The sequence below is a fragment of the Flavobacterium aquatile LMG 4008 = ATCC 11947 genome (assembly GCF_000757385.1).
GTDB lineage: Bacteria > Bacteroidota > Bacteroidia > Flavobacteriales > Flavobacteriaceae > Flavobacterium > Flavobacterium aquatile.
Genome location: NZ_JRHH01000004.1, coordinates 403,700 through 453,526, shown reverse-complemented (window position 1 = coordinate 453,526; position 49,827 = coordinate 403,700). Strand labels below are relative to the sequence as shown.

Sequence of the window (49,827 nt, the reverse complement as noted above, 5' to 3'; positions counted from 1 at the left end):
GTTCCACCAGTGTATCCGTTAACAGAAGTTCCAGCATCGTTTACAGCATTAATTACTGGATTTGTTACTGTAACGGTTACAGTCGCAGTATCACAATTAGCAGGACTTGCAATTTCACATATTTGATAAGTTAATGTATAATTTCCAGAAGGAGTTCCAGCAGCAACTACAACATTAGTACCTGATAATGTTACACCAGGATTTGTAGAAGATACAAAAGTTGTATTTACTTGAGAAGCAACGACAGGATTACCATTTAATGTATCATTTGTTAAAACATTAGTAAATGAAGTTCCACCTGTAAATCCGTTAACAGAAGCTCCAGTATCATTATTAGCTACAATAACACCACATTTGGTTAATGTAAAAGGGAAAGAGCAATTAGTTGTAAATGGTGGTACTGCATGAAAAGTTACAGTAGTTCCTGAAACTAATGGCAACGGAGTTGTAGTATTATACTGAGTTGATGTTGGCGTAATTGGAAACTCATTGTAAAAAGTAGAACCAAGTGGGAAATTTGAAGCAATTTCTGAAATAGCTACTGTAGTGCTTGAATTACAAAAAGTAAAATTTCTAACTATTGGTTGATTCAAACAATTTTGGTTAACATATGCAGTTCCATTTATGGGAACATTCAATGGTTGTGGAATTGGTTCTCCAATACAGCTTCCATTTTGAGTATATCCTTGAATGAACGGACTATTTGTTATAGGAATATTAGTAATCGCACCAACTCCCGAAGTATATCCGTTTATACTTATTTGATTACCACATGCTAAATTTTGTAGAATAGCACAGTCTGTAGTAGTCTTTAATTTAAAAGTTAAATTAGCTAGTAAAGTAGAAGCATTTGCTGGTAATGGTAAAGTACCAAAATCCCAAACAATAGAACCAGTTGCACCTAAATTTGCATCAAAATAGATGTTATTAGGAGTAGGAAGCGGTGAAAATAAAACATTACCAGTTGCAGAACCAACAACATAACTTGCATTGTAAGGTATTGGAATTACAATTTTATGATTATTAATTGCTTCAGTACCAAGATTTTTAATATTCAAGCTAAAAGAAACTATATCACCTGGTAAAGTTGTGTATGAAGGGTTTGTAATTGGTACATTATTAACAGCTGTTGCAATTAAAACACCTTCATCATCTGGAACATAGGCGTCTACAGACATTGTAATATTGAAAATTACAAATGTATCTTGAGTTGAGCCATATTTGAATTTAGTAGAAGTTTGACCATTAGTAATAACGCTATTTCCGCTATTAGGAATGTTGAACATACTAATATCTAAACCAGTATTATTTAACAAGTTAGGATTTCTTGTATTACCTCCAGTAAAAATAGAAGAGTTAAAGAAGTTACCAGTTGAATTACCTGAATGATTTAAAGGAATCCAGTTGGTATCAGTATAATCTCTTATTTGAAAGTAATCACCAGAAATATTTCTATCTCCTTCACCAGCAATCATACCCAACTTCATATTAATTGATCCAGATGGTGCAGTATTAAATCCAGAAACTGGAATTTCAAAATCGGCAGTAACACTACCAGCAACATAAGAGTGACCGTCAAATATAGTCACATCTCTCCATTTCATTTTTGAGTTTTCATAAACTACTACTAATCCCCAACCGCCATAGTAACCTGTTCCACCACCATTACCTTCGATAACAGCAATATCGGCAACAGTATATGCTCCCAATCCATTTGCTCTTACATAATCAGTAACTTCAGCATATGCAGAATACATAAAACCATCTTCTGTTGTTGGATAATAGATGTCATTTGTATTAGCTGTTACTGTTGTATATGAAGACGAAGCTGGACCTTTTAAAGAAACAACTCTTTTATTAAAAGTTTTATTTTCGGTGATAAATGTTGGAATAGTTCCACTAACGTTCACATTAGCAAAAGATGTATTTTGTGTAGTAGTTGTTCCGTTACCTGTACCAGTATCTCTTACTAAACTATTAATTCTTAATATTACAGAACCATCATTTATTTGATAAGGTGTATTGAATGTTGCAGTACCATTAGATCCACTTGTTGAATAAGAAACACCAACATTAGTAGCAGAACCACCATTTACAGAAACAGTTACTCTATTTGCTCCGGTGTTATTTGTAAAACGGAAAACGTAAGTATTTGTTCCGTTAGAAAATGTATAGATTGGACTTCTATTATTATTTGAAGGATCATCTCTTGTTACATTTAATGTGTATGATGTATTGGTTACAGATTGATTATGTCCAATTGTGTAATTGTTGTTTATTGTTGCATTTGGACCTGGAACTTGTCTTGATGCCGTAAAAATATTCGGACTATCAGCACCATTAGAGGCACGACCAGTCCAATATAAACCAGCATAAACAATGTTGGAACAGTTTGGATCTGCTCCAAACTCATTTGAAAATACTAAATTAGACGATGATGAGTTCCATGTAGACGCAACTCCATCAACGTCAACATATTTCATGTTGTTGTTGTTTGATGTTTCATCACCATAATTATCCAAAGTTAAATTGGTATTCCCAGCCATTGTAAAATCTCCTTTTACATTGTATATTTTTTTGGTAGGAGAATATACAGATGTTCTTTGTGTAAACGGAACTTTTACCTGTCCATATAAAGAAGTTACATTACAAAGTAATAACAAAAAAGAAGCTATTAATAAGCTAGATTTTGTAATAGATTTGAAATTGGTGTAATTATTTTTCATAAAAATGTACTTTAATTTTTTAACAATCATCTTTTTAATTATTCTTATTATGATTGTATTTCAACTTTATATAAAACAGATTGATTCTCACTCGCTTTAATAACAGACGTTTCTGCTGCTGATCGGCTTATTTCAAATTCAAAGACCAATAGGATGTACTTTAAATTAGGAAATTCATTAAAAACACCTAAGTCAACAGGTGAAACAATGTCACTTTTTGATTTAACTTTTATTGAAACGTATTCAATATTTCTATTGTCTAAACCAATGGTATTGATTGATTTAATTGACTTAACATCAGTAAAAATACATGCTGGGTTATCTGTTTTTTTTGTAATAACACCGTTATCTACGTAAACTGTAGGTTTTAGGTCTTTTAAATAGCTTTTTAATTTTGATATTTGTTCAGTATTTGAAGTAGAAGATAAATTGTTAATGAAATCATTTACATTCATTACTCTGTTGTTTTGTGCATATCCACCAACAGTAGCAATTAAAAGCAAAACAGTTAGTATAAAATTTCTTTTACCTAAGTTTTTCAAACTTTTTAATGATCTCATTTTATTAAGTTCAACAATTACTAAATTTTTCATAATTTTTTTATTTATATTACTGTTAGCTTACTATTGCCAACCAAATTTTCGACTAAATTATATCTATTGTTTATATTAGATTAATAAAATCTATTAATAGCACTAAAACTCGATAAAGTACATTTTTTTTGAACTTATTGCGATGAAACGTATTCGTTTAGTGAGTTTATTCTATATTTACGTAGAATTTATTCTACTTTTTTGACAATTTATTTTTAGAGCTATTTTTTTCTTATTTTAGAGTTGTTTATTATTTGATTTCCTATTTAAAATTATTCGAATGTAAATTGCATTTTTCATTCCGACAAGAAAAAAATCGATTAAATGCATAAAATAGCTGTTAAAATACATTTTTAATTAATTATTGTATTAAAATTATTACAAAAAATGAAAACCTTAATACTAATTAGACATGCAAAATCAAGTTGGGATGAACCCGTTATTGATTCAAAAAGAGATTTAGCTCAAAAAGGAATAGTAAAAGCTTTGAAGGTTGCTTTATTTACAAAAAAAATGGTAAATTCTGATGCAGTAGTTTGGTCGAGTTATGCCAAAAGAGCTCACAAAACTGCAATTCTATTTCTAGAAAATTGGGGATGGAATGTTAGCAAAATTGAAATTATTAAGGAATTGTACACTTTTGATTCTGCAGAACTTGAACAAATTGTTAAATCTTGCCAAAATGACTGTAATAATCTAATTCTTTTTGGACATAATAATGCAATTACAGATTTTGTTAATAAATTTGGGGATGTTTTTATTGATAATGTACCAACTGCAGGATTTGTATCGATTGATTTTGATACCGATTCTTGGTCAAAAATCAGTAAAGGAAAAACCATTGAAATTATTGTTCCAAGAGATATTTAATTATGAGTCACGACAAAAAATACAGATACATAGATAGAGAAAAAAGTTGGTTAACCTTCAACGCCAGAGTTTTACAAGAAGCAGCAGACGGAAATGTTCCGTTGTTAGACCGACTTCGATTTTTAGGGATTTTTTCAAATAACTTAGACGAATTCTTCCGAGTTCGATTTGCAGCAATAAGACGTTTGAGCTTATCTGGTGTAACCGGTGAGAAAATTTTAGGAGGAATTTCGGCCCAACAATTAGTAAAAGATATTACAGAAATTGTTATTAAACAACAAGCCGAGAGTTTAAAAGTTTTAAGTATCATCGAAAAACAACTCGAGAAAGAAAATATTTTTACCGTTAACGAGTCGCAACTTTGTCAAGAACATCAACTTTTTGTTCATGATTTATTCATTCAAAAAGTGAGTCCAGAACTAGTAACAATTATATTAAATGACCTTGCAGAATTTCCATTACTAAAAGATACCTCTGGATATTTAGCCATTAAATTGGTAATGAAAACCGACGAAAAACCTAAAGTTCTCGGATTAGTAAAACCTAAAAAAGAGGTTCGTTATGCCATTATTGAAATTCCAAAAACGATTAATCGAATTGTGGTACTTCCAGAAATTGATGGTAAAAAGTATTTGATGCTACTTGATGACGTTATCCGTTATAACTTAGGTAATATCTTCAATATTTTTGATTACGAAAGTATTTCTGCACACATGATAAAAATTACTCGTGATGCACAATTAGATATTGATAGTGACATGAGCAAAAGTATGTTGCAAAAAATCGCTACTTCTGTAAAAGAAAGAAGAATTGGTGAGCCAGTGCGTTTTGTCTATGATACTGAAATTGATAAAGATACTTTGAAGTTTTTCTTAAGCAGAATGAAAATCGAATCGACCGATAGTATTATTCCTGGTGGACGATACCACAACCGACGCGACTATATGGATTTTCCTAACCTTGGTAGATTTGACTTATTGTACCAACAGAAAAAGCCACTTCCGGTAGAAGGCTTGTCATTTGAAGGTAGTATTTTAAGCCGAATTGACAAGAAAGATTATTTGATTTTTGCTCCATATCAATCGTTTGCTTACTTAATCAAATTTTTGCGCGAAGCAGCTTTAGATCCAAAAGTGTCTTCTATTAAAATTACGTTGTATCGTTTAGCCAAAAATTCGCAAATCATTAGTTCGCTTATCAACGCAGCCAAAAACGGAAAGCGAGTTGTAGTACAAATCGAACTTCAAGCACGTTTCGATGAAGCCAATAATATTTCTTATGCCGAGCAAATGCAACAAGAAGGCATCGAATTAATATTTGGAATAAAAGGATTAAAAGTACACAGCAAAATTTGTGTAATCGACAGATTGGAAGATGGAAAAAACAAACGCTACGGATTTATTTCAACAGGAAATTTCAACGAATCAACTGCTAAAGTATATACCGATGTTACTTTAATGACTAGTCATCAGCAAATATTAAAAGACGTTTCGAAGATTTTCGACTTCTTTGATATCAATTATAGATTGCATCGTTACAAGCATTTAATTGTTTCACCACATTATTCTCGTTCTAAATTTTACAAGTTAATTGATAGAGAAATTCACAATGCCAACGCAGGACGACCAGCTTATATCAATTTAAAAATGAATAGTTTATCCGATTTTGAAATGATTGATAAATTATATGATGCAAGTAATGCAGGAGTAAAGATGAAATTGCAAATTCGAGGAATCTGTTCGCTTATTCCGGGTGTGAAAGGTATGAGCGAAAACATAGAAGCGATTAGTATTGTTGATAATTACCTAGAACATACTCGTGTTTTTATTTTTTGCAATGATGATAATCCAGATGTATTTATTTCTTCGGCCGATTTTATGACCCGTAATCTTGATGGTCGAGTAGAAGTAACCTGCCCAATTTATCAAGATGATATTAAAAAGCAATTAATTGATACCTTTGAAGTAGGTTGGAAAGGCAATGTAAAAGCTAGATTTCATTCGGAGAAACTCGATAATAAATATAGAGTTCGTAAAGAAAACGATGTGGTCTTTAGAGCACAACATGAAACTTACAACTATTATAAAAACCAACAAGACGATAATACAAATAGCTAATTTTTGCTCCCAAATAAGTTCAATTAATGATTTCAATAAAAAAATATGCCGCAATCGATATTGGTTCTAATGCCATGAGATTGCTTATTACCAACGTTGTCGAACAGGCCGGAAAAGAAACGCAGTTCAATAAATCGGCGCTTATTCGTGTGCCTATTCGTTTGGGTCAAGATGCTTTTACTGTTGGCGAAATATCACAAGAAAATATAGATCGAATGGTGGATGCTATGGAAGCTTTTCGATTATTAATGAAAGTTTACAAAGTAGAAAGATATAAAGCTTGCGCCACATCGGCGATGCGTGAAGCTTATAATGGTAAAGAAGTAACCGAAATTATCCGCGAAAAATCGGAGATTGATATTGATATTATTGACGGAAAAATGGAAGCTGCAATTATCGCTTCTTCCGATTTAAATAGTTTACTAACTATCGATAAAACGTATTTATATGTAGATGTTGGTGGCGGAAGTACCGAATTTTCATTATTTGACGACGGAAAAATTGTAGCATCCAAGTCGTTTAAAAACGGAACTGTTCGTTTATTAAATGATATGGTAAACGATATTGTGTGGCTGGAAATTGAGAAATGGATTAAAACTACTTGCGAACCATTCGATAATATTACGCTAATAGGTTCGGGTGGAAACATCAATAAATTGTTTAAATTATCGGGTAAACAACAAGATAAACCGTTGTCGTTTTTATATTTAAATTCGCAATACCAATATTTGAGTTCGCTAACTTATGAACAACGAATTTCTGAAATAGGATTGAATACTGACCGTGCCGACGTAATTATTCCGGCAACTCGAATTTATCTTAATGCGATGAAATGGAGTGGCGCACGACAAATTTATGTTCCAAAGATTGGATTGTCGGACGGAATTGTAAAAGCTATGTATTATAACAGAATATAACCAAAAACCAACCAAAAGATGAAGCTAAAAATTATAGTTCTTTTAATTATTACAACTCTTTTTTCCTGTAAAAAGGAGCAAGAAGTATCAACTTATTTTGCAGATGATACTAAAGGAGTAAAAAATGGTGGTGTTAAAATGATTTCGATTACTACTCCAAAAGGGAAGTTTAATGTTTGGACCAAACGCATTGGAAACAATCCGAAGATTAAGTTGTTGCTGTTGAATGGCGGACCTGGAATGTCGCACGAATATTTTGAAGCGATGGAAAGTTTCTTACCAAAAGAAGGCATAGAATTTATTTATTACGATCAATTGGGAACTGGTTTCTCTGATAATCCAAACGATACTACTATGTGGGATTTGCCTCGATATGTAGAAGAAGTGGAGCAAGTTAGAAAAGCATTAAACCTGAATAAAGATAACTTTTACTTATTGGGTCATTCTTGGGGTGGCATTTTAGGAATGCAATATGCGTTGAAATATCAAGATAATTTAAAAGGTTTAATAGTTTCTAACATGATGGCTAGTTGTCCTAAGTATGGTGAATATTCTAAGGTTTTAGCAAAGCAAATGCCTCAAGATGTACTTAAAACGGTGAAGGATTTGGAAGCTAAAAAAGACTATACCAATCCGAAGTACATGGGATTGTTGATGGAACATTTTTACAACAAACACATTCTTAGAATGCCTGTTACCGAATGGCCAGAACCTGTAAATCGTTCTATGGGAAGATTAAATTCGTCATTATATATCACGATGCAAGGTCCAAGTGAGTTGGGAATTTCTGGTAAATTGACTAATTGGGATGTTTCTAAAGAATTACCAACTATTACAGTTCCGACTTTAGTGGTTGGAGCAAAATATGACACGATGGATCCCGAATACATGAAATGGATGGCAACCCAATTTAAAAACGGTAGCTACTTATATTGTGCCAACGGAAGTCACATGTCGCTTTATGATGATCAAGAAACGTATTTTAAAGGTTTGATTGAGTTCTTGAAGAAAGGGAATTAGTTTTTAGTCCTTAGTGATTAGTGAATAGTGATTAGTGATTAGTGATTAGTGAATAGTGATTAGTGATTAGTGAATAGTGATTAGTGAATAGTGATTAGTGAATAGTGATTAGTGATTAGTTAATAGTCCTTAGTGATTGACTTCTTATTGATATAAAATAATTTATAAATAAAGAGACTTCCAGAATAATTTATTTTGGGAGTTTTTTTATTTTTAGTGTCAAAAATAGTTTTCATATCGACATGGCTCATATCTAAATTGACATGCTCTAAATCTACATTGACATGCTCTAAATCTAAATGGATATGCTCTAAATCTAAATTGAGATGCTCTAAATCTACATTGACATGCTCTAAATCTAACTTGATATGCTCTATATCTAAATTGAGATGCTCTAAATCTACATTGACATGCTCTAAATCTAACTTGATATGCTCTATATCTAAATTGATATGCTCTATATCTAAATTGACATGCTCTAAATCTACATTGACTTGCTCTAAATCTAAATTGACATGCTCTAAATCTAACTTGATATGCTCTAAATCTACATTGACATGCTCTAAATCTAAATGGACATGCTCTAAATCTAAATGGATATGCTCTATATCTAAATTGACATACTCTAAATCTAAATTGATGTGCTCTATATCTAAATTGATATGCTCTAAATCTAAATTGATGTGCTGGAAATCTAAATTGATATTGATGTTATTTAAAGTGTTGCGTTCTATTTTAAAAACTGTTATGGATTATTTTAAATGGAGTAGCAGGTTTTGTTAAATGGATGGCTTGCAACTAAAAGCAAAAAAGAATAAAACATAGTAGGTTAGTACTACGTTTTATTCTTTTTATTTTCTTTTTTATTGTTGGTGCTTTATAATCGAAGTTTTGAGAATATTATACCACTTACTTGCGCATATTGTGGACTGCTTGCTCCAAATACTGCTTTAACGTATTTCTTTACTTCGTTGGCTGTTGCAATTAATGACGCTGATGAAGTATATAATGTTTCGTTTCTTGCAATTCTTGAATTGCTGATGCTGGTGTAGGCAGTTGCAACGGCTGTATTCTTGGCAGATAAATCGGCAATTTTAGCTTGGATTGTTGCTACTTGTAAATCGGTTTCGTTGGGTGCGTAACTTGGTTCGGTTGCTAGTACCGAGTTTAGACCAGCGAGATGCTGAATGAGTTGGTCGTAGGATTGTTGGCTTGTTGAAATGGTGTTTGGTGCTGGTGTGTTTGGATCGTTTGGTGTTTGTGAGGCCGATGCTCTTTTACCTTGCATTTTGCGGTTGAATGTTTTGGCGTTGCCAATGGTTTCTGGTGTTGCATCGGTAGTTTGCAAGGCATTGAATAGGCGAGTAGAAAGCGACTTTAAACCGCTGAAGGCGGTGAAACGTTCGTTTACTTTGTTGTTGAAGTTGGTGTTTTTTAAGATTACGTCTACCAAAGTATTCTCGGCTGTTGCTTTTAATGCAATGAGTTGTGGTAATTGTAAGCTGAATTTTGATGGATTGTAGGTTGGTCCATAACCTGTAACGAATTCAATTAGGTCTTGAAAGTTAGCTACATTTTTAGCGTGCCCTGTTTCTGATGTTGATGCCATGATAATGATTTTTAAGTGTTTATATATTCAAATGTACTTAAAAATGGTATTGGCAGTTTGTTAAATTTTGTAGAAAGAGTACTACAAAAGTATGGAGGCTTTTGGGGATTGTAAGAAGAGGTAGTTTGAACGATTTTTTCTTACTTATAAAAGATTTCAAGAGAAATAGAATGTTTATTTAATTGAAAAATTTATATCTATTTTTAAGTTTCTCGATATTTTCTATATGTTTTTCAACTATAATAGAATTTTCACCATTCCTAACTGCTTGTTTAAGCAAATTAACAATTTCCCATTTATCTCCGTAATTTGCTGGTTGATTGTTTTGAATGATTTCGTTAAATCTATCTATTACTTTTGAAGACTTAATTAAAAAAGTGTGTCGAGGCAAATCAAGAGTTTTTTTTAATTTGCAATTGCCAAAAAATACTATCAATGAAAAAAAAGGTATGTTGTCAAAATGATAAAACTTTTTTAAATCTTCAACGTGCTTTTTATTTTGGAGTATTGGATTATAGAATTGATATTTTTGCTTACCATAAGCTAATATTTGTGTCCAGTTTTTCTGGTTTTCAGTCCCAAAAATCCAACCGCTATATTCTTTTATTTCGAAAACTACTATTCCAACTTTTGTAGCAACGACTAAATCTATTTGACAATAAGTTCCGTTTCCATTATGTAAATATAAATCATGAAAAATTGCGGTAGGTTTAATTCCTGATTTTAAAAGACGTAAAACCATTTTTCGTTCTGACCTTGTTCCACGATTTACATTTGTTACTGTTTTAAGTAATTTTTGATCTTGGATTTCAGTATATACGTAAAATACCGCTATTGATAAAAGTACAAAAACAAAAAATAGTAAGTATAAATTCATTATCGTAATTTTATGACTTGAGTTCAAAAACTTGCTATTAAAGTTCTACAACTTCGTGCTGTTGAGAACCACTGAAACAATTATTTTCTGTAAAAGATAAAATTTCTTGCGAAATGTAAACGTGAATTTACTACAAAATTCGCAATTGCGAGAAACGGCTGTTACCAGCAGTTACTATTGAATCTTTGTCAAAATTGCCTTTCTCCAGATTTTTCTTTTGTTTTTATATTCGTTATTGTAGCTTATAAATTGAAAGTAATAATTGCCAAACCTTTCGGGTTTCAAATGCTCCAATTCAAGCCTTTGCATTTCATTAAAAATTTCAATGTATGTTTTTCCAGTTTCAACGAAATCTATTATTTTTAAAATTGATTTTAAATCTTTTTCATTGTCGATTTTCAATTGGGAATTATAAACCTCCTGAGTTTCTGGAATTTCATAAGCATCAAGTTCCAAAATTGCATTTGGGTTTTCACTTATAAACTTTTGAATTTCTGCTTTTTGTTCTGCGTTAATTTTTGAAACAAAAAAATCACTGCACGAATCATAACTAATTGATTTTTTGAATTTAGAATTGAGAAAACGTTTGGAAACTATCGTTTTATTTGGAGCCATTTCACCAATTCTATTTACTTCGGTTGAACTCTCGTCAAAATATTCATCAACTATTTTTTCAATTCTGTGAATTCCTTTATTATATGAATTAATCCAATCTCCAACTTTGAACATGTAATCACTTTTGGTGTTAAATATATCTTTTATCCAATTCATAATCAGGGTTTTGGTAATTACTGGTAACGTTCCGGCGCTTGGCGTCAGTGGCGACTTTTTTAATAATTTGTTCTAAAGATAAGCAAAATTTCAACTTAGTAATTTCCGGCTAAGAAAAGCAAAACCAGCCATTGCGCCAAACGGCTGTTGTGTGCTGTTTTTTTTCTAAAATATTTTGTCGATTATATCTTTTAATTTTTTTAATGAATCATCTATATTTTTTATTTCTCCAAAAGCTGATTTAATTTCCAAGCCAAATTCCTCTTTCATATATGTTATCAAAGTCAAACTTTCGCTGTTCATTAGTTCAGTTGTCAATTTTACATTTTCATTTACTTTGTCTTGTTTCATAGAAAGAACAATTGAAACAACTATTACAAGAAAAAATATTCCAATAGTGAAAAAAGAGCAAGTTTCGCTTATACGAGCTAATACACTTATGGGTTTAATGAGTTCAATATCACCAAAAGTTATTGTTTTGATTGTATAATATAAAAAGTCAAAGCTTGTTGAAGTTCCTGTATAGTTAAAATTTGAATGGTCAATTTTATATAACTGAAAATTTAAAAACCAAAAGAAAATTATTGATGATAAAAAGAACATCATAGCTCCAAAAATCCACGAGATTATATAAGCTTGTTGGCCTTTATAACCATTTAGTCTTTTTGACAAAAGTTCAATAGCATAATTTGCTAAAAGCATTCTCTTGATTCTTACCTCTTTCAATAAATATTCTTCCAATTTTTCATCTTCTTTTTGAATAATATATGATTTTATTACAAGTGAATTTTCAGGGCTTTTATCATTTATTAATTTTGAAAAAACTTCATCAATATCAGCGCCAAATAATGTTGGTTTTTTAAACGATTTTATTAAAAATTTGTACAAATAGACTAAATAGAAGTAAGATAAACAGATTATAAAAAGCCATCTTGTCCAATTTTCATTGACTGTAATAAAGAATATAAAAGAAAAAAGAAGAAAGAATATATTGAAAATGAAAAGTTTAAAATTAGAAAGTTTTGAAAAAATCCAATTCAAATAAGTTCCTAATAAATAAACTTTCCCAACACTTAAAATTGTTTTTGGCAAAAACCAAAAGAACATTAAAAATGGATAAAAAATAAAAGCGACGATATAATACCATTTTATAAAGCAGAAATATATAATTAAAAGTAGAAAGTATAAAGTTGGGATACTTATATGAAGCCAATTGAGTGAACTGGAATATTCATTATTAATTAAAATGTCAAATCTAAAGATGAAAATTAGAATGCCTAAAACCCAAAAGAAACTAAAAAAAATGTGTTTGATAAAAAAGTTGGTGTCAATTTTCCCGTCTAAATTTATGTTTAAAAAACTTCCCATTTATAGTTTAATTTGTTTTAAAAGAGTTTCTCTCGGTTAACGTGATTCAAAATAGCGCACAACTTGTATATATGTCTGACAAAATCAGACTTATCTACCCAGTTTTGGATGTATAGGTCTGATAAAATCAAAATTTACATTTCTCAAATATATAAAAAAATCCTCAAAAGCATTTGCTCTTGAGGAGTATTGTGTTTTTACATCTTTTTAGTTGAAGAGTTTTTTGTTCGAACAATCTTAAAAAGATAAATGGCTATTGCATGATTTTTACTTGATGGAATACTTTACTTTATACGATATATTGATAACAATCTTTTTAAATTCACTTGATGAAATTGTTTGTTCCGCTTCTTCTTTTTTTAAATATACGTTTCCACGATAGTAATTAAAGTCATCTGAATTACGACTTTGTTCAATTATTTCTAATGGTTGATCAATTTTATTTCCAATAGCTTCTACTAAATATTGTGCCTTTTCTTTGGCTGCTTTGAGGGCATCAATTCGTGCTTCTTTGACATATTGAAGAATATTGGTATGCTGCACACTAATAACATCTGCTTCTTTTATGTTGGCTTCGAACAGGTCTTTGAAAATTTTTGAAACTTCATCGGCACTTTTCAAAAGTAAAACATACTCTTTGGATTGTTTAAAACCAATTTCATTTTTCTTATCACGAATTATTTTCGAATTAAAATCGGACAATGTTAAATTTGTCAAATCTATATTCCATTTCTGTAGTGATTGTTTCAATTTTTCTTCTTGAGCTTCAATAGAATATTTTTTATTGTCAATTGACTTTTCGCTCAATGTTATTGAAACAAAAATTTGATTGGGTTCAATTTCCTTTTTAGCAGTTCCAATTACTTCAATAAAAGGAATGGAGTTTACTGTTGGAGCAACATTTTGAGCTTCAATTTTGATAAAAGATAAAGCAACTAGGAGTAAGGTTATATTTTTCATAAGTTATTTCTTAACGGATAGTTCATGAAAATATTGCACAACTTTTATATAGTAACCAGAAACAAATTTTCGCAACTAATTAACGTTGGGAGTAATTACATTGGTAAATCAATAAAAAAATCCTCAAAAGCATTTGCTCATGAGGATTTTGTATTTTACTATTGTAAATCTTTATTTTTCTCTTGTTAGTACAATAGCATCTTTTGATAGAAAGTCTTTTGGTCTTATGTTGTCAAAATTCAAGGCAAAGTTCATGGTGTTTTTGTCGATAAATTCGGCAATGCAAAGCATTCTTTTTTCTTCGCCAGTATCTAAGTTAGTGATAATAAAATCTACTTGAATTGGATTTGTTTTAGTATTTATTACATACGTCATTTTTCCTTTTTTGCCATTTATGTCAAATTCTTTTCCGCCAAGAACTTGACCTTGCATTTCGAATGATGCATAACCTTCTTTATCAAACGTGATGTAACCTACTTCTTTATTATCGTCACCTGTCCATTTTCCAATAAAATTAGGTTTAGCATTTTTAGTTGTGGTAGACATTAATACTGTAGCCAGCACTAATAAAACTATTTTCTTCATAATTATTTTTTAATTCTGTAAATATAAAAAAAATCCTTAAAAGTAAAACTCTCAAGGATTGTTGTGTTATTTTAATATGTAAACTGCAACCTGAAATCTGAAATCTGCAACCTGAACACTGAGCACTATTTAATAGCGGTCATTGAAATTTCTACATTCACACCTTTAGGTAATCCGGCAACTTGAACAGTTTCTCTTGCTGGAGCTGTTTTTTCGTCGAAGTAGCTTCCGTAAACGGTATTGATTCTTGCAAAATCATTCATGTCCATAATGAAGATAGTCGTTTTTACTACGTTTTCAAAAGTCATGTTGGCAGCTTCAAGAACTGCTTTCATGTTTTCCATTACTTGTTTGGTTTCGGTTTCAATATCGGATACAACCAATTCCATTGTTTCTGGATTCAAAGCAATTTGCCCCGATGTGTAAAGTGTATTTCCAACTAATACAGCTTGATTATAAGGCCCGATAGGAGCAGGCGCTTTGTCTGTAAATATTATTTTTTTCATAATCTATTTTCTGTAAAGAATTATCTCAAAGTTCTATCTGGAATTGAGCGTTTATCCCATTTTACATCGCTCAAGACACTTGCTTTTATACCAATAAAAAATCCCCAATAGGTGTAATCTCCAAACGGAACCCAGTTGAAATCCATTCGCCAACTCAATAAATCACGTTCCAATCGAAGTTGCGTAAAAGTAACGCCTCGTTGCACAAAATCGTAACCTGTTGAAACACCCACTTTCCATTTGGTTGTCAAACTTGTATTGGCAGATATCATCACCGAGTTGTTTACAATTTCACTTTCACGTGCGGCATTACTATAGGTTAACGAATAAGCAAAAGTTATATCCCAAGGAAGTTCTGACTTATAAAACTCCGAAAAGGATTCCTCATCATCTTCACCAAACTGACTTTCGCGTCGGTCACTTAAATCGGCATTCGAACCAAATAAATCGTCTTCTCGACCACCATTTCGCGCACCTTGTTCGTTTTTCTTTTTGTCTTTTCCATCACCATCAGTACTTGCAATGGAATATCCAATGTTCATGTTGGCACTACTCATTCTAAAAAGACTTCCGCCGTTATTTATATTGAATACATCTATACGTCTACCATTATTGTCAATGGCATAAGGATCTAAAGTTGCTGCAAAGTTCACATTCATCTTTTGCTTAAATAATTGTGTTCCGCCACTCATTCGAACTGGTGCCCAACGTAAAGAATCGGCTGCCATATCATAACTGGTAGAAAAATTTAAGTTATTGATAAGCATGATTTTTTTAGGTTCTGTTTTAGTAGAATCTCTATCGGTTACTTTAGCTTCAAAGGTGTTACTTAAATTAAATCCTATATTGTTAGAATAATTTTTACCTGGAATTCCGAATAATCCACCTTCAAATCTAGTGTAATCTTTAATCATGGTTCCGCTTCCGTCGGCAGCATAAGTATCATAATATTTATCAAAACTTGGTGTGTAACTATGCGAAATTGCTGGTCGCATTACGTGTCTAATCGATTTGATTTTTTTATCCTCACCAAAATTGAATGTTCCGTAAATAGTGGTTCCAACACTATTAGAAAAAGAGTACGTTCTAAAAGCGTCAAATCCGTTGACGTCTATGTTTTCCACAGCATTTTCTAATGGATTGAATTGTTTTCTAATGGTTTTAAATTGCCAAGTTTCTTGATAATTAAAAGAAGTAGAAGCACTAAAATATTTGAATATCTTAAAGTTGGTAGATAATGGAATCGAATGTTGAAATCCAGCTAAAGCCGTATCAAACATTTCTGATTTAAAGAAAAGCGAATCATTAGTTTTGATACGATTTTCTCCTCTTAAGTTGTATTGTAAATTGATGTTTTTAAAGAATCCTTTTTTAACGCCATCTTTGGGAGCAAACGGAAATATTCTATCTACACTGGCTTGTAATGTTGGCAAAGTCATGTTTATTTCCTGAGTCTGTGTATTTTGTGAATGCGTTGCTGTTAAGGATAAATTTACCGCAGGAACGGTTTGAAATGAAGTAGAATAGGATATGGAAGAACTCAAAGTGTTATTCAAATTGGAACCGACATTCACCTGATTTAAAGATTGCTGATAGTAACGACTACTTCCTAAGTTGACCGAAGCAGAAAATCTAGAATTTGGATTTGATTTTCCGTCTTTAGCATGCGACCACTGAATATTGTAAATACTTGTCTTGGCATAATCGGGATAACCGCGCTCACTATTAATAAGGTTTTCAAATCGAATGTTTACGTTTCCAGAGAATTTGTACATTTTAGCATAACGCGATTCAAATCGTAAGCCATAACTTCCGTTGGTGTAGTAGTCTCCTAGAACGGCCAAATCGTAATTGTCGCTTAAAGCAAAATAATAGCCGCCGTTTTGAAGTGTGTATCCTCGTTGCGAAGTATAATTGTAATTAGGAATAATAATTCCAGAACGACTTTTATCAGTCATTGGAAAAAAGGCAAAGGGTAAAAATAATGGAGTAGGAACATCGGCAATAACCATATTGGTTCCACCAACAACTACTTTTTTACCTGGAACAAATTTTACCTTATTGGTATAAAAATAGTACTCAGGATTTTCAATATCTTTAGAAGTGGTAAATCGGGCACCTTTCATAAAATAAACCGAATCATTTTCTTTCTTAGTTATATCGGCTTTAATTCTAAAATCTTGTTGTTCGGTTCTCGAATTAAATACAATTGCTCGTTTAGTTACTGTGTTAAATCGGATCGAATCGGGTTCAATTACATTAGCACCTTGTTTAAAAACTGGAAGCTGTATGTACTTTCCAGTAGAATCTTTTAGTCTACCAGCGTAGACTTCGTTCTTTTTATAATCGTAAACTATTACACCTGCTTTTAATTCGTAGTCCAAATAAAACAATTCGGCTTCATCATTAAGCGTTAGTATTTGTTTTTTCTGATCAAATTTTGCGTAGTTTTTTGCTTTGTATTTTACTTTACCTTCAAGAGTAGATTTTTTATTTTTTAAAGAATCTATTTTAATAGTGTCAGTTTTTGTAATCGGTACTTCTTCTATTTTTCCGTCAGGAGATATCTCTTTTTCAGGTTTAGGTGTCTGATTATTAGAAGGAATGGGTTGTGACTTTTTTGGTAATTCTTGCGAATATAATTGTGTACTTCCAATTGTTAGGAAATAGGCTAATAAAACGATATAAAATAAGTTTGTACGCAAAGGTTTTAATACTATTTTTGTAAAAATATGGCTTGATTTTTGAACTGCCAAACTTACATATTATTTTTCGTCAAAAATAGACAAATAATAAAATTATAAACTAGCAGTTTTAATTAAAATTAACGTTAACAATGAAAATTAGATATAATTTCACTATATTACTACTGTTTTTAACTTTTATTTTTGGGAACACCATTTATTCTCAGAATAAAAAGTTCGTAATTATTCTTGATGCTGGTCATGGTGGAAAAGATCCTGGAAATATGTACCACGGATTTAAAGAGAAAGATATTGCACTGAAAACTACTTTAAAAGTAGGCAAGCAATTAGAAAAAGATAAAGACTTTAAAGTAATTTATACCAGAGTTTCCGATGAATTTATTGAGTTGGCCAACCGTCCGAAAATAGCAAATAAGAATGATGCTAATTTATTCGTATCCATTCATTGTAATTCGGTTAAAAACTTTGGTCCATCGGGTACAGAAACATTTGTTATGGGTTTGTCACGAACAGATATGAATCTTGAAGTGGCAAAAAGCGAAAACTCGGTAATTTATTTGGAGGATAATTATAAGGAAACCTACAAAGGTTTTAATCCTAAAAATCCTGAATCATTAATAGGCTTAACTATTATGCAAGAAGACAACCTCAATAGTAGTATCAATTTAGCTAATAAAATTCAGAATAATTTCACGCATAATTTAAAAAGAAAAACTCGTGGTGTAAAGCAACAGCCGTTATGGGTTTTAGATGCTGCTTACATGCCAAGTGTTCTCATTGAATTGGGTTTTTTATCTAACAAAGAAGAAGGAAAATTTCTAAACTCAGATGCTGGTCAAGAAAAAATGGCAAATGAAATAGCCGATGCAATCATCAATTACAAAAACGAATATTTTGGTGATGGCAGATTAACAGCTAGTAGCGAACAAGTTTATACCAAAAAAGAAGTTGAGTTTTCTAAACCATCAAATCCTAATGAAGTGGTTTTTAAAGTTCAAATTGCTGCAAGTTCTACTAAATTGGATTTAGTTTCTAAAAATTTTAAAGGTTTAAATAACATTTCTTTAACGAAAAGCAGTACATTATATAAGTATTTTTATGGTGCAACATCAAGTTATGATGAAGCTAAGAAAATGCAAGAAATAGCAGTCAGTAAAGGATATAAAAGTGCTTTTGTAGTAGCTTTTAAAAATGAAAAGAGCATTAATTTAAATGACGCATTGAAAAATAATAATTAATTTTATAAAAAATATATATTTTGAAATTGATAACAAAATTTAAGAATTCACTAGCAATGCAACTGCTTATTGTATTGACTTTTTGCAGTTCTGTAAATGCGCAAACCGACAAATTTGTGGTGACACTTGATGCTGGTCACGGCGATCACGATTTTGGTGCCACCTATCATGGTCACGTTGAAAAGAATATTGCACTTAAAGTGGTTTTAAAAGTGGGCCAAATATTAGAGAAAAATCCAAATATCAAAGTAATTTACACACGTAAAACCGATGTTTTTATCGATTTAGTAGAACGAGCTAACATTGCTAACCGTGCCGATGCGAGTATTTTTGTATCGATTCATTGTAATGCTAATAAAAATACAGTTCCCGATGGTACTGAAACCTATGTAATGGGTTTAACCAAAAATGCATCCAATCTTGAAGCGGCTAAAAAGGAGAACTCGGTAATTACATTAGAGAAAGATTACAAACAAAAATACGAAGGTTACAATCCAAATGCACCCGAATCATTGATAGGAATGACATTAATGCAAGAAGAGTTTCTTGAAAACAGTATTGCTTTAGCAGGAAAAATTCAGGATAATTTTAAAAATGATATGGGCTTAAAAAGTAGAGGAGTGAAGCAAGCGCCATTTATGGTATTGCACAAAGCCTACATGCCGAGAGTTCTTATTGAAATGGGGTTTATTTCTAATAAAGAAGAAGGCGCACGATTGGATTCAGAACAAGGACAAGACGATATTGCTCAAGGAATTGCAGAAGCTATAGTAAGTTACAAAAGAGAGTTTTTTGGTGAAGAACCTAACGAACCTAAAGTTGAAAAACCAGTTCGACGAATTGTAGAAAAACCTGTCGAAGTGGTGCAGCCTGATACTGTTATCGAAAACAAGGAAATGCCAAAAGCTGACGAAAACGGAATTATATTTAAAGTACAATTATCGGCTAGTTCTAAAAATTTAGAGTTGGTTCCAAGTAACTTTAAAGGATTACAAAATATCACTAGTTTGTTTGAAAATGGTTTGTACAAATACATGTACGGAGCAACATCTAGTCATGAAACTGCTAAAAGTTTGTTACAAGAAGCCAAAGCAAAAGGTTTTACATCGGCTTATTTAATAGCATTTAAAGATGGTAAAAGCATAAATATTCAAGACGCAATCAAATAAAAAATACTAATTTTGCCAAAAAAATAAATTATTTTGAAAATATCTAGAGAAATTAAAACTGCCATACTGGTTATATCAGCCATCTTATTATTTATTTGGGGATATAGCTTTTTAAAAGGAAGAGATTTATTTACAGATTATAAAACGTTTTATGTAGAATACGACAACGTGGAAGGATTAGCTCCTTCGGCTCCAGTAACTTTAAACGGTTTAACAATTGGAAAAGTAAATACGATTAAAATCAATAATAAAACCGGAAAATTATTGGTAGAAATGCAGTTAAAATCAGATTTTCCAATTTCAAAAACTAGTGCAGCCGAATTGTATGCTCCAAGTTTGGTAGGTGGAAAGCAAATTGCAATCATTCCCAATACAGCCGATACATCAGTTGCCGAAACAGGTGATTATCTTAAAGCATCAAATAAAATGGGTTTAACCGATTCATTGGCTATGAAAATGGAACCATTGACGGATAAAATTGATAAGTTATTGGAAAATGCTAATATTATGATAACCAACGTTAATCAAGTATTAGACGCAAAAACCAAAGAAAATTTAAGAAGTAGTTTGGCAAATTTAAACCAAGTGATGGCCGAGTTTAAAGAAGTTGCTAAATCAACCAATTCAATGCTTGCAGAGAACAAAAGTAAAATTGGTAGCACAATGACTAATGTAGAAAAAGCATCTGCAAATTTTTCAAAAGTATCTGATTCATTAGCAAAAATAAATCTTGGTCCAACAGTAAAATCGCTAGAAAAAACGATGGCTAACGTTGATAAAATGATGGCCGAATTAGAATCTGGGAAAGGAACAATGGGTAAACTTTTGAAAGACGAAACTATGTACAATAACTTTACTAAAACTTCTAAAGAGTTAGAATTATTATTACAAGATTTACGTTTAAACCCAACACGATATGTCAATGTTTCACTTTTCGGAAAGAAAAACAAACCTTACGTTGCTCCTAAAAACGATACTATCAAATAGAATAAAACTACTATTATGCAAATTTTAGCTACCATTTTCTTCGCAATTATTCTAATCATCGGATTTGGATATTTTACTATTAATGTCAAAAAATTAATTAGAAATATCAATCTTGGTAAAGATGTAAATCGCTCTGATAACCCTTCCGAAAGATGGAAAAACATGGCCATGATTGCGCTTGGTCAATCCAAAATGGTGAAAAGACCAATCGCTGGATTTTTACATATTATTGTTTATGTTGGATTTGTAATCATCAATTTAGAGTTATTAGAAATTATTATAGATGGACTTTTCAACACACACCGAGTTTTTAAATTCATGGGTGGTTTGTATGATATTCTAATTGCTTCTTTCGAAATTTTAGCCTTATTAGTTTTGGTTGCAGTTGTGATTTTTTGGATTAGAAGAAACGTAACTAAACTAAAACGATTTGCGAGTTCAGATTTAGCAGGAAAACCTAAGAATGATGCAAATTACATTTTGTATTTCGAAGTAGTTTTAATGTCTTTGTTCCTATTGATGAATGCTGCCGATTTGCATCTTCAAAATCTTCCTGAAGTTTTTGGTCATTATGAAAAAGCAGGTTCGTTTCCTGTTTCTCAATTTTTAGCACCAATTTTTGACGGAATGAGTACACAATTAGTATTCATGCTAGAACGTACTTTTTGGTGGTTACATATTATCGGAATTCTAATTTTCTTAAACTATTTATATTTTTCGAAACACTTACATATATTATTGGCTTTCCCAAATACCTATTTTGCCGATTTAAATCCAAAAGGACAGTTTGATAATTTAGAAAGTGTAACCAATGAAGTAAAATTGATGATGGATCCAAATGCCGATCCGTTTGCTGCACAACCAGTTGATGAAAATGCGGTTCCAAGTAAATTTGGGGCTTCTGATGTACAAGATTTAAATTGGGTTCAATTACTAAACGCCTACACTTGTACTGAATGTGGTCGTTGTACTTCGGCTTGTCCTGCAAATCAAACAGGTAAAAAGCTGTCACCTCGAAAAATCATGATGGATACTCGTGATAGACTTGAAGAAGTAGGAAGAAATATCGATAAAAATAAAGGAGTGTTTATTCCAGATAATGTATCGTTATTAAATGATTACATCACAACCGAAGAACTTTGGGCATGTACTTCATGTAATGCTTGCGTAGAAGAATGTCCAGTAAATATTAGTCCGTTGTCAATTATTATGGACATGCGTCGTTTCCTTGTAATGGAACAAAGTGCCGCGCCACAATCTTTGAATGCAATGATGACCAATATCGAAAACAATGGCGCGCCGTGGCAGTATAACCAAATGGATCGTTTGAATTGGAAAGACGAACAATAATAAAATTTAAATAACAATGATATTTTCTCATAAATGTGAGGCTTGAGAAATTGTCTTAATGAATGCGAACTAATTAAAATTTAAAAAGATGAAAGCGGAAGACATTGACAAAACCTTGCAACCAGTTACTGAAAATGGACAACATTTAAGTCCGATTTTACCAGAAGGAGTAAAGAATTATCTAATTGATATTGACGGAACTATCTGTGATGATATTCCAAATGAAGAACCAGAACGTATGTTAACTGCTGAAGTTTATCCAGATGCGTTAATTACATTAAATAAATGGTACGATGAAGGTCATATTATATTCTTTTTTACTTCAAGAACAGAAGCGCATAGAGAATATACCGAACGTTGGTTAAAACAACACGGTTTCAAATACCACGGAATGGTAATGGGAAAACCACGTGGAGGAAACTATCATTGGATTGACAATCACTTAGTTAAAGCAACTCGTTACAGAGGGAAATTTACCGATTTAGTAGATAAAGAAGTTACAATTCAAGTATTTGACGACGAACACCACGAATAATAGTAAATATAAGATTTTAGATATTAGATTTCAAATATATCTAATCTCTAAAATCTAAAATCCAAAATTAAAGTATGTCAGAAGTATTAGTTGTGCCAACAATGGCAGAGATGTTAGCTCAAGGCAAACAACCAGAAGTATTATTTTGGGTTGGATGCGCAGGAAGTTTTGACGATAGAGCAAAGAAAATTACCAAAGCATTTGTGCGAATTTTAAATCGTGCCAATGTAGAATTTGCTGTTCTTGGAACCGAGGAAAGTTGCACTGGCGATCCTGCAAAACGTGCCGGAAATGAATTTCTTTTTCAAATGCAAGCCATGATGAATATCGAGGTTTTAAATGCTTACGAAGCTAAGAAGATTGTAACCGCTTGTCCGCATTGTTTCAACACACTAAAAAATGAGTACCCAGAATTAGGCGGAAAATATGAAGTAATTCACCACACCGAATTCCTAAAATCATTATTAGATGACGGAAGATTAACCATTGAAGGTGGACAATTTAAAGGTAAACGAATTACTTTTCACGATCCTTGTTACCTTGGAAGAGCCAATAATATCTATGAAGCACCAAGAGAATTAATTCAGAAACTGGATGCCGAATTAGTAGAAATGAAACGTTCCAAAGCTAACGGACTTTGTTGCGGCGCTGGCGGAGCACAAATGTTTAAAGATGCTGAACCTGGAAATAAAGAAGTGAATATCGAACGAACAGAAGATGCTCTTGAAACCCAACCAGAAATCATTGCTGCAGGATGTCCTTTTTGCAACACTATGATGACCGATGGCGTTAAAAATAAAGAAAGAGAATCAGACGTAAAAGTGCTTGACATTGCCGAATTAATTGCAAATGCTCAAGATTTATAAAATAAAAAGTGTTTAAATATTAGATTTTTCAAACATCTAATATCTAATATCAAAAATCTAAAATTAAAATGTACATACCATTTGAAAGTTTACCGGAAGATTCTAGAATTTGGATTTACCAATCTAGCAGAAAGTTTTCAGATGACGAAATAGCTGAAATCGAAAAAGATTTAGTCGAATTTATTACCAATTGGAGTGCTCATGGTGCTTCATTGGAAGCCTCTTTTCAAATAAAGTACAATCGGTTTATTATCCTTGCTGTTAATCAAGAAGTGCAAGCTGCAACTGGGTGTTCTATTGATTCGTCTGTTGTTTTTATTCAGAATTTAGAACAAAAATATGAAGTCGATTTATTAGACAAAATGAATGTTGCTTTTAAACAAGGCGAATTTATTACTTACAAAACGCTTTTAGATTTTAAAAAATTAGCAAAAGACAAATCGGTATCTGAAAATACTATTGTTTTCAATAATCTTGTTAATACTATTGAAGAGTTTAACGAATCATGGGAAGTTCCTGCAAGCGAAAGTTGGCACAGTCGTTTCTTTTAAAACCTATTAATGAAAAATTTAATTAAACTATTTTCTTTCTTATTGCTAATTACTTTTTTGACAAACTGTTCGTCATCTAAAGATAAAACGAGTAAGAAATTAAAGAAACCAAATTCTGTAGTAGAAGACATTTATGTTCCACATTTAAAATCGGATAGAAAAACTTTTTTTAAAGGAAGTTTAGCCGAAGACAAATGGGTTGACAGCGTTTACAATCAAATGCCATTCAATGAAAAAGTTGGGCAATTGTTTATGGTTGCTGCTTATTCTAACAAAGATTCGGTTCACGTAAATGGTTTAGATAAATTAATTTCAGATTATAAAATTGGCGGATTAATATTCTTTCAAGGAGGACCAGTTCGTCAAGCCAAATTAACCAATCGTTTTCAATCAAAATCTAAACTTCCTTTATTCATTGGTATTGACGCCGAATGGGGTTTAAGTATGCGATTGGATTCTACATACAAATTTCCATGGAATTCAACTCTTGGAGCTATTCGAGACTTGAAATTAATTGAGAAAATGGGAGAACAGTTGGGTAAAGAAAGTAAGCGAATGGGAATTCACTTCAACTTTGCACCAGTTCTTGACATAAATACCAATCCTAAAAATCCAATTATTGGCCATCGTTCTTTCGGTGAAGACAAAGTCAATGTAACCGACAGAGCAATTGCTTTGATGACTGGAGTTCAAAATCAAGGTGTCTTTGCGACTGGAAAGCATTTTCCTGGTCATGGCGATACTGCAACCGATTCGCATTATGCTTTACCATTGGTAAATTTTTCTCGTGAACGACTAGAAAACGTAGAACTTTATCCATACAAACGAATGTTTGATGAAGGCCTTGAATCGGTTATGGTGGCGCATTTAAATGTACCCAGTTTGGAAGCTCGACCAAAAGTTCCAACGTCTTTATCCTACAATGTTGTTACCGATTTACTCAAAAAAGAAATGGCTTTTGACGGTTTGATTTTTACCGATGCTTTGAATATGAAAGCGGCAAGTAATTTTAAAAAGCCCGGCGATATCGATTTGGAAGCATTGTTAGCAGGAAACGATATATTATTATTTGCCGAAAATGTTCCTGTTGCAGTGGAAAAAATCACAGCAGCTTACAACGAAGGTTTGGTGACGGATGAACGATTAGCCTATTCTGTAAAAAAGATTTTGCACTACAAATACAAAATTGGTTTAAATAAATACAAGCCAATTGATGAAACAAATTTGATGTCAGATATCAATCCGAGTTCAAATACTGCTTTACAATACGAATTGTTTGAAAATGCCATCACACTTTTAAAGAATGACAATGCGATTCTTCCGATAAAAGAATTGGACAAAAAGATTGCTTACGTTAAATTGGGCGATGATACCAATGCTAAATTTCTTTCAACATTAAAAAAATATACCGATGTTACCGAAGTTACATCTGATAATATTGACAGTTTAAATGTTCAATTAAAGAATTTTGATATTGTAATTGTAGGTTTTCACAAATCGGATAAAGCATGGAAGAAACATGATTTTACTGAAACAGAATTACTTTGGTTGCAAGAAATCGCAAAAAATAACAAAGTGATTTTGGATATTTTTGCAAAAGCCTATTCACTTTTACCAATTACAACATTCGATGATATTGAAAGTGTTATTGTTTCGTATCAAAATGGTGACATTCCGCAAGAAGTTTCAGCCGAATTAATTTTTGGAGCTGTTGATGCTAAAGGAAAACTTCCGGTTTCTATTAATGATTTTTTTAGAGTTAACGACGGATTATCATCAGAAAAAATCAATAGAATCGGATTTACTGCACCCGAAAATGTGGGTATGAGTTCATCAAAATTAGCAACAATAGAAACTATTGCGCAAAAAGCCATTGATGAAAAAATGGCACCTGGAATGCAAATTTTAGTGGCTAGAAAAGGAAAGGTTATTTATCAAAAATCATTTGGTTATCATACATACGAAAATCTAACAAAAGTTCAAAACTCAGACATTTACGATGTTGCTTCAATCACCAAAATGGTTTCGACTTTACCAAACGTGATGCAACTTTATGATCAAGGAAAAGTAACTCTTGACACAAAACTAGGAGAGATGTTGCCTATTTTTCAAGGAAGTGATAAACAAGATATTACTTTTAAAGAATTGCTTTCACATTATGCTCGACTTCAAGCTTGGCTTCCATTTTATAAAGAAACATTGGATGCCGATAATTGTCCAGCCGATAGATTCTATAGTTTGACATACAAAGATGGTTATACTAAACAAGTAGCCGAAAATTTATTTATCAATGATAATTATAAAGATGTTATCTTAAAGAAAATTGTCGACAGCAAGTTATCTGATAAAAAAGAATACAAATACAGTGATTTTACATTTATCATTTTAAAAGAATATTTAGAAAAAATTACTGGGAAATCATTAGACATTTTAAGCGCTCATAACTTCTATAATATGTTGGGAATGAGCAATACTATGTACAATCCATTACGTAAATTTGATATGCGTATTATTCCTCCAACCGATAATGATACCTATTTTAGACATACCACAATTCAAGGTTATGTTCATGATATGGAAGCGGCGATGGAAGGTGGAATTGCTGGTCACGCCGGAATATTTTCGAATGCTATGGATGTGGCTAAGATGATGCAAATGTACCTTAACAAAGGTAATTATGGCGGAATTCAATATTTTTCAAATGCCACTTTTGATGTTTTCAATACGTGTCACTTTTGTACCGAAGGAAATCGACGTGGCTTAGGATTCGACAAACCACAATTAGGAAAAGAAGGTCCAACTTGCGGTTGCGTTTCTATGTCGAGTTTTGGTCATACAGGTTTTACAGGAACAATGGCATGGGCAGATCCAGAAACCGAAATTATTTATGTTTTCCTTTCCAACAGAACTTTCCCAGATTCTAATGCATCTAATAAATTATCGAAAGAAAATATTAGAGAAGATATTCAAAAAATAATTCAGGAAGCTATAATAAAATAGTTTAACGAATAATTTGCTTCTATTGTTTCGATTTTAATTAATTTAGCATTATAAATTAAAACAATGAAAATAGCAATAGTTTGTTATCCAACCTTTGGAGGAAGTGGCGTTGTTGCCACAGAATTAGGTTTAGAATTAGCTCATCGTGGTCACGAAATTCACTTTATAACTTACAGACAACCAGTTAGATTAGCTCTTTTAAATAGTAATGTTCATTATCACGAAGTTAATGTTCCCGAATATCCTTTATTTCATTATCAACCTTACGAATTGGCTTTATCAAGTAAATTAGTTGACATGGTAAAATTGTATAAAATCGAACTTTTACACGTTCATTATGCGATTCCACATGCTTATGCAGGTTATATGGCGAAGCAAATGTTGAAAGACGAAGGTATTACAATTCCAATGGTGACAACGCTTCACGGAACAGACATCACTTTAGTAGGAAATCATCCGTTTTATAAAACAGCAGTTAGTTTCAGTATCAATAAATCGGATATTGTAACATCGGTTTCTCAAAGTTTAAAAGACGATACCTATAAATTATTCAATATCAAAAAAGACATTCACGTAATTCCGAATTTCATCGAACTGGATAAAGTGCGAAATGAATCTTTGATATCCTGCCGACGCTCTATCATGGCAAATAAAGATGAACGAATTATCACGCACATTAGTAACTTTAGAAAGGTAAAACGAATTCCAGATATTATTAAAATTTTCTTTAAAATTCAAGAGCAAATTCCAGCCAAGTTAATGATGGTAGGCGACGGACCAGAAAAAGAAAAAGCAGAAAGATTATGTGAAGAATTGGGAATTCAAGACAAAGTTATTTTCTTTGGAAATAGTAATGAAATAGATCAAATATTATCGTATTCTGATTTATTTTTATTGCCGTCGCAAACAGAGAGTTTTGGTCTCGCAGCTCTAGAAGCTATGGCGTGGAGTGTTCCAGTAATCTCTAGTAATTCTGGTGGTTTGCCCGAAGTAAATTTTGATGGACAATCGGGTTATTTAAGTGATGTTGGTAATGTGGATGAAATGGCCGAAAATGCTTTAAAGATTTTATACAATAATGAAACACTTCAAACGTTTAAGGATAATGCTTTAGCAGTTGCAAAACAATTTGATATCAAAAATATTTTGCCATTGTATGAAGAGTTATATAAAAAAGCAATTCAAGATTCTTTATGAAAAAAATAATTTTACTCGGTTTAGTTTTAACGATTTTTTCTTGTTCACCAACTAAAGTTGTAGATGAGCCCAAATCATTGTATAAAGTTTTAGTTTCAAGTGATTATGGTGGAGCAGCGTTTCAGTTTTATGAAGTGATTTCAGAACAAAAAGAATTCAATATGTTACTTGGCGATGAAGAGATTAAGAAATTTGTAAAACCAACAGATATACAAACAGCTAATTTTGTTTTGATAAATTTAGGAGAGAAAAATTCAGGTGGTTATAAAGTTGATATTAAAAGTGTAACTGAATTATCGGATAAAATAATCGTTGATATAGAAGAAATAAAGCCCGACGGAATGGCAATGCAAGCAATAACAAATCCGTATTGTGTTTTAAAGATAAATTCTAAAAAACCAATTGAGTTTAAATAAAAAAATCCCACTTATTTAAGTGGGATTTTTTATACTATATTTTTAGATTACCATCTGTAACGGATACCTAAAGCTAAATCTGGACCAAAATTGTCTTCTCTAAAATCATCAGAATTGAAATATAATTCTGGTCTAATGTCTAAAGATAATTGAATTGGAGCTTCTTTAAAGTTGTACTCAATACCTAAATCTCCAGCAACAAATACGAATGCTCCGCTATCTTCAAATCTTTCTCCACCAATTCTTCTATCATAACTCCAGCTTCCAACACCACCACCAACACCAGCGTACCAGTTGAAACCACCATCAATGTTCCAAACCCATTGGTAAAGTCCAGTTAGTTTAAATGCATCAACATCATTACTGTTTCTCCAACCTAAGTCTAGCTCAAGTCTATTATTGTCTCCTAAACCTCTTTGGTAAGAAATCTCTCCACCAAATCCGTCATTGTCTCCTAAACGTAAACCTAATGCATTTTTCGAGATGTCTTGAGCCTGTGCGCTAAATGCTAAACCAGCTAGCATGAAAGCAGATAAAATTAGTTTTTTCATAAATTAATTTGTTTAAATATTTAATGCAAAGTACAATTATTGTACCATTTTCCGTGTTATACAATTTCTTAATTTTGTTACAGAATTACGATTTTATATAAATTATTGAGCATTAGTACTCTGTAATAAGAGATTTTTTAATTTTATTCTTCAGCTACATAAGTATCCAAAAATTCTAGCTGTGTTTGGTTTCCAGATGATGGAAACGGTAATGTTAGACCAGGAAATTCTTGCAATTGATACGTAATATTGGTATTTGTATAAACCATACCAATACCTTTTGCATAATGTTGAGTAGAAGTAACAACATCTTGTGGCGCTAAAATAGTTACGGTTACAGGAAACCCTCCGATCGATTGTGTTGTTGTAATTTTTAAATTTAAAATTACTTTGGTTTTAATCAAATTAGTATAAACATCGGCAGTTGGCGATGTAAAACTTACAGCTTGTCCATCACTAACTGTTTTTAAGGTATAAGTAAAATCTAAAGGATATCCCTCAATAGTTTGAGAAAAGGTTCCAGTTACAGCACTAAGTTGCTCATTTGATACTCCAGATTCTTTTAAAATAATAAAATTAGAAATTGAAATATTTATTGGATTACCCAAACCATAATCAAAGCTTGCAGTGCCGCTCATTTTTACAGTTCCATCATCAACACGTAAACCATTATTTTTCAAGGATGTTGAGTAAAATCCGTTGGGAAGTGCTTCCAAAGTTTTAAACTTTTTGTGCGCAATACCACTTATTAAGGTATCATTACTGCTGTATAAAGAGTCTCTGTTAGTAACACCTTCTGTTGTTACATCATAAGTCCAATAGTTCCCAACAGATAGTGGTAAATAGTCTGTAATTTGGTCTACTGGATCAGTATTTGAATCATCGTCACTACTACTGCAAGATACTGTTCCTACAAAAGCAATAAGTGCAAGAAATTTGATAAAATTTGTTTTCATTTTTTAATTTATTTTACACAAATAAAGCAAAAATAAATTAATTTTCACGAATTACCTTGTAGAATTAGTTCGTTAAACTTTCTTCCATTTCAAACAAATTTTCTTCTTCAACAAACTTTGGTTTTTCATAAGTATACAACTTCCATCTTTTATTGTGGTATTCTAATGAGGTCAAACTTTCAACCCAATCGCCCGAATTTAAATACATTGTAGAACCATGTTTATTTTCTTTGTGCAAGATTTTTGGTTCATGTATGTGTCCACAAATGACATAATCATAGTTGTTTTCAATGGCCAAATCAGTTGCAGTAGTTTCAAAATCAGAGATATGCTTTACCGCTTTTTTTACACTAGCTTTTATTTTCTTAGAAAAGGAATAAGGCTCTTTTCCAATTTTATTCAAGCACCAATTGACCAATCGATTGATAAGGATTAAATAATCATAACCAATTCCACCTAACTTTGCTATCCATTTAGAATGTTGCACCGAAGCATCAAACACATCGCCATGAAAAATCCAAGCTTTTTTATCGTCTAAATCCAATATCAATTTATCGATTACATGGAAGTTTCCGATGAACGTATCGCTAAATTTTCGCAGCATTTCATCATGATTTCCAGTAATGTAATACACCTGAGTTCCTTTGGACGCCAAATCAATGATTCGCTTTACCACTTTTAAATGTGACTTTGGAAAATACGATTTTCTAAACTGCCAAATATCAATAATATCGCCGTTTAAGACTAGCTTTTTAGGTTTTATAGCATTTAGATAATCTAATAATTCGTTGGCGTGTGATCCATAAGTGCCCAAATGCACATCGGAAATAACAACTAGATCTACTTTTCTTTTTTTCATAATTTCAAGTTTTACAAATTAAACATTGTTGTATTAAATGAAACCATAGTTAAGGTTAAGAAATAGGTTACTTATTAAAAAGTTTTCAAGAGTTAATCTAAACTTTTAAACCATTTCACTTTTGCACTTTAAACTAAAAAACTATATTTGTTCAAAACAATATAAAATGGCTGGAAATAGCTACGGAACACTTTTTAGAATTACCACATTTGGCGAATCACATGGTGAAGCTTTGGGCGGAATTATCGATGGTTGTCCTGCTGGAATTGAAATAAATTTAGAGGCAATTCAACACGAAATGCAACGCCGTAAACCAGGTCAATCCTCTATAGTTACCCAACGTAAAGAAGAAGATGAAGTGCAGTTGTTATCGGGTGTTTTTGAAGGAAAAACAACTGGAACTCCAATTGGTTTTATAATTCCAAATACCAATCAAAAATCAGACGATTATTCACATATAAAAGATTCATACCGACCAAGTCACGCCGATTATGTGTATGAAAAAAAATACGGTATTCGTGATTATCGCGGTGGCGGAAGAAGTTCTGCTCGTGAAACCGCTTCTCGTGTGGTCGCTGGAGCAATTGCAAAACAAGTCTTGAAAGATATTAAAATCAATGCCTTTGTATCTTCTGTTGGAGAAATATTCATTGACAAACCTTACCAAGATTTAGATTTTTCTTTAATTGAATCAAATGATGTTCGCTGTCCCGATTTGGCTTCGGCCGAGAAAATGGAAGCTCATATTAGAGAAATTAAAAAGCAAGGTGACACCATTGGCGGAACAATTACTTGTGTAATTCAGAATGTTCCCATTGGATTGGGCGAACCTGTTTTCGATAAACTTCATGCCGAACTAGGAAAAGCAATGTTATCAATAAATGCTGTAAAAGGCTTCGAATTTGGTAGCGGATTCTGTGGTGCTCGAATGAAAGGCTCTGACCACAATGATTTGTACAACGAAGACGGAACAACAAAATCAAATTTATCTGGAGGAATTCAAGGCGGAATTTCTAACGGAATGGATATTTATTTTAGAGTAGCATTCAAACCTGTTGCAACTTTAATCCAAAAACAAGCCGTTTTAACCAATCAAAATACCATCATAGAGCAACAAGGAAAAGGACGTCATGATCCGTGTGTTGTGCCTCGTGCAGTTCCCATTGTTGAAGCTATGGCCGCAATTGTACTAGCCGATTTTTATTTACTAAACAAAACTTATTTATAATTTAATGACTACAACCGAACAACCAAAAAAATCGTTTTTGAGCAACTTAACGGTTCAAATTTTAATTGCAATGCTTCTTGGAGCCATTCTAGGAATTTATATTCACAATAATTACGATGCCGAATTTGCTAAAAATTTCAGCGATAAAATTAAAATGTTGGCAACCGTCTTCATTCGATTAGTTCAAATGATTATTGCACCATTAGTTATTTCGACATTAGTAGTCGGAATTGCAAAGCTTGGCGATATAAAATCGGTTGGTCGAATAGGAGGAAAGGCAATGGGTTGGTTTTTTACGGCCTCATTCGTATCTTTATTAATTGGATTGTTTTGGGTAAATATTTTAGAACCAGGTGTTGGTTTAAATTTGACCGATGTAGATGTTGCATCAGCATCTGAAGTAACAGATAAAACCAAAGTTTTTTCGGCTCAAAACTTTGTCGAGCATATTATTCCTAAAAGTATATTTGAAGCATTAGCAACAAACGAAATACTTCAAATTGTAATTTTTTCTATCTTCTTCGGATTAGCTGCAGCATCAATTGGTGATCACGCTAAACCAGTCGTTAAAGTATTGGATGTAATTTCGCACATCATTTTAAAAATGGTAAACTATGTAATGAAATTTGCTCCACTAGGTGTTTTTGGTGCTATCGCAGGTGTATTTGCCATTAGAGATTTACAAGAATTATTAATTACTTATGCCAAATTTTTTGGTTCGTTTTTAGTCGGAATTTCATCACTTTGGGTAGTTTTATTATTAGTAGGTTATTTGTTTTTAAAAGGCCATATGACAACTTTGCTAAAAAGAATAGTTGGTCCATTAATAATTGCATTTGGAACAACCAGTAGTGAAGCCGTTTTTCCAAAATTAACTGAGGAATTAGAACGATTAGGTGTGAAAGACAAAATTGTTTCTTTTATGTTACCTCTAGGATATTCTTTCAACTTAGATGGAAGTATGATGTACATGACTTTTGCTAGTATATTTATTGCTCAAGCCTATGGAGTTCATTTAGATATTCCAACGCAAATGACCATGTTATTGGTGTTAATGCTAACAAGTAAGGGAATTGCTGGAGTTCCAAGAGCCAGTTTAGTAGTTGTTGCAGCTACTTGTGGCATGTTTGATATTCCCATTGAAGGTATCGCATTAATCCTTCCAATAGATCATTTTTGCGACATGTTTAGAAGTGCAACCAATGTGTTAGGAAATGCCTTAGCTACATCAGTTGTTGGAAAATGGGAGAAAGAGTAAAATGTAAAATGTAAAATTGCTAGTAAATAAATAAATATTTTGTAATATCGATAACATAAGTTTTTATATTTGTTACATTAATTATAAAAATAACAAATATGAAGAAAATTACTCAACTTTTTTTAGTGGCGGTATTCGCAACAACTTTTTCGTTTGGTCAAGCGAATATAGTTTTGAATGCACCAATTGGAACATCAACTACCCAACAACGTGCTCCAAATGGAACAAATGGACATTCATTTATGAGAGGTGCATCTCTAGTATTAACTTCTGAGCTTAATACGATTACTTCTGGAACTTCTATAAACACCTTTGGTTTCTCTGCTTCTGCAGGAGCAAATAGTGCGGTAACTGGAACTATAGTGGTTTACATGCTTAACTCTTCCGATGTAACATTTACACGCGGAACAGATTGGGCTACAATTATCGCAGGTATGACTCAAGTTTATTCTGGTGCATATACAGTTCCTGCTACTGCTACAAATATAGATTTAACATTAAGTACACCTTTTGTATATAATGGTGGAGGTATTTATGTAGCCTACGATTTTGTTAGAACAGGAACTGCTGCAACAACTGCTGCTACCTATAATGCAAATAATACAGGACTTACTAATGGTTGTGTTAGTGCCGCAAGCACAACTGCAGCTCCAACAACTCTAGCTGCTACAAGTTTTAGACCAGTTACCCGATTTGGTTATGTAAATCCAAATAGTAATGATGTTGCCGTAGAAGGTATTAATTCATTAGGTAATATAGCTACAACATTAGGTTTGACAACACCAATTTCAGCGATTGTAAGAAATAAAAGTAATACTGCTTTAACTAATATAGTTGTCACTGCAGGAATAACTGGTGCAAATACTTATAATAATACACAAACTATTGCCAGTTTGGCTGCTGGTGCATCTGTAACAGTAAATTTTGCTAACTGGACACCAACAGCTTTGGGAGCAAATGTTTTAAATGTTAGCGTTCCAGCTGATCAATTAAATTCAAATAATAGTTTAAACTTCAATACTACTGCTACTTGTTTCGTTTCTGGTCAAGGTCAAAGCGGAGTAAGTTATGCTGCTGGAGTTGGATTTAATACAGGAGGTGGAATAATTTCAACACCTATATTAAATTCTGTTTCTTCAACAATTGGGGGAGTTAATGTAGCTATTGCTTCAGAAACAGCTAATGTTGGAAATACAGTTTTTGGAGTATTATTGAGTAGTACTGGTGCAATATTGGCGCAAAGTCCTAATACCGTTTTAGTTGCTGGAGATTTAAATACCATTAAAACATTTACATTTCCTACTCCAGTAGCAATTGCTGCAAATCAACAAGTTCATGTTGGTTTTGCTCAAACTGCTAATACTTTAGTAGGTTATTTTCCGCTTGGTTCATACGTGAATCCAAATTTAACGACTGCATATAATACTAGTGCTTTAACTGGTGGTACTTTAACATTATTAACCACAAATTTGGGACAACTAGGAATTGAAGCAGTATTTTCTGGAAGTTGTGCTTTAGGAACTGAGTCTTTTTCAACTAACTCTTTTACAGTATACCCAAATCCAGCCAACAATTTTATAACAATTTCTAACGGTGAAAATGCAATTATTAACACTGTTGAAATAACGGATTTAAACGGAAGATTAGTATCTAATAATGAGGTAAATGCTAGTGAAGGTCAAATTTCTATAGCAAATTTAGCTTCGGGTGTTTACATACTAAACATCACAACTGATCAAGGTAAAGCAGTTAAGAAAATAGTGAAACAATAAATTTCCTATTCATAATAAAGAAAGACTAAGTGAAAACTTAGTCTTTTTTCTTTTTATTACTTCCCATCATAAGGAAAATAGCACTTATTAATCCGATGATTACTAAGGCAAATACGCCAATCATAATAAAAGCACCATTATCCCAAGAATACAGTGGATGAACTAGTTGTATCATAATTTAAATTGTTTAGGTTACCCAAAATTACTTCGAATAACTCAACATAAATATGATATTTGTCATACTACAAAAACTTCGATTTTAATGCTGGCGTCGGAATCATACAACTCTCTTTTTTACCATACCATTTGTACCTATTCTTGGCAACAAAATCATAAATGAAATTGAAAGACTTTCCTGTAAACGTTAAATAACTAACTATTTTGTGCCAACTATTTAATTCTTTTGCTATGCGCATTGCGGCTTCAGCCTTGAAATAGTAAGCAATTCCAGGTTCATAAAGTATAATACTATCAGTGTTTTCAGTTTTTACGCCAATGTGTTTTAGAATTTGAGTTCCAAGTTCGGATTGAATTGCTACAAATCTAAAAATATCTTTATCATCATGTTTAATGATAAATTGTACCGATGCATCACACAAATTGCAAACGCCATCAAACAGAATAATCTTTTTGTCTTTTGGTAGATTTTCCATGATTATTTCTTTAATGCGTCAACAAATTCTAACACATCCAAACTTACCGTAGAAGTAAAAACTCCATAGTTTACTACCGCTTTAGTCTTCTCAATTTTGTCAATAGTTCCAATAGCTTTTCCATCATTCATTCGAACTCTATCGCCAACTTTGAGTATCACTTTTGGCTTCTCTGGAACTATACTTGCTTTTATCTTTTTCTCTTTTTTCTCCTTACGAATTTCCTCAACTTTTACCGTAACTTCTTCTTCAACTTGCTTTTTGATAACTTCTTTTACCGCTTTTTCTTTAACTGATAATTTGCGTCGTTTACTGTTTTCGATTTCTACAATTTTAAGAAGTTCACCAAGTAGTACTTTTTTGTTTTTATTATTAAAATACGATTCCGATAAATCATCAAGCTTTTGTCCAATATAAATCAATCGCTGGTTGGCATCGTATAATTCTTGATAACGCTCTAATTTCTCCTTAATTTTAGCATTAGTGATTTCCATTTTCTTACTTTCCTCACGCGCTTTTGATTCTTCTTCTTTCAAATTAAGCGACGTTTTCTCCATCTTCGAACGCTCTTTTTGAAGCGTAGCAATTGTTTTGTCAAATCGAACTTTGCCACCTTCAATCTTCTTTTTCGCTCGATTGATTAATCCGTATGGTATTCCGTTTTTCTGTGCTACTTCAAAGGTGAACGAACTTCCAGCTTGACCTAATATCAATTTATACATTGGTTCTAATGACTTTTCGTCGAACAACATATTGGCATTGGAGGCAAATGGTAATTCGTTAGCTAGTATTTTCAAATTGGAATAATGCGTAGTAATAATTCCGAAAGCTTCTCTGTGATAAAATTCTTCTAAGAAAGTTTCTGCCAAAGCACCACCAAGTTCAGGGTCAGAACCTGTTCCGAATTCATCAATTAAGAACAACGTTTTTGAATTGCATTTTTTCAAAAAGTAGTTCATGTTTTTCAATCGGTAACTGTAAGTACTTAAATGATTTTCAATCGATTGATTATCGCCAATATCTGTTAGAATTCTATCGAATAAAAACGTTTCGCTGCGTTCGTGAACCGGAATCAACATCCCACTTTGCAGCATTAATTGAAGTAATCCAACAGTCTTTAACGAGATTGTTTTTCCTCCAGCATTGGGTCCAGAAATTACAATAATTCTGTTTTCGTCGCTTAATTCTATAGTTTGAGGATAGGTTTTTTCACCTTTATTTTTGTTATTCAAAAACAGAATAGGATGGAAGGCATCCCTAAAAAACAACCTTTTTTCTTCAATAATAGTTGGTAATAATGCGTTGATTTTATTAGCATATTTTGCTTTGGCTGCTATAACATCAATGTCACTCAAGAACTCTTGATACTGCTTCAATAAATCTAAATACGGACGAATATCATTGGATAATTTCTTTAAAATTCGTGTGATTTCTTCGCGTTCTTCGTATTCTAAATTACTCAATTCTCGAGAATATTTCAACGTAGCTTCGGGTTCAATATAAGCAATACTGCCTGTTTTGGAACTTCCTAAAATAGAACCTTTTACCTTACGACGATACATCGCTAAAACGGCCAAAACACGTCGGTTTTCTACAAAACTTTCTTTGATGTCATCCAAATACCCCAGACCGTTATACTGACTTAAAGCAGTACCAAAACTCTGGTTTACTTTACCACGAACCACACTCATATCGCGACGAATATTGATTAAATCGGGTGAAGCATTGTCTTTAATCACGCCATATTTATCAACTACTTCATCAATTTTCTGAATGATGTATTTGGTATATTCTACTTGAACCGCACGTTCGTTTAATTTAGGATAATAATCGTTGAATTTCTTTAAGAATAGCAATAAAACATTTACAGTTTCTGATAGTGTGGCAATTTTTCTAAAGCTGGAAACTTCTAGAAAACTATCTTCAATTCCCAACATTTTTAAATCAGTAGAAATGTTTTCGAATCCGTGATTGGGAATGGCGTTATTATTGGTGTACGACGATACATATTCAGATGTTTGCAATAGCGAATTCATTAACGACTCTTTATTGCTAAACGGCGTAATTTGTAATGCTTTTTCTTTACCAATTTCGGTGTTGCAAATCGCCGAAATGGTTTCCAAAATGGTGTTAAATTCTAAATCTTGAAGGGTTTTATCTGTAATCGAAATCATTAGTTGAGTTTAGAGTTTCAAAGTTACGAAGGATGTAATCCATATTGCAATAGATTTTTATATTTTTGATAAAAAATTATGATATGTTTATAAACGACCCTTCGTGGCAAAATCATTTAGCAGCCGAATTTCAAAAACCATATTTCATTGAGCTGATGCAACAAGTGGATGAGGAATACATGAACTTCACTTGTTTTCCGCCGAAGGATTTGATTTTTAATGCTTTCGAAAAGTGTTCGTTTGATGATGTAAAAGTCGTAATTATTGGTCAAGATCCGTATCATGGTGATGGCGAAGCCAATGGATTGTGCTTTTCTGTAAACGATGGTGTGAAAATTCCACCATCACTACGCAATATATTTGCCGAAATTAACTCGGAATTTGATACTATTTTTACTCCAACTTCTGGCAATTTAGAACGATGGGCAAGTCAAGGGATTTTACTTTTAAATGCTGGATTAACAGTGAGAAAAGATGCAGCCAATAGTCACAAACATTTGCAATGGAACGTTTTTACGGATACTGTGATTAAAAAAATATCAGACGAAAAAGAACACGTAGTTTTTTTACTTTGGGGAAGTTTTGCTCACAAAAAAGGAAGCCAAATTGATGCCGAAAAACATTTGGTTTTAGAATGCGGACATCCATCTTTTGCCCATTCCCATAAAAAGTGGTTTGGAAACAATCATTTTAAATTGACAAACGAGTACTTGATTTCAAAAGATAAAAGTGGTATTTCTTGGTAACAGAAGTTCAAATGAATTACTAACTAGCCCTGATGCAAGGGAAAAACTCCCGATTTTTATCGGGATTTTGGAAAGGCAGCAGGAATAAGGATGGCAAATAAAGACCAAGCCATTCGCTCCTAATTCAAAGTCAATGCTCCCAAAATCTCTTCACTCATAAACGGTCCACCCGGATAATGCGCCGTGTAATCTAGGTTTAGCCATATTTGACCGCGTTCGTCTATGTGATAATTCACGACTTTATCTTTACTTTCATTGACGAATAATACTTGCTTAATGAGGTAATTTACGGCTTCAAAATCTTTCTTGGTACCAATAAGAATCTCGGGATAAATATGACCATCGGTGTGAATTAGACGCGGTGTACCACCAATTGATCTTACGCAAGCTGCCATTAAAATAGAATGGTCGTCGCAATCACCTGATAAATATTCGAGTGATTCGGTCGCTGTGGCAATGTAATCTTTGTTTTTGGGATCGCTAACGTAGTTCCAACGGCTGTTGATTTCCTTGAAAACGGCAAAACATTGAATGATGGTAGCATATTCTCTAAAATCGTCTTTACTTTTCCTGAAGTGTTTGGTAGTTGCCATAATAGCAAAACTTCGAACCTTGGGATTATCATATTCGATGGCGTCCAAAACCTTGGATTTATTGGGAAAAGGAAGCATTTTAGAAATAATAATATCCTGCGGATTCGGATTGTCAGACATAAAATACAACATGTATTCATAGTCTTCAAAAACGCTTTTAAAGCCGTAACCACCAAAAACGGTTCCAACAAACAATGTAACTAAATAAAGGAAGATAGAAATCAATATTATTTTTCGCATTGCTCTTAAAACGAGCTGAATAACTACGACTATCAAGATGAAAATTAGTATTCTATCAATGTGCCAAAACCAATTTACATCGATGGTGTTTTGATGTACAATAAGAAAAACTGGAATGGTAAGTAAAATATTTAAAACAAAAATAATAATCGTGTCCCAAGGCTTATTCACCTGGAATTTGGACATTATTTGGTCATAAGTTAATTTTACTTTTTGTATCATAAAGTTACAAAACCGCGAAGCTAGAGGGCTTTTACAATTTTAGCAAATGTACCTTTTTTATCAATAATTTTAAGGTCAAAGAGTTGATTTTGAATTTTGTTTAACATTTCATTAGATAATTCACTTTGCGACCATTCGGTTATAGACAACCATTCTTGGATATCTTCAATCTTTTGATGGTATTTTTCTGCTAAAATGGAGTCAATTCCTTCAATCTCTTTGAAACTTTGGGTTTTGATATTAATGATTTCAAGAATTTGAGCAATCGTGTTTAGATGTTTTTTCAATACCTCTTCACGAACAGCAATCACAAAACACGGCCATGGAGTAGGACAATCGGCTACTTTTCTAAAAATGCCTTTGTCTACCAATGGTTTGGTCATGAATTTTTCCCACATGAAATAATCGGAAGTTCCATTTGCCAAACTCTCGACTGCGCCATCAATGGTATTTACAATTTCAAATTTCAAATTGTCTGTATTCCAACCTTGGTTATTAGCATTTACATAAGCCATCAATTGCGAACCCGAACCCAAACGCGAAATAGCAACTTTACCGTTTTCTAAATCAGAAAGCGTTTGATACTTAGATTTTGCATCCACGTGAATTCCCCAAACTAGCGGACTTTCAACATATACCTGCACAATCTTACATGGATTTCCACCCACGATATCTTTCACAATTCCTTCAGATAAAATCACAGCAATATCCGTTTCGCTATCACGAAGCATCTGACACATTTTTCCAGTTCCTTCTGGCACATCAGTCCATTGCAAGTCGATTCCAACGGCCTCAAATTCGCCATTATCGATACTCAAATGCCAAGGTAAATTAAAATGTTCGGGAACACCAGCGATTTTTATATGCTTCATTTTTTTTGTATTAAGATTGGAGTATTAAGTAGTAAGATTTTGCTTCACACTTTTTACTTCATATTTTATACTTCGTACCTATTACCTCGTATTTCGTATCTCTTACTTCGTACCTTCCATTTTCCACCATTTCCAAATCACGCCGTCTTTATCGGGATAATCTTCCATGAATTTCATTCCTACTTTTTGTAGAACATGATTGGATGCGCCGTTTTGAGCATGTGTATAAGCGTTCATTTTATCAATGTTCATCTTATTAAAACCATAATCCAACCACATTACCGAAGCTTCTGTTGCATAACCTTTATTCCAGAACTTTTCATTCAATCGATAGCCATAATCAAAGAAATTGGTATTTCCGTTTTCTACGTGATCGTTTACAAATTTGATTCCTGTCCAGCCAATAAATTCGCCAGTCTCTTTTACAATTGTTGCAAATCGACCAATGTTGTTTTCGGCATATTGTCGGTTTACATACTCAATAACTTTGATAGTTTCATCTATTGTTTGTGTTGGAGTTTGCCATAAATACTTATGTACTTCCGGATTGTTATCCATCTCAAACATAGCTTCAGCATCCGATAATTCTAACGGACGAAGAATAAGACGTTCTGTTTCTAATACTAAATTCATATTTTTTTACTAATCACTAATCACTAATCACTATTCACTATTCACTATTCACTATTCACTATTCACTATTCACTATTCACTAATCACTATTTCACGACAAATTCAAATGCGAAATCACAATCCCAAACCCATCAGGATCCAAAAACTGAATCCCATTTTCATTCCAATACGGATTTTTAGAAGTCACAAATTGAACCGAATGGTGTTCTAATTTCTCTTTAAGCAATTCAAATTCCAATTTACTATTCGGATAAAAAACCAAAAGATCATCGTCATCAAAAGTATGTTTAGCAACTTCATCCGATTGCGTGAATTCCAAATGCCAATTCTCATCCTGTTTTCCAATAAAAGCACCATCATAACCGTCGTGATTTTCAAAACCACCAAGCAATTCCAATCCTAAAATTTCAATATAAAAGGATTTCAATTGCTCTAAATTGTTGGTATGTCTCGCGTATCTAAAAGTCATAATTCCCAGTCTTAATACTTAATACTTAATACTTAATACTTAATACTTAATACTCCAATCGTAATACTTAATACTCCAATCTTAATACTTACTTCGACAACTTATCCAAAGTATAAGCAATCAACTCATCAACAGCTTTGTATGGGTCTTCACTGAAAGTACCACTTGCACGATTGGCAATGATAGCATTTAATGATAAACACTCATGACCAAGTAGTTTTCCTAAACCATAAATTGCTCCAGTTTCCATTTCGAGATTGGTGATTCTGTTTTCTTCAAATTCAAAATTATCCATTTTAGAATTCAATTCCTCGTCCTGAATATTCAATCGCAACACACGACCTTGCGGACCATAAAATCCTCCTGCCGTTGCCGTAATTCCTTTATGCATTTTATCGCTTTCGATGATTTTTTCAAGCTTTTCGGAACACGAAATAACATACGGTTTTCCTTTTCGTAAATCCCAATTGGTGTGTTTTATAAAGGCGTCTTCCATTTCGCTATTAGAAACGGTATCAATCAAATAGGAGCGAAGCATGTTGTCCAATCCCAATCCGAATGTAGACATCACAAAGCTATCTACCGGAATATCATCTTGCAACGAACCCGAAGTTCCAATGCGAATGATATTCAACGAAGTCAATGTTTCTTTGGGCATTCTGGTTTCCAAATCGATATTCACCAATGCATCCAATTCGTTCATGACAATATCTATATTATCCGGACCAATACCAGTAGACATTACGGTAATTCTTTTCCCTTTGTAAAGTCCGGTTTGCGTTTTAAACTCACGTTTTTGTTGCGAAAACTCAATCAAATCGAAGTTCTTAGTAATTTTCTCTACACGATTTTGATCACCCACAAAAATAATGTCGTGCGCTATATTTTCAGGTTTCAGATTCAAGTGATACACACTTCCGTCTGGATTTAATATTAATTCTGATGATTGTATCATTTTGTCATTGCGAGGAACGAAGAAACCCGAGCACAGCGAACTGAGCGTAAGCTAATCTCCTCTTTTTAAATTATTAATTCTCAATTCGTAATTCGTAATTCTTTTCAACCTCCAACACGCTTAGTCTTAAACCCTTTCTCCTGCAATAGTTTCATAATCCTATCGCGGTAATCGCCTTGAATAATGATTTCACCGTCTTTGAAAGTACCACCAACGGCCAGTTTATTCTTTAATTCTTTGGCTAATAGTTTGAAATCTTCCTCTTCACCTTCATAACCAGAGATAATCGTGGTAGGCTTTCCTTTTCGTTTTTCAAATTTACAAATCATAGGTTCTTTTTGAACATATAATTCGTGGTCTTTTTCCTCAACAGCTTCTGGTTCGTTAGAAACTACGTGGTCTGGGAACAGGTTTTTTAATTGGTCTTGTAAATCCATATTTTTTTTTGGACGCTGATTAAAATTGTTTTTTTTTAATAGTTATTTTCAAATATATAATTTTTAATGAAGCACAGTATTTTTTGGACGTTTTTTGGACGCTGATTAAACGGATTCGATAAATCGAAACGCTGATAAAAACGGATTTTTTATTATGTATTACTATTTTTATCTGCTTTTATCCTCGTTTTACAAAGTAAATCTGTTTCATCCGCGTTCCATTCATTTAAAACGCTTCGATAAATTTGAAAGTCTAATTAAAATTGTTTTTTTTAATAGTTATTTTCAAATATATAATTTTTAATGAAGCACAGTATTTTTTGGACGTTGATTAAAATTGATTTTTTTAATAGTTATTTTCAAATATATAATTTTTAATGAACCACAGTGTTTTTTTTGGACGCGGATTAAACGGATTCGATAAATCGAAACGCTGATAAAAACGGATTTTTTATTATGTATTACTATTTTTATCTGCTTTTATCTGCGCTTTACAAAGTAAATCTGTTTCATCCGCGTTCTGTTCATTTAAACGCATTCGATAAATCGAAATGCTTTTTAAAACCTATTTTTTCTTATTTTTCTTTTATTTTCAAATATTTTTCTTCTGAATTCTGGTTTTTTACCGAAGTTTAGTAATAAGCCAACTTCGCAATCAGTTCCTCTTAAATAGTTTACAATCTGATTTTCAAATTGTTCAACTATGTAATCAGCTGCTTTTAATTCTAATATAATTTTTTCTTCAACGATTAAATCGGCAAAATAATCTCCAACTTCATCGCCTTTGTAATAAACTTTAATTCTTTTTTGAGGAACAACATTTAATCCTTTGTTTCTCAATTCAATCAGTAATGCATTCTGATAGACATTTTCTAAAAAACCATGGCCAAGTTCATTATAAACTTCATAAAATGTTTTTAAAATAATATCAGTTAAATCCTTGTGCAATAATTCCATGTGGCGTTTATTAAAATGTTAATACTCTCAAAAAAATCAGTTTTTATCCGCGCTTTACGAAGTAAATCCGCGTCATCCGCGTCCAATAATTTATTACCCTTAAGTAGTTATGTAAAAAATCAGTTTTTATCCGCGCTTTACGTAGTAAATCCGTTTTATCCGCGTCCAATAATTTATTACCCTTAAGTAGTTATGTAAAAAATCAGTTTTTATCTGCGCTTTTACGAAGTAAATCCGTTTTATCCGCGTCCAATAATTTATTACCCTTAAGTAGTTATGTAAAAAATCAGTTTTTATCCGCGCTTTACGAAGTAAATCCGCGTCATCCGCGTCCAATAATTTATTACTCTACATTGTTATATAAAAAATCAGTTTTTATCCGCGCTTTACGAAGTAAATCCGCATTATCCGCGTCCAATAATTTATTACCCTTAAGTAGTTATGTAAAAAATCAGTTTTTATCCGCGCTTTACGAAGTAAATCCGTTTCATCCGCGTCCAATAATTTATTACTCTACATTGTTATATAAAAAATTAGTTTTTATCCGCGCTTTACGAAGTAAATCCGTTTTATCCGCGTCCAAAAAAACCAAAAAAGACATCAAGCATAACCCAATGTCTTTTCTATTGAATTATAAAATCAATTACTTCTTAATCAATCCCAAATCAACCAATCGTTCATACAAGAATTCACCTGCCGAAATATCATCGTATAATTTTGGATTATTTTCATCAATACAATTCTCTAAAACGTCCAGACGCATATCGCTTACCGGATGCATGAAAAACGGAATAGAATAACGCGATGTTCCCCAAAGTTCTCTTGGCGGATTCACCACTTGATGTATCGTAGATTTTAATTTATTATTCGTGTGACGCGACAACATATCGCCCACATTAATCACCAATTCGTCTGGTTCTGCAATAGCGTCAATCCATTCGCCATCGTGGTTTTGAACTTGCAAACCGCGACCTTGCGCACCCATTAAAAGTGTAATCAAATTAATATCACCGTGAGCAGCAGCACGAATAGCATTCTCAGGTTCTGAAGTTATTGGCGGATAATGAATTGGTCTCAAGATTGAGTTTCCTTCTTTACCGTAATTATCAAAATAAAATTCGTCTAAGCCCAAGTGCAATGCCAAAGCACGCAACACATAAATACCTGTTTTTTCAAGCATTTGATAGGCTTCTTTTCCTACTTCGTTAAAACGAGGTAATTCTTTTACTTCTACGTTATCAGGATATTCTGAAGCGTATTTGGAATCTTTGTCTACATACTGACCAAAGTGCCAAAACTCTTTCAAATCGCCTTCTTTGCGACCTTTTGCATGTTCTTTTCCAAAAGAAACATAACCACGCTGACCTCCAATGCCTGGAATCTCATAGCTGTATTTTGTTTCTAAAGGAAGTGCGAAGAAATTCCTAATTTCTCCATACAATTCATCCACCAATTTGTCATCCAAAAAATGACCTTTTAGCGCCACGAAGCCAATATCTTCGAAAGCTTTTCCGATTTCATTTACAAATTTTTGTTTACGTGTCGGATCATCCGACAGGAAATCACGCAAGTCAACACTAGGAATGTTTTGCATTGTACTAAAACTTTTTTGTTAATAACTTACTTTAGGAGTAAACTCCGTTATAACTACAAATGTAAGAATTTTTTAGTTTGGAGGAGTGGAAGTTGTTAACAATTGTTGTTGGGATTATTGGATTGTTGGATTGTTGGATTTTTTGGAACGCGGATGAAACGGATGAATAGCAACGCGGATTTGGGCGGATTTTTTTATTGGTTTAGTTTGTTAGAACGAATATCAAATCTTCACTATTTGGTTTGCTCACTCTATTAATAGTAATTTTTTCAGTTTGTATATTAAATCTATAAACTTATATGCTCCATCTTTAGATTTGAATGCGAATGCAACGCCCTTAATAAAATCATAGTCATTTTCTTTTATACAACTATCTTCGCATTTAAATGACACATTACCAACAATTTTTACACCATTAAAGATTCTTTCGTCAACTTCATAGTATACTTTCACATCTTCTAATGGTATTTGATAATTGAGAATATCTAAAATATTTTCATTTCTATTAATGAAAACTTTGGTAAGTTGTGGATTAGCATTATACATTCTTAAATTGTTATTTAAGTCGGCTATTATTTGGTCAACACCACTTTGAGCATAAAAGTAACTTGAACAAAATAAAGTGAAAAATAAAAAAAAAATCTTCATATATAATTTTTTTTAAATAGCTTGCTGTTAACTTGTTGCGTCTTGGAGAAGTTGAAGATTTGTAAAATAAAAAAAAGGATTAGGATTTACGATAATTTCAGAAACGTAATAGCAATATTGATTATCACTTTTGTACGCTGTTTTTTTACATTATTATTTCATCCAATTTTTGATTCATAAATTGGTCAATTTTAGTTTCTTCATTTTTCTCTTTTAATTTTAATAGTTGCTCAATATCTTTATCTTCTAATACAATTATGTATCCTTCTCTATCATGTAAAACATCTTTACATCGTTGAATCATTTTTGCTTTATTTTCGATTGTTCTGCAAAGTAGAATTCCAAACATTCCTCTTTGTTTACTAAATCTAGTTTGCAATTGGTCAATTTCTGGATTTCCTAATTCTTTTCCATAATTTTTACACTCAACAAATATTTTTGGACAATGAATTTTGTTTAAATTATTTAGTTGATGAAAAAAACCTTTTTCGTTATTATTAAAAACTATATCAATTCTTTTTCTTCCGTCATTAATTTTCACTTCACCTTTTGGATCGTAAAGGCGATTTCCAAAAATTTCAATTAAATTATCAAAAGTAATTTTATGAAAATTTGTTGCTTCTTTTGTTCCTGTTTCAATTTTTTTTAAAATTTCAATTCTTTCATCTGCGGATAATATTCTTCTTTTAGGCTCAAGTTTTGCTTTTTCTCCTTTAAGTGCAGTTCTTCTTAGTTCCTCTTTATATTTTTCTAATATTTTTGGATTCTTTTTTGTAAAATCATATAGAAAATCTGTTCCCATTGGATATGTTTTCTTTAAATCAGCAATTGTAACTTTTATTGTTCCATTTTTTAAAACTGAAGCAAGTGAATCGCCAGCGTGTGAATGTTCTGCTCTTAAAAATTCAAGAACAAAATTTCTATAATATTTGTCTTTACTTAATTCTGGGTCTTGTCTTACACTTGTTATTGGTAAAAGAATTTTTGGTTTTCCGTTTACGATTGGCAAATAGTCAAAATAACTTTTAAAATTTAAAATTTCAAAGTCAAACGCAGATATCGCAACGCGTTTTGTAGGAATTGAATATAAATCACATTGTTCTTTTGTAAATTCAATTAACTGCTTTTTTAAAATATTTGATGTTATATCTGAAATTTTGTCTCTGTTTATTCCTGGAATTAATAAAGCACAATCTGCTATATCCTTTATGTCTCCTGAAATTGCGGCTTGACTAGTTTCGAAAGCAGATTGAATTTCCTTAGCTTGTTTTGGACCAATACCCCTGCCTGTTGAACCATTTTGAGAGTAACCAAGTGCAACTTCATTTACTTCGTGCAAAGCACTTAAAAGTTTTTTTATTGTTTGCTTATCTCCAACTTTGATACTATCAAGCAAATATTGAAAATAAGTTGCAATTTGATTTTCACATTCTTTAGACCATTTTGTTCCCATTGCTGAAATTCCAAATGGGTCTAAAAAAAGCGCAATATCTTGATGTGCATAAATATCTAAAAAATTAAGTTCATCCTGTTCTATTTTTAAGCCGAAAAATTCTGTAAACTTTTGAGGTCGAGTAATTATTTTATCCATCTATTTTATTTTTTTGTCTATTCTTTTTGGTTTTCTGTTGCTCGAAAATGGCAAAAAACGTTCTGCGGCTTCATGAAGTGGCGATGAACCAAGACCAAGTATTTACAAATATAACAAAAACTTTAAATTAAAAACTTTTTCCATTTCTGATAAATCCCATACCTGGCCATTTCTCGAAACCACTTTTAGAAGTAGTTTTTAATAACGGCTATTCTGATTCTTGTATTTCATTCTCTTGTGTTACAATTTTCCAATTTGGTTCTTGTACAGCCGTAAATACACTTGGATTCACATCTACTTTATATACTTCCGCTGTTCCTTCGTTTTTAATATGTAAAGTTGTTTCTATGAATTTTACCTGTGTAGCTCTTAACCTTTCAATTTCTTCTTTAGCAGGTTGATTAAGAATTGTATCTCCGGCATTTGCACCAGACATACGGCATGCATAAACCACAGGAATTCCTACTACTGTTAGTTCATTGCTTGTATTAACTAAAGTTACTGTACCATAATCTATGCCAATTCCTAATCCGACATCATTGATAAAAACATTGAAACAACCTTTAGAATCATGATAATGTTCGTCAAAAATTTTATGACAATCTTCGGCTGCTTTTAAAGCTCGAATGATAGCTTCTTCACCACTATAAAATTTTGGAAAGAAAGCTAAGATTCCATCACCAGTAAATTTGTCAAAAATTCCATAATTTGAAATTATTATATTTGAAAGTTTTCTACTTAATTCAGTAATAAATTTAGAAAATAATTCTGGCTTTCTAGCTTTTAGCATCAACTCAGTAGAGCGTCTTATATCAATGGATACAACAACTGCATCACAGCTTTTTGCATTTTCAAAAAGTTTTGCGAAATCTTGACATTCCAGTATTTTTGTTTGTGCTTCTTCGTTTATCCTCGGCAAAATATGATTGATTTTTTCTTTTGCTTGAAGCTCAGAAGTTAGCTGATCTAAATCCTTGATAACTCTCTGTTTATCTTCTTCTTTATCATTTAGCTGTTTTGTAGTTGTTGTTAGTTTTTTCTTCAGCTCAGTTATTTCTTCCAATAATTTCATTTGATTATCAATATTTGGACTTGCAAAAGATGACCAAGACTTTCTGGCAAAATTAACATCGCTTATTATTCTAACATTTCCAAAATCGTCAAACTCAAATTGTTCATCTGAATGTATACCTAAATTCCTCAATTGTGAAATTGTTCTTTGTGTATTCCTTAAATGTTCAGGAACAGCAAATTGAGTTTTCAATATTTGCGGAGGTGGAGGCGGTGGAACATTTGATTTTATTGGATCTGCTATTTTAGATATTGTTGAAGGTGGAGGTAGATTTGTATCTTGTTTTGAATTATTTGGTTGCGGTGGAGATGAATTAGCTGGATTATTTACTTTAGCTTTTTTTGGAAGCTTTTGTTCTTTATTATTATTTATTTCGTTGTCCATATTTTTTAAAAATTATTAAGTTTAAGTAAA

Annotated in this window: 44 protein-coding genes and 1 pseudogene; 18 read left to right on the top strand and 27 right to left on the bottom strand. The window is 32.3% G+C overall.

Annotation, left to right across the window (positions count from 1 at the left end; all coding sequences use genetic code 11):
• Window positions 1-2,726, bottom strand: a pseudogene (locus LG45_RS16150) (hypothetical protein); the annotation flags it as partial.
• Between the two features lie 47 nt (window positions 2,727-2,773).
• The gene (locus LG45_RS11900; protein ID WP_035127466.1) at window positions 2,774-3,319 is read right to left on the bottom strand and encodes a hypothetical protein; all 546 of its coding nucleotides are present in this window, start codon (window positions 3,317-3,319) and stop codon (window positions 2,774-2,776) included.
• A gap of 387 nt (window positions 3,320-3,706) precedes the next feature.
• Here LG45_RS11900 and LG45_RS11895 point away from each other — a divergent pair, with 387 nt between their 5' ends.
• From LG45_RS11895 to LG45_RS11880, 4 genes are read left to right on the top strand one after another with little or no spacing between them, the layout of a single operon-like run.
• Entirely contained in the window at window positions 3,707-4,189 is a 483-nt protein-coding gene (locus LG45_RS11895) for a SixA phosphatase family protein (RefSeq protein WP_035127465.1), read from the top strand.
• A 2-nt stretch (window positions 4,190-4,191) separates the two neighbouring features.
• Window positions 4,192-6,306, top strand: a complete 2,115-nt coding sequence (ppk1, locus tag LG45_RS11890; RefSeq protein ID WP_035127464.1) for a polyphosphate kinase 1 — start codon at window positions 4,192-4,194, stop codon at window positions 6,304-6,306.
• Between the two features lie 26 nt (window positions 6,307-6,332).
• Window positions 6,333-7,223, top strand: a complete 891-nt coding sequence (locus LG45_RS11885; protein WP_035127463.1) for a Ppx/GppA phosphatase family protein — start codon at window positions 6,333-6,335, stop codon at window positions 7,221-7,223.
• An 18-nt stretch (window positions 7,224-7,241) separates the two neighbouring features.
• Window positions 7,242-8,243 (top strand): proline iminopeptidase-family hydrolase, encoded by a 1,002-nt coding sequence (locus tag LG45_RS11880; RefSeq protein WP_035127462.1) that lies wholly within the window; start codon window positions 7,242-7,244, stop codon window positions 8,241-8,243.
• 877 nt (window positions 8,244-9,120) lie between these two features.
• Here LG45_RS11880 and LG45_RS11875 read toward each other — a convergent pair.
• From LG45_RS11875 to LG45_RS11840, 8 genes are all read right to left on the bottom strand, one after another.
• Complete coding sequence (locus LG45_RS11875; protein WP_035127461.1) at window positions 9,121-9,852, bottom strand: hypothetical protein; 732 nt, start codon at window positions 9,850-9,852, stop codon at window positions 9,121-9,123.
• A 178-nt stretch (window positions 9,853-10,030) separates the two neighbouring features.
• The gene (locus LG45_RS11870) at window positions 10,031-10,729 is read right to left on the bottom strand and encodes a nuclease-related domain-containing protein (protein WP_052087575.1); all 699 of its coding nucleotides are present in this window, start codon (window positions 10,727-10,729) and stop codon (window positions 10,031-10,033) included.
• Window positions 10,730-10,903: 174 nt separating this feature from the next.
• Window positions 10,904-11,500 (bottom strand): PCI domain-containing protein, encoded by a 597-nt coding sequence (locus LG45_RS11865; RefSeq protein ID WP_035127460.1) that lies wholly within the window; start codon window positions 11,498-11,500, stop codon window positions 10,904-10,906.
• A gap of 165 nt (window positions 11,501-11,665) precedes the next feature.
• Window positions 11,666-12,241: a hypothetical protein gene (locus LG45_RS16665; protein ID WP_240471875.1), complete on the bottom strand. Its 576-nt coding sequence runs from the start codon at window positions 12,239-12,241 to the stop codon at window positions 11,666-11,668.
• Window positions 12,242-13,135: 894 nt separating this feature from the next.
• Window positions 13,136-13,828 (bottom strand): SIMPL domain-containing protein, encoded by a 693-nt coding sequence (locus LG45_RS11855; RefSeq protein WP_035127458.1) that lies wholly within the window; start codon window positions 13,826-13,828, stop codon window positions 13,136-13,138.
• Window positions 13,829-13,999: 171 nt separating this feature from the next.
• Entirely contained in the window at window positions 14,000-14,413 is a 414-nt protein-coding gene (locus tag LG45_RS11850; protein WP_035127457.1) for a hypothetical protein, read from the bottom strand.
• Window positions 14,414-14,538: 125 nt separating this feature from the next.
• Window positions 14,539-14,919 carry a RidA family protein gene (locus tag LG45_RS11845; RefSeq protein ID WP_035127456.1) on the bottom strand — a complete coding sequence of 127 codons (381 nt, stop codon included), beginning with the start codon at window positions 14,917-14,919 and terminating at the stop codon, window positions 14,539-14,541.
• A gap of 20 nt (window positions 14,920-14,939) precedes the next feature.
• Window positions 14,940-17,624, bottom strand: coding sequence for a putative LPS assembly protein LptD (locus tag LG45_RS11840; RefSeq protein WP_081932078.1), 2,685 nt, complete (start codon window positions 17,622-17,624; stop codon window positions 14,940-14,942).
• 131 nt (window positions 17,625-17,755) lie between these two features.
• On the opposite strand from LG45_RS11840, the gene LG45_RS11835 reads away from it, so the two are divergent.
• The 10 genes from LG45_RS11835 (at window position 17,756) to LG45_RS11790 (ending at window position 28,933) form a co-directional block, all read left to right on the top strand.
• Entirely contained in the window at window positions 17,756-18,862 is a 1,107-nt protein-coding gene (locus LG45_RS11835; RefSeq protein WP_089046933.1) for an N-acetylmuramoyl-L-alanine amidase, read from the top strand.
• Between the two features lie 20 nt (window positions 18,863-18,882).
• A complete protein-coding gene (locus LG45_RS11830; RefSeq protein WP_373862633.1) occupies window positions 18,883-20,031 on the top strand; it encodes an N-acetylmuramoyl-L-alanine amidase family protein in 1,149 nt (382 codons plus the stop codon).
• 33 nt (window positions 20,032-20,064) lie between these two features.
• Complete coding sequence (locus LG45_RS11825; protein ID WP_035127453.1) at window positions 20,065-21,018, top strand: MlaD family protein; 954 nt, start codon at window positions 20,065-20,067, stop codon at window positions 21,016-21,018.
• A gap of 15 nt (window positions 21,019-21,033) precedes the next feature.
• Window positions 21,034-22,368: a 4Fe-4S dicluster domain-containing protein gene (locus LG45_RS11820; RefSeq protein ID WP_035127451.1), complete on the top strand. Its 1,335-nt coding sequence runs from the start codon at window positions 21,034-21,036 to the stop codon at window positions 22,366-22,368.
• An 88-nt stretch (window positions 22,369-22,456) separates the two neighbouring features.
• Window positions 22,457-22,903: an LNS2 domain-containing protein gene (locus tag LG45_RS11815; RefSeq protein WP_035127448.1), complete on the top strand. Its 447-nt coding sequence runs from the start codon at window positions 22,457-22,459 to the stop codon at window positions 22,901-22,903.
• 74 nt (window positions 22,904-22,977) lie between these two features.
• Window positions 22,978-23,769 carry a (Fe-S)-binding protein gene (locus LG45_RS11810; protein WP_035127447.1) on the top strand — a complete coding sequence of 264 codons (792 nt, stop codon included), beginning with the start codon at window positions 22,978-22,980 and terminating at the stop codon, window positions 23,767-23,769.
• Between the two features lie 68 nt (window positions 23,770-23,837).
• Entirely contained in the window at window positions 23,838-24,320 is a 483-nt protein-coding gene (locus tag LG45_RS11805; RefSeq protein ID WP_035127445.1) for a hypothetical protein, read from the top strand.
• A 9-nt stretch (window positions 24,321-24,329) separates the two neighbouring features.
• Complete coding sequence (locus tag LG45_RS11800; protein ID WP_035127443.1) at window positions 24,330-27,320, top strand: serine hydrolase domain-containing protein; 2,991 nt, start codon at window positions 24,330-24,332, stop codon at window positions 27,318-27,320.
• 63 nt (window positions 27,321-27,383) lie between these two features.
• Entirely contained in the window at window positions 27,384-28,517 is a 1,134-nt protein-coding gene (gene bshA / locus LG45_RS11795) for an N-acetyl-alpha-D-glucosaminyl L-malate synthase BshA (RefSeq protein ID WP_035127441.1), read from the top strand.
• Complete coding sequence (locus LG45_RS11790; protein WP_035127440.1) at window positions 28,514-28,933, top strand: protease complex subunit PrcB family protein; 420 nt, start codon at window positions 28,514-28,516, stop codon at window positions 28,931-28,933. Before bshA ends, LG45_RS11790 begins: the two co-directional genes overlap by 4 nt.
• Window positions 28,934-28,980: 47 nt before the next feature.
• Here the strand turns inward: LG45_RS11790 and LG45_RS11785 are convergent, their stop codons facing one another.
• From LG45_RS11785 to LG45_RS11775, 3 genes are all read right to left on the bottom strand, one after another.
• Window positions 28,981-29,484, bottom strand: a complete 504-nt coding sequence (locus tag LG45_RS11785; RefSeq protein ID WP_035127438.1) for a hypothetical protein — start codon at window positions 29,482-29,484, stop codon at window positions 28,981-28,983.
• A 143-nt stretch (window positions 29,485-29,627) separates the two neighbouring features.
• The gene (locus LG45_RS11780; protein WP_035127437.1) at window positions 29,628-30,440 is read right to left on the bottom strand and encodes a hypothetical protein; all 813 of its coding nucleotides are present in this window, start codon (window positions 30,438-30,440) and stop codon (window positions 29,628-29,630) included.
• A 64-nt stretch (window positions 30,441-30,504) separates the two neighbouring features.
• Window positions 30,505-31,299 (bottom strand): UDP-2,3-diacylglucosamine diphosphatase, encoded by a 795-nt coding sequence (locus LG45_RS11775; RefSeq protein ID WP_035127435.1) that lies wholly within the window; start codon window positions 31,297-31,299, stop codon window positions 30,505-30,507.
• Window positions 31,300-31,465: 166 nt separating this feature from the next.
• On the opposite strand from LG45_RS11775, the gene aroC reads away from it, so the two are divergent.
• From aroC to LG45_RS11760, 3 genes are all read left to right on the top strand, one after another.
• Entirely contained in the window at window positions 31,466-32,527 is a 1,062-nt protein-coding gene (gene aroC, locus LG45_RS11770; RefSeq protein ID WP_035127433.1) for a chorismate synthase, read from the top strand.
• Window positions 32,528-32,531: 4 nt separating this feature from the next.
• Entirely contained in the window at window positions 32,532-33,785 is a 1,254-nt protein-coding gene (locus tag LG45_RS11765; protein ID WP_035127431.1) for a dicarboxylate/amino acid:cation symporter, read from the top strand.
• A gap of 98 nt (window positions 33,786-33,883) precedes the next feature.
• Complete coding sequence (locus LG45_RS11760) at window positions 33,884-35,557, top strand: T9SS type A sorting domain-containing protein (RefSeq protein ID WP_035127430.1); 1,674 nt, start codon at window positions 33,884-33,886, stop codon at window positions 35,555-35,557.
• A gap of 37 nt (window positions 35,558-35,594) precedes the next feature.
• On the opposite strand, the gene LG45_RS16480 is transcribed toward LG45_RS11760, so the two are convergent.
• The 3 genes from LG45_RS16480 to LG45_RS11750 all read right to left on the bottom strand — a co-directional run bounded on the left by LG45_RS16480 (window position 35,595) and on the right by LG45_RS11750 (window position 38,384).
• Window positions 35,595-35,732 carry a hypothetical protein gene (locus LG45_RS16480; protein ID WP_089046932.1) on the bottom strand — a complete coding sequence of 46 codons (138 nt, stop codon included), beginning with the start codon at window positions 35,730-35,732 and terminating at the stop codon, window positions 35,595-35,597.
• Window positions 35,733-35,799: 67 nt separating this feature from the next.
• On the bottom strand, window positions 35,800-36,210 hold the full coding sequence (locus LG45_RS11755) for a thiol-disulfide oxidoreductase DCC family protein (RefSeq protein ID WP_035127428.1): 411 nt from the start codon (window positions 36,208-36,210) through the stop codon (window positions 35,800-35,802).
• Window positions 36,211-36,212: 2 nt separating this feature from the next.
• Window positions 36,213-38,384: an endonuclease MutS2 gene (locus tag LG45_RS11750; protein ID WP_035127426.1), complete on the bottom strand. Its 2,172-nt coding sequence runs from the start codon at window positions 38,382-38,384 to the stop codon at window positions 36,213-36,215.
• Window positions 38,385-38,467: 83 nt separating this feature from the next.
• On the opposite strand from LG45_RS11750, the gene ung reads away from it, so the two are divergent.
• Window positions 38,468-39,130: a uracil-DNA glycosylase gene (ung, locus tag LG45_RS11745; protein WP_035127425.1), complete on the top strand. Its 663-nt coding sequence runs from the start codon at window positions 38,468-38,470 to the stop codon at window positions 39,128-39,130.
• Window positions 39,131-39,249: 119 nt separating this feature from the next.
• Here ung and LG45_RS11740 read toward each other — a convergent pair whose 3' ends face one another.
• The 11 genes from LG45_RS11740 to LG45_RS11690 form a co-directional block, all read right to left on the bottom strand.
• Entirely contained in the window at window positions 39,250-40,185 is a 936-nt protein-coding gene (locus LG45_RS11740) for a transglutaminase-like domain-containing protein (protein ID WP_035127423.1), read from the bottom strand.
• Between the two features lie 20 nt (window positions 40,186-40,205).
• Entirely contained in the window at window positions 40,206-41,057 is an 852-nt protein-coding gene (locus tag LG45_RS11735) for a substrate-binding domain-containing protein (RefSeq protein WP_035127421.1), read from the bottom strand.
• Window positions 41,058-41,159: 102 nt separating this feature from the next.
• On the bottom strand, window positions 41,160-41,690 hold the full coding sequence (locus LG45_RS11730; RefSeq protein WP_035127420.1) for a GNAT family N-acetyltransferase: 531 nt from the start codon (window positions 41,688-41,690) through the stop codon (window positions 41,160-41,162).
• A gap of 91 nt (window positions 41,691-41,781) precedes the next feature.
• Window positions 41,782-42,159 (bottom strand): VOC family protein, encoded by a 378-nt coding sequence (locus LG45_RS11725; RefSeq protein ID WP_035127418.1) that lies wholly within the window; start codon window positions 42,157-42,159, stop codon window positions 41,782-41,784.
• Between the two features lie 88 nt (window positions 42,160-42,247).
• A complete protein-coding gene (locus tag LG45_RS11720; RefSeq protein WP_035127416.1) occupies window positions 42,248-43,114 on the bottom strand; it encodes a nucleoside phosphorylase in 867 nt (288 codons plus the stop codon).
• A gap of 104 nt (window positions 43,115-43,218) precedes the next feature.
• Window positions 43,219-43,551, bottom strand: coding sequence for a translation initiation factor (locus LG45_RS11715; protein ID WP_035127414.1), 333 nt, complete (start codon window positions 43,549-43,551; stop codon window positions 43,219-43,221).
• Between the two features lie 558 nt (window positions 43,552-44,109).
• A complete protein-coding gene (locus LG45_RS11710; RefSeq protein ID WP_035127413.1) occupies window positions 44,110-44,508 on the bottom strand; it encodes a GxxExxY protein in 399 nt (132 codons plus the stop codon).
• A 643-nt stretch (window positions 44,509-45,151) separates the two neighbouring features.
• Entirely contained in the window at window positions 45,152-46,102 is a 951-nt protein-coding gene (locus tag LG45_RS11705) for an isopenicillin N synthase family dioxygenase (protein ID WP_035127411.1), read from the bottom strand.
• 246 nt (window positions 46,103-46,348) lie between these two features.
• Window positions 46,349-46,750, bottom strand: coding sequence for a hypothetical protein (locus LG45_RS11700; RefSeq protein WP_035127409.1), 402 nt, complete (start codon window positions 46,748-46,750; stop codon window positions 46,349-46,351).
• A gap of 145 nt (window positions 46,751-46,895) precedes the next feature.
• Window positions 46,896-48,341 (bottom strand): hypothetical protein, encoded by a 1,446-nt coding sequence (locus tag LG45_RS11695; protein ID WP_035127407.1) that lies wholly within the window; start codon window positions 48,339-48,341, stop codon window positions 46,896-46,898.
• 208 nt (window positions 48,342-48,549) lie between these two features.
• A complete protein-coding gene (locus LG45_RS11690) occupies window positions 48,550-49,797 on the bottom strand; it encodes an adenylate/guanylate cyclase domain-containing protein (protein ID WP_052087574.1) in 1,248 nt (415 codons plus the stop codon).
• Window positions 49,798-49,827 lie beyond the last annotated feature (30 nt).

What these genes read in the sequence shown, in the direction of transcription:
- LG45_RS11900 (WP_035127466.1), bottom strand. Translation starts at nt 3,319, where the DNA reads ATGAAAAATTTAGTAATTGTTGAACTTAATAAAATGAGATCATTAAAA.
- LG45_RS11895 (WP_035127465.1), top strand. Translation starts at nt 3,707, where the DNA reads ATGAAAACCTTAATACTAATTAGACATGCAAAATCAAGTTGGGATGAA.
- ppk1 (WP_035127464.1), top strand. Translation starts at nt 4,192, where the DNA reads ATGAGTCACGACAAAAAATACAGATACATAGATAGAGAAAAAAGTTGG.
- LG45_RS11885 (WP_035127463.1), top strand. Translation starts at nt 6,333, where the DNA reads ATGATTTCAATAAAAAAATATGCCGCAATCGATATTGGTTCTAATGCC.
- LG45_RS11880 (WP_035127462.1), top strand. Translation starts at nt 7,242, where the DNA reads ATGAAGCTAAAAATTATAGTTCTTTTAATTATTACAACTCTTTTTTCC.
- LG45_RS11875 (WP_035127461.1), bottom strand. Translation starts at nt 9,852, where the DNA reads ATGGCATCAACATCAGAAACAGGGCACGCTAAAAATGTAGCTAACTTT.
- LG45_RS11870 (WP_052087575.1), bottom strand. Translation starts at nt 10,729, where the DNA reads ATGAATTTATACTTACTATTTTTTGTTTTTGTACTTTTATCAATAGCG.
- LG45_RS11865 (WP_035127460.1), bottom strand. Translation starts at nt 11,500, where the DNA reads ATGAATTGGATAAAAGATATATTTAACACCAAAAGTGATTACATGTTC.
- LG45_RS11855 (WP_035127458.1), bottom strand. Translation starts at nt 13,828, where the DNA reads ATGAAAAATATAACCTTACTCCTAGTTGCTTTATCTTTTATCAAAATT.
- LG45_RS11850 (WP_035127457.1), bottom strand. Translation starts at nt 14,413, where the DNA reads ATGAAGAAAATAGTTTTATTAGTGCTGGCTACAGTATTAATGTCTACC.
- LG45_RS11845 (WP_035127456.1), bottom strand. Translation starts at nt 14,919, where the DNA reads ATGAAAAAAATAATATTTACAGACAAAGCGCCTGCTCCTATCGGGCCT.
- LG45_RS11835 (WP_089046933.1), top strand. Translation starts at nt 17,756, where the DNA reads ATGAAAATTAGATATAATTTCACTATATTACTACTGTTTTTAACTTTT.
- LG45_RS11820 (WP_035127451.1), top strand. Translation starts at nt 21,034, where the DNA reads ATGCAAATTTTAGCTACCATTTTCTTCGCAATTATTCTAATCATCGGA.
- LG45_RS11815 (WP_035127448.1), top strand. Translation starts at nt 22,457, where the DNA reads ATGAAAGCGGAAGACATTGACAAAACCTTGCAACCAGTTACTGAAAAT.
- LG45_RS11810 (WP_035127447.1), top strand. Translation starts at nt 22,978, where the DNA reads ATGTCAGAAGTATTAGTTGTGCCAACAATGGCAGAGATGTTAGCTCAA.
- LG45_RS11805 (WP_035127445.1), top strand. Translation starts at nt 23,838, where the DNA reads ATGTACATACCATTTGAAAGTTTACCGGAAGATTCTAGAATTTGGATT.
- LG45_RS11800 (WP_035127443.1), top strand. Translation starts at nt 24,330, where the DNA reads ATGAAAAATTTAATTAAACTATTTTCTTTCTTATTGCTAATTACTTTT.
- bshA (WP_035127441.1), top strand. Translation starts at nt 27,384, where the DNA reads ATGAAAATAGCAATAGTTTGTTATCCAACCTTTGGAGGAAGTGGCGTT.
- LG45_RS11790 (WP_035127440.1), top strand. Translation starts at nt 28,514, where the DNA reads ATGAAAAAAATAATTTTACTCGGTTTAGTTTTAACGATTTTTTCTTGT.
- LG45_RS11785 (WP_035127438.1), bottom strand. Translation starts at nt 29,484, where the DNA reads ATGAAAAAACTAATTTTATCTGCTTTCATGCTAGCTGGTTTAGCATTT.
- LG45_RS11780 (WP_035127437.1), bottom strand. Translation starts at nt 30,440, where the DNA reads ATGAAAACAAATTTTATCAAATTTCTTGCACTTATTGCTTTTGTAGGA.
- LG45_RS11775 (WP_035127435.1), bottom strand. Translation starts at nt 31,299, where the DNA reads ATGAAAAAAAGAAAAGTAGATCTAGTTGTTATTTCCGATGTGCATTTG.
- aroC (WP_035127433.1), top strand. Translation starts at nt 31,466, where the DNA reads ATGGCTGGAAATAGCTACGGAACACTTTTTAGAATTACCACATTTGGC.
- LG45_RS11765 (WP_035127431.1), top strand. Translation starts at nt 32,532, where the DNA reads ATGACTACAACCGAACAACCAAAAAAATCGTTTTTGAGCAACTTAACG.
- LG45_RS11760 (WP_035127430.1), top strand. Translation starts at nt 33,884, where the DNA reads ATGAAGAAAATTACTCAACTTTTTTTAGTGGCGGTATTCGCAACAACT.
- LG45_RS16480 (WP_089046932.1), bottom strand. Translation starts at nt 35,732, where the DNA reads ATGATACAACTAGTTCATCCACTGTATTCTTGGGATAATGGTGCTTTT.
- LG45_RS11755 (WP_035127428.1), bottom strand. Translation starts at nt 36,210, where the DNA reads ATGGAAAATCTACCAAAAGACAAAAAGATTATTCTGTTTGATGGCGTT.
- LG45_RS11750 (WP_035127426.1), bottom strand. Translation starts at nt 38,384, where the DNA reads ATGATTTCGATTACAGATAAAACCCTTCAAGATTTAGAATTTAACACC.
- ung (WP_035127425.1), top strand. Translation starts at nt 38,468, where the DNA reads ATGTTTATAAACGACCCTTCGTGGCAAAATCATTTAGCAGCCGAATTT.
- LG45_RS11740 (WP_035127423.1), bottom strand. Translation starts at nt 40,185, where the DNA reads ATGATACAAAAAGTAAAATTAACTTATGACCAAATAATGTCCAAATTC.
- LG45_RS11735 (WP_035127421.1), bottom strand. Translation starts at nt 41,057, where the DNA reads ATGAAGCATATAAAAATCGCTGGTGTTCCCGAACATTTTAATTTACCT.
- LG45_RS11730 (WP_035127420.1), bottom strand. Translation starts at nt 41,690, where the DNA reads ATGAATTTAGTATTAGAAACAGAACGTCTTATTCTTCGTCCGTTAGAA.
- LG45_RS11725 (WP_035127418.1), bottom strand. Translation starts at nt 42,159, where the DNA reads ATGACTTTTAGATACGCGAGACATACCAACAATTTAGAGCAATTGAAA.
- LG45_RS11720 (WP_035127416.1), bottom strand. Translation starts at nt 43,114, where the DNA reads ATGATACAATCATCAGAATTAATATTAAATCCAGACGGAAGTGTGTAT.
- LG45_RS11715 (WP_035127414.1), bottom strand. Translation starts at nt 43,551, where the DNA reads ATGGATTTACAAGACCAATTAAAAAACCTGTTCCCAGACCACGTAGTT.
- LG45_RS11710 (WP_035127413.1), bottom strand. Translation starts at nt 44,508, where the DNA reads ATGGAATTATTGCACAAGGATTTAACTGATATTATTTTAAAAACATTT.
- LG45_RS11705 (WP_035127411.1), bottom strand. Translation starts at nt 46,102, where the DNA reads ATGCAAAACATTCCTAGTGTTGACTTGCGTGATTTCCTGTCGGATGAT.
- LG45_RS11700 (WP_035127409.1), bottom strand. Translation starts at nt 46,750, where the DNA reads ATGAAGATTTTTTTTTTATTTTTCACTTTATTTTGTTCAAGTTACTTT.
- LG45_RS11695 (WP_035127407.1), bottom strand. Translation starts at nt 48,341, where the DNA reads ATGGATAAAATAATTACTCGACCTCAAAAGTTTACAGAATTTTTCGGC.
- LG45_RS11690 (WP_052087574.1), bottom strand. Translation starts at nt 49,797, where the DNA reads ATGGACAACGAAATAAATAATAATAAAGAACAAAAGCTTCCAAAAAAA.